The organism is Paenibacillus apii, assembly GCF_011043685.1.
GTDB classification, from domain to species: domain Bacteria; phylum Bacillota; class Bacilli; order Paenibacillales; family Paenibacillaceae; genus Paenibacillus_AQ; species Paenibacillus_AQ sabinae.
This window is the reverse complement of sequence record NZ_JAAKGU010000003.1, coordinates 230,687-288,357: the sequence shown is the minus strand read 5'-3', so window position 1 is coordinate 288,357 and position 57,671 is coordinate 230,687. Positions and strand designations below refer to the sequence as shown.

At 52.4% G+C, this 57,671-nt stretch carries 56 protein-coding genes and 3 tRNA genes (2 of these 59 running past the window's edge); 47 read left to right on the top strand and 12 right to left on the bottom strand.

Features of this window, described 5'->3' with window-relative positions; translation table 11 throughout:
- From G5B47_RS09685 to ald, 6 genes are all read left to right on the top strand, one after another.
- Positions 1-171 carry the end of a branched-chain amino acid ABC transporter permease gene (locus tag G5B47_RS09685; protein WP_042209145.1) on the top strand. It extends 735 nt beyond the left edge of the window, so only the last 171 of its 906 coding nucleotides appear in the window; its start codon lies off the left edge, out of view; its stop codon occupies positions 169-171.
- Positions 172-183: 12 nt separating this feature from the next.
- Positions 184-1,149, top strand: a complete 966-nt coding sequence (locus G5B47_RS09680) for a branched-chain amino acid ABC transporter permease (protein WP_165097307.1) — start codon at positions 184-186, stop codon at positions 1,147-1,149.
- Complete coding sequence (locus tag G5B47_RS09675) at positions 1,118-1,900, top strand: ABC transporter ATP-binding protein (protein WP_165097304.1); 783 nt, start codon at positions 1,118-1,120, stop codon at positions 1,898-1,900. The genes G5B47_RS09680 and G5B47_RS09675 overlap by 32 nt, the downstream gene beginning before the upstream one ends.
- Before the next feature lie 5 nt (positions 1,901-1,905).
- The gene (locus tag G5B47_RS09670; RefSeq protein ID WP_165097301.1) at positions 1,906-2,607 is read left to right on the top strand and encodes an ABC transporter ATP-binding protein; all 702 of its coding nucleotides are present in this window, start codon (positions 1,906-1,908) and stop codon (positions 2,605-2,607) included.
- A 71-nt stretch (positions 2,608-2,678) separates the two neighbouring features.
- Positions 2,679-3,878 carry an ABC transporter substrate-binding protein gene (locus G5B47_RS09665; protein WP_165097298.1) on the top strand — a complete coding sequence of 400 codons (1,200 nt, stop codon included), beginning with the start codon at positions 2,679-2,681 and terminating at the stop codon, positions 3,876-3,878.
- Positions 3,879-4,014: 136 nt separating this feature from the next.
- Positions 4,015-5,148, top strand: coding sequence for an alanine dehydrogenase (gene ald, locus G5B47_RS09660; RefSeq protein ID WP_165097295.1), 1,134 nt, complete (start codon positions 4,015-4,017; stop codon positions 5,146-5,148).
- 198 nt (positions 5,149-5,346) lie between these two features.
- Here the strand turns inward: ald and G5B47_RS09655 are convergent, their stop codons facing one another.
- Both G5B47_RS09655 and G5B47_RS09650 read right to left on the bottom strand, forming a co-directional pair.
- The gene (locus G5B47_RS09655) at positions 5,347-7,656 is read right to left on the bottom strand and encodes a GH36-type glycosyl hydrolase domain-containing protein (protein ID WP_165097292.1); all 2,310 of its coding nucleotides are present in this window, start codon (positions 7,654-7,656) and stop codon (positions 5,347-5,349) included.
- Positions 7,657-7,724: 68 nt separating this feature from the next.
- On the bottom strand, positions 7,725-8,744 hold the full coding sequence (locus G5B47_RS09650) for a LacI family DNA-binding transcriptional regulator (RefSeq protein WP_328804507.1): 1,020 nt from the start codon (positions 8,742-8,744) through the stop codon (positions 7,725-7,727).
- A gap of 287 nt (positions 8,745-9,031) precedes the next feature.
- Here G5B47_RS09650 and G5B47_RS09645 point away from each other — a divergent pair.
- Positions 9,032-9,103: transfer RNA gene (locus tag G5B47_RS09645), tRNA-Glu, on the top strand.
- Positions 9,104-9,199: 96 nt separating this feature from the next.
- Positions 9,200-9,282, top strand: a tRNA-Leu gene (locus tag G5B47_RS09640).
- 64 nt (positions 9,283-9,346) lie between these two features.
- Here the strand turns inward: G5B47_RS09640 and G5B47_RS09635 are convergent.
- Together G5B47_RS09635 and G5B47_RS09630 are read right to left on the bottom strand one after the other, a co-directional pair.
- On the bottom strand, positions 9,347-9,973 hold the full coding sequence (locus G5B47_RS09635; RefSeq protein ID WP_165097286.1) for a PAS domain-containing protein: 627 nt from the start codon (positions 9,971-9,973) through the stop codon (positions 9,347-9,349).
- Between the two features lie 61 nt (positions 9,974-10,034).
- Positions 10,035-10,256: a helix-turn-helix domain-containing protein gene (locus G5B47_RS09630; protein ID WP_165097284.1), complete on the bottom strand. Its 222-nt coding sequence runs from the start codon at positions 10,254-10,256 to the stop codon at positions 10,035-10,037.
- Between the two features lie 146 nt (positions 10,257-10,402).
- Between G5B47_RS09630 and G5B47_RS09625 the strand changes: the two genes are divergently transcribed.
- The 3 genes from G5B47_RS09625 (at position 10,403) to cysK (ending at position 12,009) form a co-directional block, all read left to right on the top strand.
- Positions 10,403-10,771: a helix-turn-helix domain-containing protein gene (locus G5B47_RS09625; RefSeq protein ID WP_165097281.1), complete on the top strand. Its 369-nt coding sequence runs from the start codon at positions 10,403-10,405 to the stop codon at positions 10,769-10,771.
- A gap of 71 nt (positions 10,772-10,842) precedes the next feature.
- Positions 10,843-10,925: transfer RNA gene (locus G5B47_RS09620), tRNA-Leu, on the top strand.
- A 151-nt stretch (positions 10,926-11,076) separates the two neighbouring features.
- Positions 11,077-12,009: a cysteine synthase A gene (gene cysK / locus G5B47_RS09615; RefSeq protein WP_165097278.1), complete on the top strand. Its 933-nt coding sequence runs from the start codon at positions 11,077-11,079 to the stop codon at positions 12,007-12,009.
- A gap of 152 nt (positions 12,010-12,161) precedes the next feature.
- Here cysK and G5B47_RS09610 read toward each other — a convergent pair whose 3' ends face one another.
- Complete coding sequence (locus G5B47_RS09610; protein ID WP_165097276.1) at positions 12,162-12,638, bottom strand: glutathione peroxidase; 477 nt, start codon at positions 12,636-12,638, stop codon at positions 12,162-12,164.
- Between the two features lie 170 nt (positions 12,639-12,808).
- Here G5B47_RS09610 and G5B47_RS09605 point away from each other — a divergent pair, with 170 nt between their 5' ends.
- The gene (locus G5B47_RS09605; protein WP_165097274.1) at positions 12,809-13,243 is read left to right on the top strand and encodes an organic hydroperoxide resistance protein; all 435 of its coding nucleotides are present in this window, start codon (positions 12,809-12,811) and stop codon (positions 13,241-13,243) included.
- Between the two features lie 194 nt (positions 13,244-13,437).
- On the opposite strand, the gene G5B47_RS09600 is transcribed toward G5B47_RS09605, so the two are convergent.
- The 3 genes from G5B47_RS09600 to G5B47_RS09590 form a co-directional block, all read right to left on the bottom strand.
- Positions 13,438-14,580 (bottom strand): ABC transporter substrate-binding protein, encoded by a 1,143-nt coding sequence (locus G5B47_RS09600; RefSeq protein WP_206107304.1) that lies wholly within the window; start codon positions 14,578-14,580, stop codon positions 13,438-13,440.
- A gap of 61 nt (positions 14,581-14,641) precedes the next feature.
- Positions 14,642-15,424: an ABC transporter ATP-binding protein gene (locus tag G5B47_RS09595; protein WP_235957130.1), complete on the bottom strand. Its 783-nt coding sequence runs from the start codon at positions 15,422-15,424 to the stop codon at positions 14,642-14,644.
- Complete coding sequence (locus G5B47_RS09590; RefSeq protein WP_165097272.1) at positions 15,424-16,497, bottom strand: FecCD family ABC transporter permease; 1,074 nt, start codon at positions 16,495-16,497, stop codon at positions 15,424-15,426. The genes G5B47_RS09595 and G5B47_RS09590 overlap by 1 nt, the downstream gene beginning before the upstream one ends.
- 333 nt (positions 16,498-16,830) lie before the next feature.
- On the opposite strand from G5B47_RS09590, the gene G5B47_RS09585 reads away from it, so the two are divergent.
- The 12 genes from G5B47_RS09585 to G5B47_RS09530 all read left to right on the top strand — a co-directional run bounded on the left by G5B47_RS09585 (position 16,831) and on the right by G5B47_RS09530 (position 28,748).
- A complete protein-coding gene (locus G5B47_RS09585; protein ID WP_165097270.1) occupies positions 16,831-17,109 on the top strand; it encodes a hypothetical protein in 279 nt (92 codons plus the stop codon).
- Between the two features lie 177 nt (positions 17,110-17,286).
- Positions 17,287-17,682 carry a thiol-disulfide oxidoreductase DCC family protein gene (locus tag G5B47_RS09580; RefSeq protein WP_165097546.1) on the top strand — a complete coding sequence of 132 codons (396 nt, stop codon included), beginning with the start codon at positions 17,287-17,289 and terminating at the stop codon, positions 17,680-17,682.
- Positions 17,683-17,901: 219 nt separating this feature from the next.
- Positions 17,902-19,065 (top strand): P-loop NTPase family protein, encoded by a 1,164-nt coding sequence (locus tag G5B47_RS09575; protein WP_165097267.1) that lies wholly within the window; start codon positions 17,902-17,904, stop codon positions 19,063-19,065.
- Positions 19,062-20,342, top strand: a complete 1,281-nt coding sequence (locus G5B47_RS09570; protein ID WP_165097264.1) for a CpaF family protein — start codon at positions 19,062-19,064, stop codon at positions 20,340-20,342. The genes G5B47_RS09575 and G5B47_RS09570 overlap by 4 nt, the downstream gene beginning before the upstream one ends.
- Positions 20,330-21,301, top strand: coding sequence for a type II secretion system F family protein (locus G5B47_RS09565; protein WP_328804501.1), 972 nt, complete (start codon positions 20,330-20,332; stop codon positions 21,299-21,301). The genes G5B47_RS09570 and G5B47_RS09565 overlap by 13 nt, the downstream gene beginning before the upstream one ends.
- A 5-nt stretch (positions 21,302-21,306) precedes the next feature.
- On the top strand, positions 21,307-22,185 hold the full coding sequence (locus G5B47_RS09560) for a type II secretion system F family protein (RefSeq protein ID WP_328804500.1): 879 nt from the start codon (positions 21,307-21,309) through the stop codon (positions 22,183-22,185).
- 12 nt (positions 22,186-22,197) lie between these two features.
- Positions 22,198-22,386 (top strand): Flp1 family type IVb pilin, encoded by a 189-nt coding sequence (locus G5B47_RS09555; protein WP_025333663.1) that lies wholly within the window; start codon positions 22,198-22,200, stop codon positions 22,384-22,386.
- Positions 22,376-23,071: a TadE family protein gene (locus G5B47_RS09550; protein WP_235957129.1), complete on the top strand. Its 696-nt coding sequence runs from the start codon at positions 22,376-22,378 to the stop codon at positions 23,069-23,071. The genes G5B47_RS09555 and G5B47_RS09550 overlap by 11 nt, the downstream gene beginning before the upstream one ends.
- A gap of 82 nt (positions 23,072-23,153) precedes the next feature.
- On the top strand, positions 23,154-25,391 hold the full coding sequence (locus tag G5B47_RS09545; protein ID WP_165097261.1) for a hypothetical protein: 2,238 nt from the start codon (positions 23,154-23,156) through the stop codon (positions 25,389-25,391).
- A 19-nt stretch (positions 25,392-25,410) separates the two neighbouring features.
- Positions 25,411-26,418, top strand: coding sequence for a regulatory protein RecX (locus G5B47_RS09540; RefSeq protein ID WP_235957128.1), 1,008 nt, complete (start codon positions 25,411-25,413; stop codon positions 26,416-26,418).
- A 26-nt stretch (positions 26,419-26,444) separates the two neighbouring features.
- Complete coding sequence (locus G5B47_RS09535; RefSeq protein WP_165097258.1) at positions 26,445-26,960, top strand: A24 family peptidase; 516 nt, start codon at positions 26,445-26,447, stop codon at positions 26,958-26,960.
- 27 nt (positions 26,961-26,987) lie between these two features.
- The gene (locus tag G5B47_RS09530) at positions 26,988-28,748 is read left to right on the top strand and encodes a DUF6382 domain-containing protein (RefSeq protein WP_235957127.1); all 1,761 of its coding nucleotides are present in this window, start codon (positions 26,988-26,990) and stop codon (positions 28,746-28,748) included.
- A 24-nt stretch (positions 28,749-28,772) separates the two neighbouring features.
- On the opposite strand, the gene G5B47_RS09525 is transcribed toward G5B47_RS09530, so the two are convergent.
- Positions 28,773-29,669, bottom strand: a complete 897-nt coding sequence (locus tag G5B47_RS09525) for a TIGR01777 family oxidoreductase (RefSeq protein WP_165097255.1) — start codon at positions 29,667-29,669, stop codon at positions 28,773-28,775.
- A gap of 64 nt (positions 29,670-29,733) precedes the next feature.
- Positions 29,734-30,198: a DUF2621 family protein gene (locus G5B47_RS09520; RefSeq protein ID WP_165097252.1), complete on the bottom strand. Its 465-nt coding sequence runs from the start codon at positions 30,196-30,198 to the stop codon at positions 29,734-29,736.
- 170 nt (positions 30,199-30,368) lie between these two features.
- On the opposite strand from G5B47_RS09520, the gene G5B47_RS09515 reads away from it, so the two are divergent.
- The 17 genes from G5B47_RS09515 (at position 30,369) to G5B47_RS09435 (ending at position 50,498) form a co-directional block, all read left to right on the top strand.
- Positions 30,369-31,496 (top strand): deoxyribonuclease IV, encoded by a 1,128-nt coding sequence (locus G5B47_RS09515; protein ID WP_165097250.1) that lies wholly within the window; start codon positions 30,369-30,371, stop codon positions 31,494-31,496.
- 42 nt (positions 31,497-31,538) lie between these two features.
- Positions 31,539-32,438, top strand: coding sequence for a formyltetrahydrofolate deformylase (gene purU / locus G5B47_RS09510; protein ID WP_165097248.1), 900 nt, complete (start codon positions 31,539-31,541; stop codon positions 32,436-32,438).
- A 115-nt stretch (positions 32,439-32,553) separates the two neighbouring features.
- The gene (locus G5B47_RS09505) at positions 32,554-33,297 is read left to right on the top strand and encodes a CpaB family protein (protein WP_165097246.1); all 744 of its coding nucleotides are present in this window, start codon (positions 32,554-32,556) and stop codon (positions 33,295-33,297) included.
- A gap of 13 nt (positions 33,298-33,310) precedes the next feature.
- Positions 33,311-34,375, top strand: a complete 1,065-nt coding sequence (locus tag G5B47_RS09500; RefSeq protein ID WP_165097244.1) for a P-loop NTPase family protein — start codon at positions 33,311-33,313, stop codon at positions 34,373-34,375.
- Positions 34,372-35,841 (top strand): ATPase, T2SS/T4P/T4SS family, encoded by a 1,470-nt coding sequence (locus G5B47_RS09495; protein ID WP_165097242.1) that lies wholly within the window; start codon positions 34,372-34,374, stop codon positions 35,839-35,841. The genes G5B47_RS09500 and G5B47_RS09495 overlap by 4 nt, the downstream gene beginning before the upstream one ends.
- Before the next feature lie 14 nt (positions 35,842-35,855).
- Positions 35,856-36,905 (top strand): hypothetical protein, encoded by a 1,050-nt coding sequence (locus G5B47_RS09490; RefSeq protein ID WP_165097240.1) that lies wholly within the window; start codon positions 35,856-35,858, stop codon positions 36,903-36,905.
- A 10-nt stretch (positions 36,906-36,915) separates the two neighbouring features.
- Positions 36,916-37,785, top strand: a complete 870-nt coding sequence (locus tag G5B47_RS09485; RefSeq protein ID WP_165097238.1) for a hypothetical protein — start codon at positions 36,916-36,918, stop codon at positions 37,783-37,785.
- 58 nt (positions 37,786-37,843) lie between these two features.
- Entirely contained in the window at positions 37,844-38,050 is a 207-nt protein-coding gene (locus G5B47_RS09480; protein ID WP_165097236.1) for a hypothetical protein, read from the top strand.
- 6 nt (positions 38,051-38,056) lie between these two features.
- Complete coding sequence (locus G5B47_RS09475) at positions 38,057-38,200, top strand: hypothetical protein (RefSeq protein WP_158442571.1); 144 nt, start codon at positions 38,057-38,059, stop codon at positions 38,198-38,200.
- An 82-nt stretch (positions 38,201-38,282) separates the two neighbouring features.
- Positions 38,283-38,663, top strand: coding sequence for a hypothetical protein (locus tag G5B47_RS09470; RefSeq protein WP_165097234.1), 381 nt, complete (start codon positions 38,283-38,285; stop codon positions 38,661-38,663).
- Between the two features lie 9 nt (positions 38,664-38,672).
- The gene (locus tag G5B47_RS09465; RefSeq protein ID WP_165097232.1) at positions 38,673-39,170 is read left to right on the top strand and encodes a hypothetical protein; all 498 of its coding nucleotides are present in this window, start codon (positions 38,673-38,675) and stop codon (positions 39,168-39,170) included.
- Positions 39,171-39,343: 173 nt separating this feature from the next.
- Positions 39,344-39,976 (top strand): hypothetical protein, encoded by a 633-nt coding sequence (locus G5B47_RS09460; protein WP_165097230.1) that lies wholly within the window; start codon positions 39,344-39,346, stop codon positions 39,974-39,976.
- Positions 39,973-42,258 carry a hypothetical protein gene (locus G5B47_RS09455; protein ID WP_165097228.1) on the top strand — a complete coding sequence of 762 codons (2,286 nt, stop codon included), beginning with the start codon at positions 39,973-39,975 and terminating at the stop codon, positions 42,256-42,258. Before G5B47_RS09460 ends, G5B47_RS09455 begins: the two co-directional genes overlap by 4 nt.
- An 11-nt stretch (positions 42,259-42,269) precedes the next feature.
- Entirely contained in the window at positions 42,270-46,142 is a 3,873-nt protein-coding gene (locus tag G5B47_RS09450; protein WP_165097226.1) for a glycoside hydrolase family 78 protein, read from the top strand.
- 181 nt (positions 46,143-46,323) lie between these two features.
- Entirely contained in the window at positions 46,324-48,375 is a 2,052-nt protein-coding gene (gene tkt / locus G5B47_RS09445) for a transketolase (RefSeq protein WP_165097224.1), read from the top strand.
- 42 nt (positions 48,376-48,417) lie between these two features.
- Positions 48,418-48,738, top strand: coding sequence for a pyrimidine/purine nucleoside phosphorylase (ppnP, locus tag G5B47_RS09440; protein WP_165097222.1), 321 nt, complete (start codon positions 48,418-48,420; stop codon positions 48,736-48,738).
- Positions 48,739-48,929: 191 nt separating this feature from the next.
- On the top strand, positions 48,930-50,498 hold the full coding sequence (locus G5B47_RS09435) for a M14 family metallopeptidase (protein ID WP_165097220.1): 1,569 nt from the start codon (positions 48,930-48,932) through the stop codon (positions 50,496-50,498).
- A gap of 182 nt (positions 50,499-50,680) precedes the next feature.
- Here the strand turns inward: G5B47_RS09435 and G5B47_RS09430 are convergent, their stop codons facing one another.
- Positions 50,681-51,568, bottom strand: a complete 888-nt coding sequence (locus G5B47_RS09430; protein ID WP_165097218.1) for an NAD(P)-dependent oxidoreductase — start codon at positions 51,566-51,568, stop codon at positions 50,681-50,683.
- 320 nt (positions 51,569-51,888) lie between these two features.
- Here G5B47_RS09430 and G5B47_RS09425 point away from each other — a divergent pair, with 320 nt between their 5' ends.
- From G5B47_RS09425 to G5B47_RS09415, 3 genes are all read left to right on the top strand, one after another.
- Positions 51,889-53,244 (top strand): glucose-6-phosphate isomerase, encoded by a 1,356-nt coding sequence (locus tag G5B47_RS09425; RefSeq protein WP_025333742.1) that lies wholly within the window; start codon positions 51,889-51,891, stop codon positions 53,242-53,244.
- Positions 53,245-53,369: 125 nt separating this feature from the next.
- Positions 53,370-54,002 (top strand): YigZ family protein, encoded by a 633-nt coding sequence (locus tag G5B47_RS09420; RefSeq protein WP_165097216.1) that lies wholly within the window; start codon positions 53,370-53,372, stop codon positions 54,000-54,002.
- A 5-nt stretch (positions 54,003-54,007) separates the two neighbouring features.
- Entirely contained in the window at positions 54,008-54,589 is a 582-nt protein-coding gene (locus G5B47_RS09415; protein ID WP_165097214.1) for a TetR/AcrR family transcriptional regulator, read from the top strand.
- A 251-nt stretch (positions 54,590-54,840) separates the two neighbouring features.
- On the opposite strand, the gene G5B47_RS09410 is transcribed toward G5B47_RS09415, so the two are convergent.
- Entirely contained in the window at positions 54,841-55,242 is a 402-nt protein-coding gene (locus G5B47_RS09410; protein WP_165097212.1) for a secondary thiamine-phosphate synthase enzyme YjbQ, read from the bottom strand.
- 200 nt (positions 55,243-55,442) lie between these two features.
- Here G5B47_RS09410 and cysT point away from each other — a divergent pair, with 200 nt between their 5' ends.
- The 3 genes in view from cysT to G5B47_RS09395 are tightly spaced (at most 2 nt apart) and all read left to right on the top strand, a layout consistent with a single transcriptional unit that may run on beyond the window.
- Positions 55,443-56,258: a sulfate ABC transporter permease subunit CysT gene (cysT, locus tag G5B47_RS09405; RefSeq protein WP_165097210.1), complete on the top strand. Its 816-nt coding sequence runs from the start codon at positions 55,443-55,445 to the stop codon at positions 56,256-56,258.
- Complete coding sequence (locus G5B47_RS09400; RefSeq protein ID WP_165097208.1) at positions 56,255-57,052, top strand: sulfate ABC transporter permease subunit; 798 nt, start codon at positions 56,255-56,257, stop codon at positions 57,050-57,052. Before cysT ends, G5B47_RS09400 begins: the two co-directional genes overlap by 4 nt.
- A gap of 2 nt (positions 57,053-57,054) precedes the next feature.
- On the top strand, positions 57,055-57,671 hold the 5' portion of the coding sequence (locus G5B47_RS09395) for a sulfate/molybdate ABC transporter ATP-binding protein (RefSeq protein WP_165097206.1). 448 nt of this gene lie beyond the right edge of the window; only the first 617 of its 1,065 coding nucleotides appear in the window; the start codon lies at positions 57,055-57,057; its stop codon lies off the right edge, out of view.

Here is a 57,671-nt window from a genome sequence, read left to right as displayed (position 1 = left end):
AGCATTCCGGGCGCGCTTGTGGGCGGCCTGCTGCTGGGAACGGTAGAGACGGAAATTTCCTCGCTTGGATATTCCTCCTGGCGTGATGGCGTAGCCTTTGCCGTATTGATCCTGATCCTTATCTTTAAACCATCCGGGCTGTTCGGCAAGAATGTCCGGGAGAAAGTGTAGGAGGGGAACGGCGTGAAGATAAATAAAAAATTCTGGCTGAGCATTGTCCTTGCCTTGGTTTTATATGGGGTTGTACAAATTCTGCTAACAACAGGAGCTCTTAATGATGTTTACAAATCGATGTTTCTTCTGATCTGCGTTAACGTTATGCTGGCGGTATCCCTCAACCTTATTAACGGGATTACCGGACAGTTTTCCATCGGGCATGCGGGGTTTATGTCCGTTGGCGCATACGTTTCGGCCATTTTGACGCTTGACTATGATGTTCCATTCATTCTTACGATTCTTATTGGCGGTTTGGTGGCGGCGGTTTGCGGCGTGCTGATCGGAATGCCTACGCTGCGGCTGAATGGTGACTATTTGGCAATCGCGACACTTGGCTTCGGGGAAATCATCCGGATTATTATGCTGAACACGGAATACGTAGGCGGCGCTTCGGGCCTCAGCGGAATTCCGGCGAAGACGACATGGACCATCATGTTCTTCTTCACGTTGATTACGGTTGTTCTGATCAATAACTTTATCCGTTCCACTCACGGCCGGGCCTGTATCGCCATTCGCGAGAATGAGATTGCGGCGGAAGCTATGGGTATCAACACAACGCTGTACAAAATCATCGCCTTTACACTCGGCGCCCTGTTCGCTGGAATGGCCGGAGGACTATCGGCTCATACGTTCTACGTTATCACGCCGGGCAGCTTCAACTTCCTGAAGTCGTTCGAAATTCTCGTTATGGTCGTTCTCGGGGGACTGGGCAGCACGGCCGGCTCGATTGTCGGCGCCGTCTTCGTAACCCTGCTGTATACTTACCTGCGGGATTTCCCGGAATGGCGCATGATCATTTATTCGATCGTTCTGATTCTGATGATGATTTTCCGTCCGGGCGGTCTGCTTGGAAGCACGAGATTTTCACTCAAGAAGTTCGGCAAAAAGGAGGCGAAGGCAAATGGCGGCATCAGCGACAGCAGTGCTTCTTGATGTTAAGGAAGCCAGCCGTTCCTTCGGGGGACTCAAGGCGCTCAGCGAGGTTTCTCTTCATATTAATAAAGGTGAACTGATTGGTCTGATCGGACCGAACGGTGCAGGTAAAACGACGCTGTTCAACCTGCTGACCGGCGTATATCCTCCTTCTACAGGCAACATTATGTTGGGTAACGAATCCGTCGGCGGTATGAAGCCGTACCGGATTAACCGCAAAGGGGCGGCACGTACTTTTCAGAATATCCGCCTCTTTACTGCAATGACAGTACTGGATAACGTCAAGATCGCTTTTCATCAGCACGCCAAACACTCGATGTTCACCTCCATGCTTCGTTTGCCGAATCATTTCAAGGGTGAGGATGCGATTACACAGAAGGCGCTTGATATTCTAAAGATTTTTAATCTTGACGATCAAAGTAAGGAATTAGCCGGCAATCTCAGTTACGGCAACCAGCGGCGTCTGGAAATCGCGCGGGCTCTTGCGGCTGGACCGAAGCTGCTGCTGCTCGACGAGCCGGCAGCCGGTATGAATCCGAACGAGACGCATGATTTGATGAATCTCATTGCCTGGATCCGCAAGGAATTCGACCTTACGATTCTCCTTATCGAGCATGATATGTCGCTGGTTATGGGTGTCTGCGACCGGATTTACGTATTGGACCGCGGGATGCTGATTGCAAATGGCACACCGTCCGAGATCCGGAGCAATCCCAAAGTTATCGAAGCGTATTTGGGACAGGAGGCGTAAAGGCTATGCTTACAGTACAAGGAATCAATGTTTACTACGGAGCCATTCACGCCCTGAAGGACCTCAGCATCAACGTCAATCAGGGAGAAATCGTTACGCTGATCGGAGCCAACGGCGCCGGCAAATCGACGCTTCTCAAGACGCTCTCGGGATTGCTTAAGCCGAAGACGGGAAGTATTGAATTTCTGGGGAAATCCATTACGAACCAAAGCGTGCAGGGGATAGTCAAGCAGGGATTGATTCACTGCCCTGAAGGTCGGCGCGTGTTCGCAAATATGTCTGTAGAGGAGAATCTGGAACTCGGGGCTTATTTGCAGGATTCCAGCAGTCTGGCAGCTGATTTTGAGAAGGTGTACAGCACCTTCCCCCGTCTTCGGGAACGCAAAAAGCAGCAAGCCGGAACGCTTTCCGGCGGCGAACAGCAAATGCTCGCCATGGGGCGCGCCATTATGGGGCATCCGAAGCTGCTTCTGCTGGATGAACCGTCTATGGGCCTTGCTCCGCTTCTGGTGCAGGATATTTTCAAGATCATCCAGGAAGTGAACGCAGCCGGAACGACCGTACTGCTGGTTGAACAAAATGCGCATCAGGCGCTCAAAATCGCCCATCGCGCTTATGTGCTGGAAACCGGCAGAGTCGTACTGGAAGGAGACGCCAAGGAATTGGCCGATTCGGAAGAAATCAAGATGGCTTATCTTGGGCACTAATACAGCTAGCACTAATCATGGCATCACAGAACCAACATATAAATTAAATTATCTGGGAGGCTGGGAGAACAATGAAGAAAATCGGGGCCATTATTTTGTCGACTGTGCTGACTGCCGTATTGGCAGCAGGCTGCGGCAGCAACAACACAGAGAATAGCGGAAATTCCGCAAGCGGCAGCAATTCTGCTGGAGACACGATCAAAATTGGAGCTGACCTTGAGCTTACCGGGGGCCAGGCTTCCTTTGGCGACTCTGCTCTGAAAGGCGCTCAACTGGCAGTTAAGGAAATCAACGATGCGGGCGGTGTGCTCGGCAAGAAGTTGGAGTTAGTTGAAGCCGACAACGCCTCGAAATCCGAAGAAGCAACGCAAGCTGCGCAAAAGCTGATTACCACCGACAAAGTTGTAGCGATCATTGGCGCAACGACTTCCACCAACACATTGGGTATCGTACCGGTTGCCCAGGAGAAACAAATTCCGCTCGTGAGCTCCTCTGCTACCAACCCGAAAGTAACGGTTGACGAGCGTACCAAAAAAGTGAACGAGTGGGTCTTCCGCGCTTCCTTTATCGATCCTTTCCAAGGACAGGTTATGGCTAACTTTGCAAGCAACACGCTTAAAGCCAAAACGGCTGTTATCTACACGGATACGTCCAGTGACTACTCTAAAGGTCTGCAAACCTTCTTTGAAGAAACATTCACAAAGAACGGCGGACAAATCCTGAGCAAAGAGTCTTACCAACAAAAAGACTCTGACTTCAAAGCTGTATTGACACGTATCAAAGCAGCTAACCCGGATGTTATCTACCTGCCTGGCTATTATGAAGAAGTCGGCAAAATCCTGAAACAAGCACGCGAAATGGGCATTACGGCTCCGTTCATGGGCGGCGACGGCTGGGATTCTCCGCAGCTGGCTGAAATTGCAGGCGCGGCAGCTCTGGACAACACTTACATGTCTAACCACTATTCGCCGGAAGATACCGCTCCAGAAGTTAAGACCTTCGTTGACGCGTACAAAGCGGCCAACAGCAATGCAGTACCGGACGGCATGGCAGCCCTTGGCTATGACGCTGTTAAGCTGGTAGCTGATGCCATTACCCGTGCAGGAGCGGCTGAACCGGCCAAGATTAAAGACGCCCTGGCAGCGACCAAGGATCTGCAGCTTGCGACTGGCAAAATTTCGATGAACGAATCTCATGACCCGGTTAAAGCGGCTGTCGTACTGAAATTTGTTGGCGGCAAGCAAACGTTCGAAACCAAGGTTAATCCGTAAGCAAGTTTGATTTGATCTCTCTTTCGTAATAGACAATGCATTTTCCAAAATATCGCTAGGCTGCTCGGGAAGCCGCTCCATACGTAATGGGGCGGCTGTCCTGCTATCTTGCCATATACGAGAAGGAGGAACAAGCATGATTGTCGGCATACCGAAAGAAATCAAGAACAACGAAAACCGGGTCGGGATCACGCCGGCGGGAGTCGAAGCGTTAAAAAAAGCTGGCCACACCGTGTTGATTGAAACTTCGGCGGGAACCGGCAGCGGATTCGATGATTCGGAATACCGGGACAAAGGAGCGGAGATTCTGTCCTCTGCTTCAGAGGTCTGGTCCAGAGCGGAGATGGTGATCAAGGTGAAGGAGCCTCTGCCGGAAGAGTATGGCTTCTTCCGCCGAAATCTGATCCTGTTCACGTATCTCCATCTGGCTCCAGAGGCGGGACTTACGAAGGCGCTCGTGGAAAGCGGCGTTGTTGCCGTTGGTTACGAAACGATCCAGCTTGAGGACGGCTCCTTGCCGCTGCTGACGCCCATGAGCGAAGTTGCGGGGCGGATGGCCGTTCAGATCGGGGCAGGACTGCTGGAGAAGCCGCATGGCGGCAAAGGCATCTTAATGGGCGGCGTTCCGGGAGTGAAGCCGGCAGAAGTCGTAATCGTCGGGGGAGGTGTGGTCGGCACCAATGCGGCAAAGGTCGCGATCGGTATGGGGGCCAGAGTGACCATCCTAGATTTGAACGCGAATCGGCTGCGGGAACTGGACGATATTTTCGGCGGCCGGCTGATCACGATTATGTCGGATTCCTATCATCTTGAAGAGGCGGTTCGTAAAGCCGATTTGCTGATTGGCGCCGTGTTGATTCCAGGGGCCCGTGCGCCGAAGCTGATTAAGGAATATATGGTCCGGCAGATGACGGAAGGCTCGGTAATCGTTGATGTCGCTATCGACCAGGGAGGCTCGATCGAGACGATTGACCGCATTACGACTCATGAGAATCCAACCTATATCAAGCATGGGGTTGTTCATTATGCGGTGGCAAATATGCCGGGAGCGGTTGCCCGGACCTCGACGCTTGCTCTGACCAATGTGACAATTCCTTATGCGCTGCAGATAGCGAATTTAGGCATACTCGAAGCGGCGGAGGGGAATACCGCGATCGCTCGCGGCATCAATGTGGCGGCCGGGCATGTCACCAATCAGGCGGTGGCCTCAAGCCTGGGCTATCCGCATGCAGACGGATTGGAAGCTTTGAAGGAGACGGGACTCTTTTAAGTCACGACTTCATCTTTCTCCGCGGGAAGGGCGGAGAAAGAAACGGCGGCTTGCCTCCGAGCGGCAGGCCGCCGTATTTTATTCTCGAGTCAGCTTGCAAACCCTTACATAATCAACCGACATTTGTGTCGGCAGCTTTGCTTTGATGATTTCGCCCCATGCCGTTTTAGAAACTCCGGCTCCTCTTTGGCTTCAGGGTTACCCTAGTTCTATAATGATTTCATGGAAAAGCCCGTCTCCCCGGACCGGAATCGTCGTGCCCGCAATTGCCATACCATCCATGACAATGCTCTTCACACCAGACTGAACCCGGTTTTTGTTCAAAATGCGCACGTCGTAGATGTCTCCACGGAAGTTCCGCTTGATCCGACACTCCTCCCAATGCTCGGGAATGACGGGGTGGAGGGTGAAGGAGTCGTAGCCGGGATGAAATCCGAGCATGTATTGAGCGGCCGAGCGGAACATCCAGCCGGCTGTTCCGGTGACCCAGGCAAACATCGTTTGTCCGGCTCGCGGATTATCCGGTCCGAAATACATGTTGGTCAGGGCGTAGGGCTCACAGCCGGAAGCGTCGGATGGGTTCGTCTCGCTGTCGGGCATGATCTTGAGCATGGTGGAATAGGCCGAATTCCCCCGATTCAGGCAGCAATCCGCTACGATCTTGAAGGTGCCCCCGTGGCAGTAGGGGGTGCCGTTCTCCCAGATGCCGGGCACAAAGCCGGTCAAACGGCCGATTGTCGGTTTGTAACTCGTATAAGTGGGATATAGAGTAAGCGGACCATAAGGGGAGTCGAGCCTTTCGTCGACGGCCTTCAGGCATTGTTCCACCCGGTCTCCTTCCGCGATGCCCGCCATGAGCGCCCAGGTTTGACTGTTCAAGTAGAGACTGCCTTCCTGTTCGACATGCGTGCCGACTTTCTCGCCCGCATCGTTGTATCCAGCCAGATACCACTCACCATCCCAACCCGCGTCGTTGACCGCCTGCTTGATCTTCGCCGCCCGTTCCCGCATTTCCCGGCCGAGCTCTTCCTCCTTCCGAATGTCCAAAGCCATCTCCACTACCTGGTTCAGCGCGTAATACAGAGCAATGGAAGTCCAGACACTTTCGCCCTTGCCTCCTACGCCGATGCCGTTCAGGGAATCATTCCAATCTCCATCATGGGCACGGACCAGGTTCCGTTCGCCGGTATCCTCCGAGGAATAGCGGACTGCCGTCAGGATATGCTCCCAGACGGTACCTTCTCCTTCATCCAGGTAAGGAACAAATTCGTTGAGAAAACCGAAGTCCCCGGTTTCCTTGAGGTAAGCGTTGACAGTGGGGGCGATCCAGGTCGGGCCATCAGAGTAGATGTGCGGGTCCAGGGGAAGCCAGCCGCGTACGCAGCGTCCATCCCGGTACTGGTAACGCAAGGTTTCGATGATCTTCTCCTTGGCGAGCTGTGGATTGAAGGAGGCGATAGCCCAGGCGTCCTGAAGCTGATCGCGAAAGCCCTTCCCGGTATCGCGCCCTGCTTCGGCGCATAACTGAACCTGCTGCTTGATCCATATGTTGACGAGATGATTGACTTTTTGGTCGGGAGTGTGGATTTCAATCGTCTCTCGCATCTTCTTCCGGGACTCCAGGAGCGCTGCAAAATCCTGCTCGATCCGTCCCGGCGCGAACAACTTTTCCGCAATCCTGCAAGCCGTATCCGCCGTATCCGCGGCGCCGATCAGAACCGAGTAGCTGTGAGTTTCACCTGGCTTCAGCACAAAGGTGTTCTCCAGCACGCCGACCATATCTTCATTGGAAGCAAGACTGTTCGTACAGTGTCCTCGAACGATCGCATCCGGGGCGCTGATCTGGCCGTAGGTGCCGATAAATGCTTTTCGGCTGCTTTCGAATCCGCTGATTGCATCGCTCGCGGCGATAAATCCGTTGAACCAGGTGTGGGTGCGGTCCTGCGTCGTGTTATGGGCCATGACCATGTGATGCGAAGGATGGTATTCCGTAAATAGGTTGGAGTAATAATTGCTGTAGATTTTATAACCGGTCAGGGAGAATTCCACAAAAGAATAGACGCGAAGCTTGCGTTCCCGTCCGGTGAGGTTGCCCAGCGAGAGCGTCCAGATTTCCGCCGGGTCCTCTTGGTTGATGAATACCCGGGCCTCAGCCAAAATGCCGTCGTAAGCCGCCGATAACTTGGTGTAGCCGAGCCCGTGAGTGCAGCTGTAAGCGTCCAGCTCCCGGTTGACCGGATACCAGCCCGGGTTCCAGAATTCCCCGGTTTCTTCGTCGCGGATATAGAAATAACGGTTGCCGTTCTTGATGATCACGGCTCGGCCTTTTCCCTCCTGATCGATATAGGCCGCGGCCCGGTCACCGTATGCTCCGATGCCTCCGCCAAGCTGATTCACGCCGGACAGAAGCAACGGATTCCACAAGTAATTCATCATCGGGCGAGGGGTGCGAGGGGTAGTGAATATGAATTCGGTTCCATCCTCAGAAAAATGACCAAAGCTGCTCATTATGGCATCCTCCTTATTATGGGGAACGTTCCCCATTCGTTGAAAAAAATAATAAGCCGGGCAAACCGTTAAATCGGCTCGGACGGGTGCTCGGAAATTAGATTTCGGCAGGTGTTGCCTTCTTTTAGCTCCGGCTGAAAAAGGCGCACCATCTTTTCGGGGAGAGTCCCCGCAATCAGCGCGGCCACCAGTTCAACGGCGGCTGCGGCCACGTCGGATAAGGGCTGGGCGAGGGAGGTGAGTTCGAGTGGTCCGGGCTTGAAGCTGAGCAATCCGACCAGATGGTCAAAGCCAATAACCGATAGGTCGTCGGGAATGCGGCATCTGGCTTGACTAAGAGTATCCATCATCTCATACGCAATCAAATCGTTGAAAACAAACACAGCCGTCGGTTTATCCTTCATGCCGAGCAGCCGTTCGGCTGCCTTTGCTCCGCAGCCGATGGTTCCGCTTGTGACGATGAACGATTCGGGCGGAGCGGAAAGCCCGCGTTCCTCCATCGCCGTTGTAAAACCGTTCTTACGGTCCAACGCCACAAGGTGCTGCAGATTACCTGTGACGTGCACGATCTTCCGATGGCCCAGTTCGTATAAATAGTTCACCGCTTGAGCGGCCCCCGACAGGTTGTCAATCAATACGTTGGGAATGGAGAGGTGTTCAAAGTGATTCTCAATGACCGCAAAAGGAAAATGAACCGCGGTGAGCATCTCGATCAGCGGTAGATCCTCCTCCGCGCTCCCGAATAAAATGATGCCATCCGCCGCGCCGCCCATGAAATACCGGATATAATGCCGTTTCGAATCCGGGTCGGAATTGCAGCTGCAAAACACCAAACGGTAACCGCTTTCCATTGCATGCTGCTCCAACTGCCCCGCTAACTCCGTGTATAAGGGGGAACGGAACGAATCATAGACGACGCCGATGACACCGGTCTTGCTGGTGACCAGGCTCCGTGCGGCGATATTGGGAGTGTAGTGCAAGGCTGCTGCCGCTTCCAGTACCCGCTTCCGGGTTTCCGCATGAACCCCATACTGCTGATTCAGCACTTTGGATACCGTAGTCTTGGAAACGCCGGCCTTCTTGGCAATATCCAGGATGCTTGCGATTTCGAGCTCCTCCTTCCAGCCTTATAATGGGTGGGGAACGTTCCCCAAAATGATCGTATCCCATATTCCGGAAAAGCACAAGATCTGTTTTGGCATCTAAGCAAAAAACAAAGGAAGGGAAGGTATTATAAGATAACTCCAGAACAACATACATTCGTTTACGTTTACAATTATGTATCCATAAATGAATGTATTTAATTTATTAAAAAAAGTGCTTGTCAGATAAATAGAGATTTGCTATAATCATTTTTGTTGTGACACTAAAGTGCGGCCCGTTGGTCAAGGGGTTAAGACACCTCCCTTTCACGGAGGTAACAGGGGTTCGAATCCCCTACGGGTCATATCTTCTTCGAACCAGGGATGAGAACCCCAAAAGGTTCGTCGGAGCATCGGCATCGTAAGGAATATGCGAAATCTATTCTCTACGGGTCATATAAGCGGTAGTGGTGGAATGGCAGACACGCTATCTTGAGGGGGTAGTGGGCGTACGCCCGTGGAGGTTCGAGTCCTCTCTACCGCATAACAACCAAGAAAGAATCCTGAGAAATCGGGGTTCTTTTTTTATATCAATTGCAGATCTTTACTTACTCCGCCAACCCGTTCAAAACGCGTGCATATTGCGGATATAGCTGGGCGATGCAGGACGGGCAAATATCATGGGTCAGTTCGACATGAAGCTCCTGTTGGAGAAAGCGTTCGATGGGAACCCACTGCCCGCCCTTGCGGACGGATTTGCAGGAAGCACAGATCGGCACGAAAGGCAGAGGCTTCCGATAATGGGTCATAACCGGCGCCTTGGCAGGAGATGAATCGGTTACAGAAGCGGTATAACGGTGGGACAGCAGTACAAAAGCGGTCGCCCCGTTTGACTCTTCCGGTATGGGGAGAGCCTCGATTTGAAACCATTTTCCTCCCCTCAGAAAAGGTGGCATGGGAAACCGGCCGCTGTAAACAAGGCGTTCGCCCAGAAAGATGGACTGGATCGCCTGAAGAAGCTCGCTCATATAGTCCGACGGCAGAACAAGCTCCCGCATCAGTTCAAAATAATCCGTACCCGTCCACTCAAAGCGTGCCGAGAGGCCGGCGGCAATCCCGCATTCTCTCCATGAATCATTCACTTCGGTGATAAGACCTCGTCTGTCGATAGCGAGCACGCTGCCGGGGAGAGAGCGGGTCAGATGAATAACAAGGGACAAAGCGCTTTCAGGCAAAAGAATCGCTCCTTGACATGATTCAGGATGAAATACTAAGATTAGTCGGGAAAAATATAGCTCATTCATCACCCGGTTCACCCGGAATGGCAGGAGGTATGTTAAGCAAACGGTCGACTTGCCGGCGGTAGCGCATGGCCCGGCGCGTTCCGTAGATGAGATTGGACAGTCGGTAGGGCGGTATACCGTACAGTTGGCAAAAGTCCTTCTGACTCAGCCGCATCTCCGCCAGACGCTGCTTGATGGCCCATCCGTAGGGGGTTATGGGCTTTTTGCTGCTCATCTTGCTCACCTCTTATCGACATTCCAGCCGTATGATATAATGGGTTAAGGCATAAGATTAGTCAATTATATACTTTTTTACGTCATTTTACAATAAATAATGACTTATATAAGTAATTTGTCATAATTTCGGAAGGCGGTTTGGAAATGCAGTCCATTTATGATCGAATTGAGCTTTTGATTAGCAAAAAAGGCATCACCAAAAAAGCATTCTGCGAGCAGCTCGGCATCAGTACAGGCAATTTGGGAGATTGGAAGCGGGGCAAGTCCACGCCCGGAACGCATAAATTAATCGAAATCGGCGCTTTTTTTGGCGTCAGTCTGGACTGGCTCATCTTGGGCAAGAACTCTCCGTCCATACTGCGTGAAGGAAGCGAGGATTATTTTTTTGAGCAAATACGGCAATCCGATTGCCAATTTGATGAGCTGGAGCCTCGTGAGAAGGAATTTATCAAGGAATATCTCGCTTTTTCTGAATACCGCAGACGGAAACAGGATGAACAGCCTCCCGAATAAATTTAAGCTTTACTTTTGAGAAATAAGCGAGTATAATAACTTGTGTTGGTCTCAAAAAGATCATTCGCCGCGCGGTAGTGGTGGAATGGCAGACACGCTATCTTGAGGGGGTAGTGGGCGTACGCCCGTGGAGGTTCGAGTCCTCTCTACCGCATACAGTAAGAAGCCTTGCGCAGCAGGGCTTCTTTATTTTTTATGTATGGATTTTACAAGTGATATAAATTCCAGTATGATCATAATGCCGAGTTTTTGTATTGGAATAAATGAGCGCGATTCTTGAAATTTTAATTTTGGAGGGTGTATCTATGGGGAAAATCGCTAAGAATTTGACCGATCTGATTGGACATACGCCGCTTCTCGAATTGTCCAGTTTCAAAGAGGACGGGGCGGAAGCGAACATTCTGGCCAAGCTGGAGTATTTCAATCCTGCGGGCAGTGTGAAGGACCGGATCGGGTACGCCATGATCAAGGATGCCGAAGAAAAGGGCCTTATCAACAAAGAGACGACCCTTATCGAGCCGACAAGTGGAAACACCGGCATCGGTCTTGCCTTTGCGGCGGCGGCTTTGGGATACCGTTTGATTATTATTTTGCCCGAGTCCTTCAGTACGGAACGGCGGAAGCTTCTGAAGCAGCTCGGGGCAGAACTTGTGCTGACCCAGGCTTCGGAGGGGATGGCGGGCGCAATCCGCAAAGCGGAGGAGCTGGCCGCCGATATCCCCAATTCCTACATCCCGCAGCAGTTTGAAAATCCGGCCAATCCCGAAATTCACCGGAAGACGACGGCCGAAGAAATCTGGAACGATACCGAGGGAAAAGTGGATATTTTCGTCGGCGGCGTAGGTACAGGAGGAACGGTCACGGGAGTCGGCGAGGTTCTCAAGGAGCGCAATCCGCAAGTGCGTATTGTGGCCGTGGAACCGGCCGGTTCGCCTGTTCTGTCGGGCGGGCAGCGGGGACCTCATGCGATTCAGGGCATTGGCGCGGGCTTTGTGCCGGCGAACTTTAACCGGGCCGTGGTGGATGAGATTGTTACGGTGAAGAATGAAGAGGCGATACAGACGGCCCAGAAGCTGGCCAGGAACGAAGGGCTGCTTGTCGGGATTTCTTCCGGTGCCGCGGCATTCGCCGCTTATCAGCTGGCCAAAAGACCGGAGAATCAAGGCAAGAATATCGTTGTCATTCTGCCGGACACCGGCGAACGGTACATTTCGACCGATTTGTTTCCAGAGGAATAATAAGCGGCGAGGCCGCAGAACAAGCGGGCAGAGCAGGATCATGGCCCGAGCGTTGTTCACTTGGATAAAACAAAAGGATTGTGCAGCAAGGATGATGCGGCGCAATCCTTTTTTCTTTTTCCCGGGAGAGTATTGACTGCACCGCTGTTCAATTAAAGCAGTGTCTTAATCTCCTCTTCGATGCTTTCGGGCGTCGTTGTCGGGGCAAAGCGCTTCAGCACGCGTCCCTCGCGGTCGACCAGGAATTTGGTGAAGTTCCATTTTACGCTTTTGGAGCCGAGTGCGCCCGGAGCCTCCTTCGTTAAATATTTGTAAAGAGGATGGGCATTGTCGCCGTTGACATCGATTTTTTCATACATCGGAAAGGAGACGCCATAGTTGAGCCGGCAAAATTCCTGGATTTCCTCGCTGCTGCCTGGCTCCTGGGATGCAAACTGATTGCTCGGAAAGCCGAGCACGGCGAATCCCCGGTCTTTAAATTTATCATACAATTTCTGTAGACCTTCATACTGGGGGGTGAAGCCGCATTTGCTGGCCGTATTCACAATAAGCAGCACTTTGCCTTCGTATTTGGACAAGGATTCTTCTTGACCGCTCAGGGTATTGGCCTGGTAATCATACACGCTCACGGATGGGCCTCCTTTGAATGGATATATTTTTTACAATTCAATTTTAAACTATTTAAATCTCAGGTCAATGTCTTTTCGGAAAATGACGGAAATTATCGTTTCAAATTCTGCCCCAAGTTTAATAAATGGTTGTACTGCGTACAAATTGGTTAAATAAGGAGATGTTATTCATGAAAGCATTGTATACGGCTACCGCAACGGTTCGCGGCGGACGTGAAGGCTCATTTGAATCCTCCGACGGCGCCTTGAAGCATAATCTCAGCATGCCCAAAGAGTTGGGCGGTCCGGGAGGTTCCGGTACGAATCCCGAGCAGCTGTTCGCTGCAGGATACGGCGCCTGCTATGAAAGCGCATTGGCCAATGTTGCCCGCAAGGAGGGCGTCAAGCTCCAGGATGTGGAGGTTACGTCCAATGTATCGATCGGCAAAGACGAGAGCGACGGCGGCTTCAAGCTGTCCGTGCGGCTGGATGTGAAGATGTCGGGAGTAGACCACGATAAAGCGGAGGATTTGGCGAAAAAAGCTCATGCATTCTGTCCGTATTCCAAAGCGACGAGAGGCAATATCGACGTTGAGCTAAATGTGTTGGAACTCAGCCGGCAGTAATCCATTAACCTTAATAAATAGACCCGTTTCCCGCAGCGATGCGGAAGACGGGTCTGTTTTTTTGATAATATCAGAAAGTATAAACTTCAAAGACCAGACTTCCTGATATTGCAAGAAAAACAACCGTTAAAGAGGGATTCGGCAACATCTTCGAGAGGCTCCGATTGGAGTTTTTCTTACAGAGTAGGCCGGTGTTATTTTACCGGAGGCTTACTGTCGATGATCAGCTGAGCTTCTTCTTTTGTAAGGTCGTAATTCAAAAACTGCTTATAGAAGCTTACGGTTTCCTGCACCATGTCAAGACCTTGGAACAGATCGGGATGCAGCGTTTTGGCCGCCCATTGGATTTGCAGCGCCGCTTCGGCGCCGTAACGGTCCCAGAGGAAAGCGCCGCTCGGGTTGTTATACACATGGCCGTTCTTGACGGCGTTCAGTGTCTTCCAGGCAGGATCGTCCATGATGTGGTCGGTATCCGCTAGCCCGCTGCCGATCATAATGTAATCCGGATTCCAGGAGATGATCTGCTCAAGGCTTACCGGCTTCATGTTGCCGCTTAGCTCCTCTGCCGCGTTGATGCCCCCCGCCACTTCAATCCAGTTCTGGATCATGGTGTTCTTGCCGTCCACCTGAAGCGGTGACAGGGACTGAATGTGCAGCACTTTGGGCTTGACGGAGTTTGGGATTTTGGAAGTCACGGCTGTTATTTCTTTCAGCTTCCCGTCCAGATAATCGATAAAGGAGTCAGCCCGCCGGCTTGCATCGTCTCCAAGGATTTGACCCGTAAGGCGGAAACACTCTTTCATCTCGTCAAAATTCGTAAAGTTCAGCGCCACTGTGGGAATTCCCGCATTTTCCAGAGGCTGGATCAGCGGAGAACCGGTTGATGCAAAGGCGATATCGGGCTTGTTCTTCAGCACCTCTTCCATTTGCGCTTCGGATTTGGTGAAGGCGGTAACGGCGTTGTTCATCTGCGGATTCACTTTGTACAGCCAGGGAACCGACTTGGGGGTGGAGATGGTGGATACGATTTTACTGCCTGCTCCAAGAATCGTGACAACCTCATTATGAGCCGGCCAAGTATCGGCGATCTTGTTGATCTGCGCGGGAACCGTAACCTGGCGTCCGTCGGTATCCGTAATAGTCTTGCCAGTCCCGGAGGCCTCTGCCGCTTGTGCCTGTGATGCTTGTGGCGAGGCAGAAGACGAGGCGGAACTTCTATTTGCATTATCCCCACCGCATCCTGCCAGAACCAGGATTAATGCAGCGGACAGCATTAACGCGGTTAAGCGTTTTTCCTTCCGTTTACGATACACATTACAATTCAGTTTGCTAAGCATGATAATACCTCCTGTTTGATTATGGGGAAACGTCATTCAGACGTTCCTGGGCAATTTGGCTTTACGCTTGCATAAGCGGTATGCAGGTCTTCACTTTCTGTCCATTTGCGGCGGTAAACTCAGCTACCTCAACATCAATGCCGTAAGCGGATTTCAGATTTTCGGAGGTTACGACTTCTTTTACGGTGCCTGCCAAAAAAGGCTGTCCCCGGCGCAATAGCGCCGCCTTGTCAGAGCACAAAAAAGCATGGTCCGGAAAATGCGACGTCATGACGACCGTCATTCCCCGATTGCTGAGCAGCCGGATCTGTTCCAGCATCCGAATCTGGTTGCCGAAATCGAGATTGGACGTCGGCTCGTCCATAATCAGGATGTCAGACCGCTGCGCCAGCGCCCGAGCGACCAGGACCATTTGCCGCTCTCCGCCGCTCAATTCCGTATAGATCCGGTCCCGGAGGGGGTGAATCTGAAGACTGTGCAAGGCTTCATCTGCAATGCGCTTATCTTTGGCATTTGGTGCCGCGAACCAGCCGAGATGGGCGGTGCGGCCCATTGTCACCACATCGATGACACGATAAGGGAATGGAGCGCTGTGCGCCTGGGGAACATAACCTATGGCCCGGGCCAGCATCTGTCTCGACCACCCCGCCGTGCTTTGTCCATCGATACTAATGGTTCCTCCCAAGGGCTTCAGGAAAGAAAGCAGGGTTTTGAACAAGGTTGTTTTTCCTGCGCCGTTGGGACCAAGCAGGCACATAATCTCTCCGGCCTTTACCGAAAAAGAGACATCTCTGACCACAGGCTTGCCGTCATATCCGCAGGTGAGATCCTGGATTTCCAGCATTATTCCCAGCCCCTTTTTCCAGAAATGAGCAGCACAATGAAAAAGGGAGCGCCGATTAGGGCGGTCAAAATTCCAAGCGGGATTTCCAGGGTAAGCGCGCTGCGGGCAATATCATCGACAAGCAGCAAATACGCTGCGCCGTAAAGCGCGGAGACAGGCAGCAGCACTTTGTAGTTAGGCCCGACAACCATGCGGGAGAGATGCGGCACGATTAGACCTACCCAGCCAATGATTCCGCTGACGGAAACGGCGGCGGCGGTCAGCAGCGTGGAGCTGATGATGGTGATGAACCGGATGCGCGTTGTATTGACGCCCAGCGCCTGGGCTTCTTCCTCGCCGAAAGACAGCACATTCAGCTTCCAGCGCAGCAGGAGCAGCGGCGTCAAACCGATCAGCACGAGCGGAGCAAGGATGATGAGATCATTGGGTCCGGTGAGAGACAAGCCGCCCATCAGCCAGAACGTGATGGCGGGAAGCTTGTTGTCAGGATCAGCAGCCAGCTTGGTGATTGACGTAAGCGCAGTGAACACGGTGGAAATGACGATCCCGGTCAGTATGAGGGAAAGCACCGCTCCGCCTCTGCGGCTGACAAGCGATCCGATGAAGGTGGTCAGCGCCACCGCCCCCATGCCCATCAGGAACGACAAGAGCTGAATGCCGGCAGGGCCATACGACAGGAGCATCGCCAGCGCCGCGCCGAATCCCGCTCCGGCCGAGGCACCCAAAATATCCGGCGATACCATCGGATTGCGGAACAAGCCCTGGTATGAAGCGCCGGCAGCGGCCAGCGCCCCGCCGACCAGCAGAGCGGCGGCGATTCGCGGAATACGCACATGGAGCAAGACGATGCTTGTGGAAGCCGGTCCCGGATCGGGCAATCCAAGCAGATGGGCCCGAATGATACCCGCCATCTGCGGCAGCGAAACGCTGTAACGCCCCATGGTAAAGGACAGGAGCAGGACGGCAATCGGCAGCCCGAATATCAGAACGATGCGAACTGCCCGTTTGAGCATGCCGCGAAATTCTGCCGGATGACCGGGTATAGCGTAAGTTTGGTTTCTCTTCGAGTTCATTCTGCATCCTCCCTTTCTGAAAATATTCTGAAACCGAATGTTTTTTACATTTTGATATAAATAGAAAAGTTTAGTTGTGACATTTTGCATAAATAAATTATATTTATATATATTTAGATATATTTTGAATGTTGAAAAACGGCTTCTCTGCTTGGTTCACAACCGCTTTTATCCAAATTTGAACATTTACCGTTTTTTTTGTTTTTTTCAGCTGGCGTCTCCTCTCGGCTTCGGTTGACATCACTCCTAAAATTCTTTAAGATGTCTAAGTATCTGTACTTTCGAACGAGAACATATTGGACGAGCCAAAATTAAAGATAACAGGTGATGAACATGTCTTATAAACCGGTAATTACGAACGTGACAAAGGCCAGCAGCAACGACAAGGATGGGCTGTACGAATTCATTATCAAGCTAGCCGACGGAACGGAGTGCCGCGCGTTCTACCATCGGTTTCCGGAGTGGAGAATGACGAACATCAGCCGTCTGCTCAAGACACCATGCCCAATTTGCCGCAAGGATTTCATCTGTAAATGTATGGAAGCCTTCACCGGTGAACTGGAAGACCAAATGATCGGCGATAACTGGATTGAGAAGACGACAGCTGAGTAAAGACGGACAGAAATGTGGAGACGCGGGAAATTTCCCGCGTTTTTGTTTTGCCGAAAAATGGGGAAGGATAGAGTATACAGAAAGGAGCGGACCCGGATGAGCCATACGAAAAGGAAGGAAAAGGCTGTCTTGGAGGTGAGGGGAGACCAGGAACATACCATAAAACCTGCGGATACCATGAAGACGTCCATCGTGCTGATCGACGGTGTGTGCCATTTGTGCGGTTGGCTTGTGACTTTTATTATTCCCCGCGATCCCGCAGGGCGGTTTCGCTTCGCGCCGCTGCAGAGCGACATTGGCCGTAAGCTTCTGCAACAAGGCGGACTTGATGCGGATCGGCTGGACACGGTCGTACTAGTGGAAAAAGGCGAGTATTACACGGAGTCGGCGGCAGCCCTCCGCATTCTGCGCGGGCTCCGTTTTCCCTGGCCGGCCGCGTATTTGCTGATCGCCGTGCCCGCTCCGCTGCGCAACAGGCTGTACCGGTACGTTGCGAGGAATCGCTACCGCTGGTTCGGACGCGACGAGCAGTGCCTTTTGCCTACGCCGGATATCCGGCGGCGTTTCTTATAAGTCGGGGAATTGGAGCCCGATTATTCCGATTTTTAAATATTGCCGCTTCCCGATAAGTGTGCTAGTATAACTGTAAATTATAGGGATAGCAACGGAAGCACCGTTCATTTAGCCGCTTGTCGCGGTTATGAGCGGTGCTTTTTTTGTTGTTTCTATACTATTTATTGGATATTTGTCCGGTTCCCGCAGCTACGGGGACTGAGGAAAGGGGAGGATGAAATGACCGCCAGCCTCGTGCTCGCCGTGCGTGAAACCCAGTACATCGAACCGCTGCTGCATTACGTCCAGCATAGCGAGTATGGCGAAATGCTGAATATCAAGGCGTTCAGCCGAATGGAAGCTTTTACCGAGTACATGAAGGGCGGGGAGACACCGGAGGCGATTGTCGGCGATCCGGCATTCATCGAAGCGTGGCTGCTTGGGGGCCGGGCGGCGGTGCCGTGGGCCATTCTGGAAGAAGCGGGCGACATGGCGTCCGGGAAGAACAAGAGCGTTATTGGCGGCAAGAGAATTGCAAAATATCAGGCGCTGCCGGCGCTGCTCGCCTTTATGCTGCAGCTGTGCGACATTCAGCGAAGCCGTATGGCTCCGACCCTGAACGAAGGCACAATGCTGCTGGGAGTGGTATCGGGAAGCGGCAGCAGCGGTAAAACGACGGTTGCGATGAACATAGCTAAGCAGCTCGGGAGCCAGGGATTATCCGTCTTTTATCTGAATCTTGAAACGGTTGACAGCAGCGGGCTGTTCCTGCGGCCTCCAGGGGGGAATGGTCCGGGGCTTGAGCGGCTTCTCTACGAGATCCAGGCGACGAGAGACACCGGGAGTACTTTTGCGATCAACATAGGACATTACGCGGTCCGGCAGGAAGTGCTGAGCTGCGACACGTTCAGGCCCATAGGAAATGTAAAGGAAATGCAGCAGATGAGCGCAAGAGATGCACAGGAGCTGCTGGAGCTGCTGGCTGCGGATGGCGGTTACGATGCTGTTATTGTCGATACCGGCAATATCGGGGATGAGCGGACCGAAGCGGTGCTGCAGCGCTGCGAGCACCTTGTCTGGGTGCTGCGGGACGACGAGGTGAGCATGTTCAAGACAGGGAAATGGCTGCATCATTTGACCTCCCCCGATGCCGGGAAGAATGGGGATTTGCTCGGCAAGAGCCTGTTCGCGGTGAACTTCGCAAGGGAGAATAACCCGCAGACGCCATTACCGGAAGGCTTGATGCCGGATGTCGTTCTGCCCTTCATCTCTTCGTGGAGCTTGCCGAACAGAGGAGAGCTGAGTCTCAATTCACCGCAGTTTCAGCGCGGTATTCTGAAGCTGTACGGGATGATTACGGGACTTGCGCTGCCGGGGCTGGCTTCAGGCGGAGAGAGTGTATGAATGACGAACTGTTCCGTAAGCTTCGCGGCGAAATACGCTCTGGGCTGGATATGACCTCCTCCGTCGGAAACGGAGAACTGATCTCGCATATTGAAAGGACGATTTTTGAGCAGGAAGAGCTGCGGCGCTTAACGGCTCAGGAGAAGCACAGGCTTGTCCGGAGGCTGTTTGATTCTTTTCGCGGTCTGGACGTGCTTCAGCCGCTTGTGGACAATCCGGCCATCAGCGAGATTATGGTGAACAGCTATGAGGATATTTTTGTCGAGGAGGAAGGGGAAATCCTCCGGCTGCCGCTGGCGTTCGAATCGGCTTCGAGACTGGAGGATATTATCCAGATCGTCGTTTCCGATGTCAACCGCGTCGTCAATGAATCGTCGCCGATTGTCGATGCCCGGCTGAAAGACGGGTCGCGGGTCAATATTGTGCTCCCGCCCATTGCGCTGAAGGGACCGGCGATGACGATCCGCAAGTTTCCCGAGTCGCCGATGACAATGGAAGACCTTGTCCGCAGGGAGGCCATCAGCCGGGAAGCGGCCGGCCTGCTCAAGACGCTCGTTGCCGCCAAATACAACATCTTTATCAGCGGCGGAACAGGTTCGGGCAAGACGACTTTCTTGAACGCCTTATCCCAGTTCATTCCGCCGCAAGAGAGAGTCATTACAATCGAGGATTCGGCGGAGCTGCAAATCATAACCGTGCCGAATCTGGTGTCGCTGGAGACGAGGAACGCCAATACGGAGGGCAAAGGAGAAATCTCCATCCGCGATCTAATCCGCTCGTCGCTGCGCATGCGGCCGAACCGGATTGTTATCGGCGAGGTGCGCGGCACCGAGGCCTTGGATATGCTGCAGGCGATGAACACCGGACATGACGGATCTCTTTCAACCGGACATGCCAACAGCGCCCGTGACATGATCAGCAGGCTCGAGACAATGGTGCTGAGCGGCGCCGATCTCCCGGTAGCCGTCGTGAGGCAGCAGATCGGCTCGGCGATCGATATTTTTGTCCATCTGGCGAGGCTGCGCGACCGTTCGCGGAGGGTTACGGAGATCAGCGAGGTCATGGGGCTGGAGGGAGGAGAAGTGAAGCTGAATCCGCTGTATATGTTCCGCGAAACCGGCGAAGGTGACGGCCGCCTGAAGGGTGAGCTGGAAGCTTGCGGCAACCCTTTGCGGAATACGGCAAAGCTGGTGATGGCGGGAATAGCCTCTACTCCGCTGGATCGGTTTGGCGGTGAAATTATGAGGGGAGGAGAGACGGACGGATGTTCAAAATGACGGGAAAGGGCCGGGCACCGGGGAATTTGCTGCCAGCCGGAATTGGACCGGGCAGCCGCGAACAGGCACATGCCATGGATGCCCATCTTCATTCCGGCGAAAGGCAGGTTAAGCGCGATATCACGCGGGTTGGCCGGGGAACAGCCGGTTATGCCAAGGCTCCAACCATCCAAAGCAGCACCGGACAGGCGGGAAGGGGAAGTGCCTCGGCGCAGCAGCTGCCAGATTACACGGTGTATACGCTGAATAAGCGGCAGAGCATCGTTTCGGCAGCGGCCGGCGGGCTGATCTTGTTTGGAATCGGCTATTTGTTCTATCACAACCCGCTGATTGCCTTGGTGCTGTCGGCGGGAGGTTACTTTGCCCCGCGTATTTGGCGGGATTACCTGAAGAAGCGCCGGCGCGCCGCGCTCAATCTGCAGTTTAAGCAGATGCTGTTCTCGCTGTCCTCCTCGCTGTCCGCCGGAAGGTCGGTGGAGAACGCCTTTCGCGAAGCGGTGCAGGATTTGAAGATGCTGGACCCGGAAGGCGGCAGCGATATGATTGCCGAGCTGAACATTATCTGCGCGCGGCTTGAATACGGACAGCCCGTCGAAGAGGCGCTGCAGGACTTCAGCAGGAGGGCGGGAATGGAGGATATCCGGCGGTTCGCCGATGTCTTCTCCGTCTGCAAACGGACGGGTGGAGACCTGGTGGAGGTGGTGCGCCGCACCTCGAGCATTATCGGCGAGAAGCTGGATATTCAGCAGGAAATTGCCGTCAGCGTTTCGCAGAAACGGTTCGAGTCCAAGGCCCTGCTTGTTTCTCCGCTGGTTATGCTGCTGTTTATGAGCTTTAGCGCCGGAGATTATATGCAGCCGATGTATAGCGGAGTCGGCATCATTATCTCGACGTTTGCGCTGGCTTCACTGATTCTCTGTTATTTCTGGACAAGCAAAATCATGGACATTCCGCTGTAAGGAGAGTGGGAAATCTGAGATGGATTTGCGGGTTGGCCGCTATTACGCTTGCCTTAAGCTGGATCGTGCTCCGTGCCATGAGCGGGAAAAGATACATTGCCCTCCGGACTTTGCCTGTGGAAGGCCTTCGTCTGCGCCAAGTTTCGGAGCCGATGCTTATGTTGCTGGAGAAGGGTGGTATCGCCCGGAGATTTCCGGTATTCGTCTTTCGGCTGCAGCGATCGGTGCAGCAGATCTACGGGCAGCGCCACAGCGCGGAAATAACGCTGCTGTTCATGGGCGAAATGCTGGCCTACGGCTGGCTGTTCGCCTTGGGAGGCAGCAGCCTTACGATGCTTAGCGGTGAACCGGCCGCGTTCGTTCTTGGGATGTTGTTGGCTGTCCTGCTACCGGCCGCGCTTGCAGCCGATCTGCACAAAAAGGTCAAGCTCCGCGAACAGCTCATTATGATGGAGCTGCCGGATCTGCTAAGCGGAATCGTGCTGCTGGTCAGTGCGGGGGAAACGGTGCAGCGAGCGATTACGCGCTGTCTGGAAAGCCGGAAGAATGACGATCATCCGCTGTACCGGGAACTGCTTGTCATGACCGGCGAGTGGGAGAAGGGCTATTCGTTCCAGCAGGCTTTCGAGAATTTCAGCAAGCGATGCGCCGTGCAGGAAGTCTCGCTTTTTACGACGACGGTCCTGCTGAACGTCCGAAGAGGGGGGAGCGATTTCGCGCTTGCGCTTCGCGATTTATCGCGGCTGCTGTGGGAGAAGCGCAAGGCGGTGAGCCGGACGAGAGGGGAGCAGGCTTCTTCGAAGCTCGTTTTTCCGATGGTTGTCATTTTTGTAGTCGTAATTGTATTGGTGGGCACTCCGGCTTTTATGATGATGAATATGTAGGAGGTAGAGAGCATGTTAGCGATTGTGGAGAAGAGCAAAAGTTTTTGGCGGGATGAGGAAGGTCTGGGCACACTCGAAATGATTCTGATTATTGCTGTACTGGTCGCTGTGGTCGTGTTGTTCCGCCAAAAGATTAAAGAGGTGATCTCGGATCTGATCGATACCGCCGGCGAAAAGAGCCAGGAAGTATTTGAAGAATAATCCGAATGCGATGCTGAACAAAATCCGTAACGACGAAGGAAGCTTCACCGTCGAGGCTGCTATGGTGCTGCCGATCATCATGTGCGTAACCATGCTGCTGTTGTTCTTCTGCTTGTACAGCTACCAAAAGTCGATGCTGCTACAAATGGCCTCTTCCGCATCCGAACGCGCGGCCTATAACTGGGACAACAGCCACAAGGCCGGAGACGGATCGTTTCCGCAGGGTGAATACGATTCCCTCTACTGGCGAATTGGAGACGACCGTCTGCTGAGCAGCCTGTTCGGGAGCGGAGAGAACGGCTCAGCCGCAGCCATACAGCTGCCGGATAGCGGAGCGGAAGAGGGCAATCTTCCGGCGGTCAAGCTGGAAAAGTCCGCGATGAGAATTCCGGACAACATCCGGGGGGAAATGAGCTACAGCTATGCCCTTACGGGAAGAAAAGTAAAAACCAGGCTTAAGCGGATGCTGAACCTGCCTGTTCTGGACGAAATTCTTTCGGATGGAGCTGAGCCCGAGGTGGCCGCGCAGTCTCTTGTTGCCGAACCGGTTGAGTTTATCCGCACTGTGGAGTTGATGCGTTACTATGGAGCCAAATTTCGCGGGAACTCAGGAAATGCTGAACCGGAGCAGACCATGCAGAGGCAGGATGCTTCCTCTATGATGACCAAACTGGGCAAACGGTAACTTGGGAGGAACCGGGACTTCCTTCGCAGGACAGCTGTACTTCCGTAATTAGCCGCGCTTATTTTATTGAGAGGGAATAAGGATGAAAAGACAAATGGCGACCCGAATCCGCCGTGCAAAGCGGTTAACAAGCAGATGGAGACAGACCGATGGATCGGTTTCAGTGTTTTTGATTATGGTGCTGGCCTTTGTATTTCTGTTCTCCGCGGTGCTTATCGATTATGCGCGGATGGCTGCCGCCAGTGTGCAGGGCGAGCGGCTGTCCCGGGCGGGCCTGCACTCGGCGATGTCGGCGTATGACGTCGAATTGATGGAACGGTATGGACTGTTTGCCTTCGGCGGAGGTGACGGAGACGAAATCATGGCCCGCGCGCTTGCCGAATCCTTTCATAAAAGCGGCCGCGGCGACGGTTTTAATCTGATCACCTTGGGCCTGGATTCTTCAACGATCGAGTGGAGCCGTCCGCTGGGCAGCTATGGCGCGTTCCGCCGTCAAATAAATGAAGACATGAAATACAAGGCCCCGATTGACTTTGCTTTGGAGCTTGCGGGAAAGTTCAAGCCGCTGTCCGGGGCGATGGAGGAAGCCTCCCGCACAGCGGACTTATTCGCCAAGCTGCAGCCGCTGTATGACAAGCGTGAGGCGGCGCTCGACCGGATGCTGGAACGCAGACGGCAGGCAGCGGAAAGCGCCCGGAGGCCGCTCACGCTTATTAAAAATCCGGCAGCCGGGGGCATTGCCGATAGTTCCATCGGTGCCGTTACGAGCGCTGCGGATATCGCCGCCCAGTACAACGATTATGTGTGGAAGACCACTCTGGACATGAATAGAGGACCGAAGAAACCGCCGATGTATACCGACGTTACCGCTTCTTATCTTGAGCAATCGGCAGCGGTTCTGTCCAGACTTGGAGGCGAGCTTTCCGCCTGGCAGAATGATCACGCCGTCCTTATCCGGCAGGCGAGCGATGCGCTTCATGAAACGAGGACAATAAACGAGCAAATTCGCGAAGCCATCAATCAGAACAAAAACGGCAGTGCAGGAAGCGGTTATGCTTCTGCCGATTCCTGGGATATCCCGAATACGCAGCCAGGAGCGGCTCGCCCCAACTTGCGTGAGCAAGCCGAGCAGCTATTGCTGGATTCGGCGGACCTTAGCCGCATGGAAAATAGTCTGGCGGAACAGGAAGCGGCTTATCGGGCTGCTCACTCCCGGGCTTCCTCCCTTCCGGAGGAGATAGACCCGTATTGGGGACGAAACAGCTACGCGATGAAGGATGCGGTGACCGGTGCTGCGGGCGCCCTTGACGCCTATTTGCGCGATTACGGGAACGGTGGAGGCGTGATCGGCCGGGAAGCGGACGAAATCGGGAAGCACCGCGGCTCGGACAATCAGAGAAAACAACTGGAACAAGAAGCGAAGACCAAGCTTCAGGAGGCGCTAAAGATTGTCGACGCTCTTCGCCATCTGGGCGGCGGTGCAAAAGAAGCGCTGGAGCGCTACGAATTATTGAATCAATACTATGAAGAAAGTATCGATTATAACAAAGGCCTGGCGGAAAGCTCGGCAGATGCGCCTGCGGATAGCGATCCTTACGCCGCTGAAAGCGCGGCTATGGACCAAATGGACAACCTTTACGAAGCGATTGGCAGCGTGCTGCTTGCTTCAAGGGACAGGCTGTTTCAAAGCGAATATGCCGCGCAATATTTTCCTCATTTTGATGTGTCGCAGCTGTCGGGAATAGCCGAAGGCTCGGTTGAAGAGGTAGGTGAGCGGCTAAAAGAGCACCTTGATCCGCACAGCCAGGAGCTGGAATATATCCTGTACGGCTTCAATCAGCCGGGGCTGAATGTAGGGGCTGCATACAGTGAAATTTTCACGGCCCGGCTCGCTATCCGCACGATGGAGGGCTTTGTGAAAAGGGCAGAGCTTGGCAATCCGCTGCTGGTTGCGGCGGCGGCACTGGTGTATGGGTTGACGGAAGCGGTCAAGGATATGATTATGCTCTGCCGCGAGGGGGGCGTTCCTTTATCCGAATTCGTTCCCGTCAAGCTAACCTATCGGGATTATTTGCGCCTGTTTTTGGTGCTGCATGGCTCGGGAGAGGCAGAGCTTTCCCGGATGCTGGCTTTGATCCGGCTGAATACGGGCGTTAATCCGGCAGAGAGAAGCACATACGCTTCCGCTGAAGTGCGTTTAGGAATGAGGCTTTGGTTCCTGCCCGGCATCATGAAGCTGCTTCAACATACGGGCGCGGTTCCGGGAGAGGTTGAGGGTCATACTTATTTCAGATCGGTGAGGGCGGACTTTGCGTACTGACGGGAGGCAGCGAGGGATAATGAAGGACTGGCTAAAAAAGGGAGGGAGGTTTAACAATGAAGGCAGCATGGTCGTGGAGGCGGCTATGGTGCTGCCGATGTTTTTGCTGTTCGTGCTATTCCTGATTTTTATCGTGCAGATGACTCTGTATTCAACCGCTCTGCAGAGCACCGTGTCCGATACGGTTGAAGTCGCCACGCATATGTACCCTGCCGCCTTGGCGGTGCAGAAGGGAGAACAGTCCGCGATAGCTTCTAGTGAAGCGGGGAACGCGGTGAATGAGATAAATGGCCAAGCGACTGCGGACAAGCCGTCCGTTTGGACGATTCCGCGTCTGTCGGTTTCCGATTGGGCCGAACAATACGCCTCCGAGCTGCCTCCGCCGCTTGACGATTGGGTCAGGAGCGCGGCCCGGAAGGGAGAAGGTCCTCTTCAGGAGCTTCAGGCCAAAGGCTCGGAAGCCGTTCTGGATACAGCCGTCAAACCGCTGCTTAAGCCTTACATCGCTTCGGATATGCTGGATTACAGGCGAATCCACGTTTCGAATGTGACAGTTCCTAAGCTGGGAGCCGGATCAAAGCCTTATTTCGGCCTTCAGGTCAGTTATAAGCTGCCGATGAAGGTGCCGTTTCTCAATCGCAGCATTGTGCTGGAGGCCTCTGCCGTCGAGCGGCTATGGATCGGAGATACAGGCGAAGGCGGAAGCGGGGGGCAGGAAAGCGGAGCGGAAGAAGGCAGCGCCATCGCCGTTTTGGAGAAGCCGAATCCTGCAAGGCCGAACAAACAAGGCGTCATCCGGATCAAAATAGAGCCGAATGCTTCGGCGAATCTCACGGTTTTCTACAAATCCGGGAAAAGCACTGCCAAGTATTTGGGCTGGAAGAAAGCGGACGAGAACGGCTATATCGAGTGGGAATGGAGAATCGGCGGCAAGACGACGCCGGGCTCATGGCCGACTTTCGTTATAGAAACAGAGGACGGCCAATCGGTGGAAGGCAAATTTTACGTTGCGGATAAGCCGAATTGACTCACGGGAAAAAAAGGAGCAAGTCTATGAATGAATGGGCGTTTTGGGGATTTCTGCCCTTTTTAGCGGGAGCTTTCTTCACGGATACGCTGACGATGAAGATACCGAACTGGATCACGGCGCCGGCGGTGCTTATGGGCTTTCTTACTCAGGGGCTTTCCGGAGGCTGGAAGGGCGTGCTGTTTGCGGGAGCCGGTGCTGCCGCAGGATTTTTACCGCTTCTGCTCATGCATGTAATAGGAGCTGTCGGGGCGGGGGATGTCAAGCTTTTTGCGGGTATCGGGGCTTGGACGGGATATTTTTTCACAATACAGGTTATCGTGTACTCGCTGCTGTTTGCGGCGGCAATCGGCTGGATCATAGTGCTTAAGAGGCGGGAAGGTTTTCGGCGGCTGCGGAGTGTCGCAAGACTGCTGACGGGAATCTTTTATATGCCGAAATGGACGTTGTTCAAAAGCCGCGACGGCGATATGCTGCGATTTCCTTTTATGTTTGCTGTGGTTCCCGGAGCGGCGGCCGCTTTTTTGGGTGGCTGGATTTGAAGAATTGAACATGGGAGGTGATGTCCATTGTTTGGTTTAACCAGGGATTTTGTGCAGCAGGACGGTATCCGTATGGTGCTTGGAGGGCGGGAGGGAATGCCGGTGTCCAGGCTCAATCCGGTTCAGTGCAGGATGCTGTCCTCCTTGACTATTCCGCACCATCTTCGGCTGTTCCTTAAAGAGGTGGATTTGAGCGTAACACTGGAGTATGCGGTATCGGGAAAAAAGCTGCTCTCGCATCTGCTCAAGGGAGTCAAGCTGACCTTGGACGAATTTTACGGGCTGCTGCTGCAGATCGCCCAAGGGATGGAGGACGGCCGGCTGCATATGCTTCACCCCGGGCAGTATGCGCTTCATGAGGATTACATTTTTATTGAAGGCCCGCTGCAGAGGGGGAAGGTGTACTTGACGTACGTTCCTCTTGAGAGCATCGAACCAGTGCAGTCATTGGGAGAGAGCCTCAAGAGACTGATTATGGCGCTGATGCCAAGTGTAGGGGAACTGAAAGGAGACGGCGTCCAGCGGCTGCTGCACTACTGCGGCGAAGATGAATTTACGGTCAGAGGGTGGAAGCAGCTCATTTCGGAGCTGTTGACAGACGGCGGGGAACGGCATCCGATGGCGCATGAGGAGACGGCAGCGGCGGCTAAACCATTGATGGGAACCGGGGAATACCCGAGGGAGCAACCCTTTCGGGAAAAATTCCCGGATAAAGCGGTTCATAAATTTGCTGACAATGGTCAAAAAACGCCCGCGCAGCGTATTGGCCCGATTGTGAACAATGGCTTTTTCGGCAGATCGGGTTCCCCGGCGGACTCCCCGGAAGCTTCACGGGATAAGGCTTCGCCGCTGGCCGAATGGATGAGCGGGAGTGCTTTTTTTCAGGGAAGGCAGGAAAATGACAAGCGGGAAGGAGATAAGGAGAGAGGTTGGCAGGAAGAGGACCGTATGGAGCCCGGGTCGGTTTCTGGCACCCTTCAATCGGGCAAGGATGGGCACTCCCCGAAAAAGACCTATATTTTGCTGGGCTGCGTTCTGCTTGACGCCTTGCTGTGGAAATACCTGTATCTTGATCATCCCGGTAGGTTGGCGCTGATTCTTTGCGGAATCGCCACGCTGCTGCTGATTGCATTAAACGGGCTAATATGGGCGAGGAAATTAGGCGCTGACCCTGTGGAAGAAAAAGAGACGGAAGAAGAACAGGATGTACGGGGTCCGGAATTTGGAATGTCCCGAGGGTTCGGAACGTTGCAAACGTCTATTGGACGGAAGAGAGAGAAACTTGGGGGATTTCAGCGGTTTAATCCTGCGCCGATTGACCCGAATAAGCGGGTTATGGCCGGAATTCACGAATTCGAATGGGATGGAGCGGAGATTGAAGCAGCGGAAGACTACCCGAATGCCGCGGTTTCCGACCCGGCCACTATGCTGCTGTCCAATGAGCAAGCACCGGCCTCGGAACAAGCGAAGCTCCGTGAAGGAGCGGTGCCCTATCTTGAAAGAAGGGAAGAAGGAAGCGAAAATCCGGAGAAAATCGAACTGAACCGGACAAGCTTTATTATCGGCCGTTCGCCGGAGGTGGCGCAGTATATGGAGGCGTCGGAGGGAGCATCAAGGGTGCATGCCGAAATCTTCCGAAGCGGCGGCGGCTATGTGCTGAAAGATTTGGATTCGCGCAACGGCACCCGGTTTCAAGGTGAGGCGATGGTTCCGTACAAGGAATATCCCCTGACCGACGGAGACGTCTTCACGATTATTAAAGGAAATTATACCTTTCATCAGCGTTAGCGCTTTATGATCTTTGTTCCGTGCTCATGCTTTCAGCTGCCGCAGTGCTTTCGGAAGGTCGGGATAAGCGAACACAAAGCCATGCTGCAGCAGCTTGAGGGGAAGAACGCGCTGGCCCTCCAGCAAAATCTCCGACAGCTCGCCGAGAGCGGCTTTCAGCAGAAAGGCTGGCAGCGGGAACCAGTGGGGACGATGGTACGCTTCTCCAATGGCGGCTCCGAATTGGTCGTTGGTCACAGGCTCAGGAGCAGTGGCATTAACGGGACCCGAAATATCAGGGCTGGCGGCGCAGTAATCAATCAAAGCGACCATGTCGGCAAGATGAATCCAGGACAGCCACTGCTGGCCGCTGCCGATTTTCCCCCCGAAGCCGAGCATGTAGGGAAGCTTCATCTTCGGGAAGGCGCCGCCTTCATTGCCGAGCACAACGCCGGTCCGCAGCTTGACTAGCCGAACACCATGGTAGGCACGAGCAGCATCTTCCCAGGTCTTCACGACCTCCGAAGGGAAGTCCATTACCTGCGGCGGAGAGGATTCATCGAAAGTCTCCTTAAGCGATGTGCCGTAAATTGCAACAGCGGATGCCTGAATGACGACCTTCGGTTTGGATTTCAGGGCACCGATCAGTTTGGCTGCCGCGGCAACGGTTTCGATACGGGACTGCCGGATGAGCGATTTGCCGTGTTCATTCCAGCGCTGATTCAGGGTGGCACCGGCGAGATTAACGAGGACATGGGCGTCCTCCGCAGACTCGGAATTGTTAGCAAGCTCATCCCAGGTTCGGTACAGAAGCTTAGGGCGAGAGATTGCTTGCTTCGGCGCTTTGCGGCCCACAACAATAACTTCATGTCCTGCCTGCAGCCAGTAGTGAGTCAAAGTGGTACCGATAAAGCCGGTGCCTCCGCAAATAATCGCTTTCATTAATTATGGCCTCCTTGCCTTTAAAGGGCTGCGGTGCCCAGAGTGCTCCAAAACTATTAAAAAGTTACTTCAATAAATGGCGGTAAGGGGAATAGTCGATATGATTCTTTTCCAGAAATTGAATCAGGAAGCGGCTGTCGCGCCTTGGGGTGGCGGAAATGTAGCCTCTGATGCAGTGATCGCGCGTAACCTCGGTTGCGCTGCTTTCGATGGCGATCCTGCCGATTTCGGCGGCGATGGAATGCTTGGCGATATCGCGGAATGGCCCCGGTACCGGCTGCACCAGCTGGTCGAGAAAAGCTTTGGCTTCCTCGCTCCACAGCGGACGGCTGCGTTCCACCCAGTAGTTTTGCCAGTCCAGCTTGGATTTTCCGTCCGCCTTGGGCAGCACTTTGAGGAACTTGCGGAACATAAAATAGCCGCCGATGCACATGCAGCCGAGCAGCAGGAATGTCCAGAAAGCGATCGTGTTCATAAATAGGCTGCTCGGTGATGCGGATAACCAGCCAAGCCCTGATCTGATAAACATATTGAAATCACCTCATCAATGATGATGATCACAGCTTTCTCTTCAACTTAAATTATAGCGTATGCTCCGCGTTTTGCGAAGGAGGAAGCCATATATCGGCAATGCCTAGATTTCTTGTCCCAATCACGATAAAATAAGTTTTAATTCGTGAGAGAAAGAGGGAAAACGGCATGCTAAAAATTGGCTCCCATGTGTCGTGCGGGTCCAAGGGACTGCTCAGCGCGGCAAATGAGGCGAATGAATACGGCTCAAGCTCTTTTATGATATATACAGGCGCACCGCAAAATACCCGCAGAAAGCCGATTGAAGACATGTATCCCGAAGAAGGCAAAGCTGCGATGCGGGAAAACGGCGTAGAAGAGATTGTTGTTCACGCTCCTTACATCATTAACCTGGGATCTTACAAAGATAACACCTACCAGCTTGCCGTAGATTTTCTCCAGCAGGAGATCCACCGCACCCACGCGCTGGGGGTCAAGCATATCGTGCTTCATCCGGGCGCATATACGGACAAGGATGCGGAATACGGCATCCAGCGGATTGCCGACGGTCTGAACGAGGTGCTGGGCGGCACGCATGAGACGGAGGTCCATATTGCGCTTGAAACCATGGCCGGCAAAGGAACGGAGATGGGCCGAAGCTTTGAGGAAATCGCGGACATGATCGATAAGGTTGTACACAACGAGCGGCTGTCGATCTGCCTGGACACATGCCACATCCACGATGCCGGTTACGATATTGTAGGCGATCTGGACGGCGTGCTGCAGCAGTTCGATAAAATTGTCGGACTGGACCGGATCGGGGTCGTGCATATCAACGACAGCAAAAATCCGAGCGGTGCGCGCAAAGACCGTCATGCGCCGATCGGTTCGGGCTGGATCGGTTTTGACACGATTAACCGGGTCGTACATCATGAGCTGCTTGCCGGACGCCCGTTCATTCTTGAAACGCCGTGGATCGGCAAAGACGCCAAGACCCAGCGGCCGATGTACGAAGCGGAAATTGCGCTGCTGCGCGGCAATGTGCAGGAACGGTTCGGCGGAGAGTTTTTGGCCCAGGTCGAGGAATTGCACGCTTTCTTTGCCAAGCAGGAGCTTGACCCAAGGAAGTATGTGCTGGACGTGTGGAATTTGCTCAAGAACGATGCCAAGGCCAAAAAGGCCGATCCGCGCGAGCCGCTGGAACGCCTGTATGATCAAGTAATCGCCGCGGGTCTGTTCCCGGACTTGAGCGAAGAAGCGGTAAATCACCGGCTGATCGCTTGGCTGGCGGGCAAAGAGCTGCTGGTTAACGCTTAAACTTATGCTTTGCGTGAATGACGAGAGGATGGAACGAACACCATGGAACTGCATGTAAAAAGAGAACATTTTTCTTCGGACGAGCAGCACCCGAACCGGGCGCGAATGCTCATCTCCTGTCCGGACGGCCCGGGGATTGTGGCTGCGGTGTCCCGTTTTTTATTCGATCACGGCGCCAATATCGTGCAATCGGATCAGTATACGATTGACCCGTCCGGCGGAATGTTCTTTATGAGGATTGAATTTGATCTTCCGGAGCTGGAGCGGCGCATGGAGCAGCTTCAGGCGGAGTTCGGCGAAATCGCCGGACAGTTTCAAATGAACTGGAAAATATTCAATGTCAGCCATAAAAAGAAGCTGGCGATCTTCGTCTCCAAGGAGGATCATTGCCTTGTTGAGCTGCTCTGGCAGTGGCAGGCGGGTGATCTGGATGCCGATATTGCGCTGGTTGTAAGTAACCATGCCGATATGAAGGAGTATGTCGAGTCTTTCGGTATTCCGTATCATCACATCCCGGTAACGGCGGATACGAAGGCCGAGGCCGAGCGGCGCCAGCTGGAGGTAGTTGGAGAGGATATCGACGTCATCATTCTGGCGCGGTATATGCAGATTATCTCGCCGTCGTTTATTGAGCATTACAGAAACCGGATTATCAACATCCACCATTCCTTCCTTCCGGCCTTCATCGGCGGCAATCCATATGCCCAGGCGTACCGGCGCGGGGTGAAGATTATCGGTGCTACCGCCCACTATGTAACCGAGGAGCTGGATGGCGGTCCGATCATCGAGCAGGATGTGCAGCGGGTCAGCCACGGGGATGACGTCGGCGAACTGAAGCGGATCGGCCGCACAATCGAGCGCGTCGTTCTTGCCAGGGCGGTCAAATGGCATATCGAGGACCGTATCCTTGTGCATCAGAATAAGACGGTTGTGTTCAACTAATCGAATAGCTGCTTGCTTTAATTGGTAAAAAAGCATTTTACCCACACTTTGGCGTTTTAGGCCGAAGTGTGGGTTTTTTATTCGCAAAAATCATCTTGCAAAGGGGGAAATCGGCTTGTCGTCACAGCGCGGTCATTTATTGAAGCGCAATTATATTTTTGCAGTTCTGATTTTGATTGTCGGTTTCGGCGGTCTGCTGGGCTATGATCTTTACTTCAAGCCTTACGTGCTGTCCCAAACGGTAGTGAAAATTAAGGTGGACGGAGGCGGCGTGCTCCCCAAGAATCATGAGCTGCAAGCCGGGGAGCTTTATCTCGATTCCGTCCAGACAAAGGACGTCCCGAGCGGTGCAGTCACTAAGTTGAACCAGGCGGAACGCAAAATTACGAAAGTGAACCTGACGAACGGCAGTATTTTGACAGAGGCGCTGGTTGATTTGAAAGATTTGGAGCCGAGGGCGGACGAAGGGATTTTTCCGGTGCCGAAGGAAGCGGTCTATGCGATCAACGGATCTCTCAGGAGCAGGGACAAAGTCGACATTTATCTTGTGCGGGAGGAAAAGGCGGAAGCGAGAGCAGCGGGAAACTCCGGCATCGCGTCAGGCCCTGCACAGGAAGCCCCGGCTGGACGGCAGGCGGTTGTGCCCGAAGAGGCTTTTTTGACTAAGGTGACTGTAAATTATGTCCGCACGGAAGACAACAACGACGTTCGCGACACGGAGGTTGGCAACGATAATAACCGGGTTACCTCGACCGGCAAAGTGGCCGTCCCGGAACTGAAGCTTAAGAAGAGTGACGGTGAACGGCTGAAGCAATATTTGGAGCACGGATTCAAGCTGTGGATTGTCCGGGTGGAATAGGAGGAACAGCTTCATGAAAATATTCAGTCTTGGTATGGACCAACTGACGATTAACAATATCCGCCAGGCCGGTTATACCGTTGTTATGCAAAGTACGCTTCCCGATCCGCAGCTGGCGTCAGGGCATATGCTGATTGTAACTAGCGGACAAACTGAATTCTCCGAATTAAGGGAGCTCCGCGAAAAATTTCCGGATACGCTTATCCTTTATTTTTATATGGAACGGGGGGTACGCGGGTATTTCGGCATTCATCTGACCTGCGAGGAACTGGGAATTCATTTCCTGCCGCCGCGCTCGACTTCTTCAGCGATTATCGAGAAGATCAGGCTGGTTCTGATGGAGGACAGCGATGAACGCAGCAATGTGCTCGGTGTGCTTGGCTCTGGACCGGGAATCGGCTGCACGAGTGTGGCCGGTCTGCTGGCGGGACGAATAGCGGCCGCGGGCAAACGGGTGATTATGCTCGGAATGAACGTATATGATCCGGGCTATGACCGTAAAACGACGATCAGCCTGGATCGAATTCGGCCGAAGCTGACAGGCAGCAGACTGTACGATGAGGATTTTGCCCAACTGATTGAGCAGGACGGATACCGCTATTTGCCAGGCAACCGAGATTACCTGAGCGCCCAGGATTATCAGGAGAGCGAAATGGAGTATTTGCTGGAGCGGGCCTCGGACAACGCTGACATCGTCATCGCCGATCTTGGCTCCATACCGGAGAGCGCAGCGTGGTATACCGGAATGAGAAAATCCGCGCTGCGCCTGCTCGTTACCCATCCGAAGCATGAGCACAGGCTTGAAGCGCTTATGGATTTGGCCGGGCATATGGACCTTGCGCCGCATGATTTCAAGCTCGTTATGAACCGCAGCGGACAGGAGGAGACGGTATCCCCAAAAAGCTTGGCCCTTCGGTTCGGCACGGAGATTTTTCTGGATATTCCTTATTACCCGATGGCCTCTGGCAGGCTGCCGCTCGGCAAGAAAGAGCTCGCCCAGGCGGATGAAAAAGTCCGCGCGCTGCTGGCTGCGTTCGGCTTGGCGCCCGAGATCAAAAAGAAAGGGATGTTCTTATGAGTGACGTGGCGGCCTTCGGCCAATCCGTTCCTTCGGCGGCAGGCTCTCCATTCTCGCTAAAACAGAGCGTGCTCCGCGGAAGCACACCGGGCAAAGAAGACTTCCCTACCTTCCTGCAAAAGATGAAAAGGGAGATGAATGCCGGACTGGAGCGGGAGGATGAAGCGTATTTCGAGCTTAACGCCAAGGCGCTGACAGGCGACCCGCAGGCGGTCAGTTTTTTCATGAATGAAATTGAAAAATACTTGCGGAAGACGCCTTTTACCGGCAGCGTTCCCGAAGCTTACGACACGGCGGCCGAAGCGCTGTTTCATGAATGGAAGGGGTTTGGCCCGGCATACCGCTGGTTCACGGATCGGGCGTACAGTGAATCGACGGGGCTGCAGATTATCGGGCGGCAAATTTTCTTTAACGTAAAAGGCAAGTTCGTTCCTTACCCGTACGAGATGCCGTCACTGGACCGGGTCGAGCAGTTGAAGCGTTCGCTGCTGAAGAGCGATCCGAACAAGAAGCTGAACAAGGATAATCCGTCGGTCGAGTTCAAAATGGATGATCCTCTTTGGCCCGGCAGGTTTATCCGGCTCGCCATTTGGGTTTCCCCGCGTGTATGGGAAGGCTTTACGACGATCTCCATGCGGCGGCAGGTGGTCGAATTTCTCGATCTGGATGATCAGGCGGGCACGGAATGCATTCCGGCAGAGGCCGTATCGATGATCCGGGCACTGGCGATGACTTTTCGCAACACGATTATTGCCGGCTCAGTCGGCTCGGGCAAAACGACCTTTGCCAATACGATTGTTGGCGAGCAGCTGCTCGGGTCTACCTCCTGCATGGGCGTAGTGATGATTGAGAAGCATCCGGAGTCGACGCTGCCTTACCAGATCAAGGGGCACCGGATCATTCCGATCCAGGCGGCCAATGAAGAACTGATGGAAGTGGGAATCGAATCGCTGCGGCATGACCCCAACCTGCTGTACATGACAGAGATGCGGTACAACGAATGGGAATTTTACCTGTGGAGCGGGGAAAAGGGCTATGACGGCATCACGGGAACCTTCCACACCGTCGACTCGGAGGACATTCCTTATCAGGGGGCTTTTGCCGTCTCAACACGCATTGGCGGAAGTTTGAAGGGGCACCTCGTTTCCGCGCTGAAGGCATGCGAGATGGTGTTTATTCTCGAAAGCGCGGGAGAAGGCCGGAAGCGGCTGGCCAGTATTTCCGAAGTGTTTTACGACGAAGCCAAGGGTTCGGTGTTCGCGAATGATCTGATGCGCTGGGACCGGGAGAAACAAAGCTGGACGTATAACGCCGAAATCACCGAGGGGCTTTTTCTAAAAATGCGAAAGAGAAATGCGGAAGCTGCCGGGACGCTGCTGGATTCGTTAAAAAGATTGGCCGGCGAGAAACTGCTGTCCAGCCCTTTAAGGGAAAGTCTGAAATCGAGAATCGTACTGAACGAATAAGGGGGTGAGAAAAAGTGAATGGAGTGTTTTACCTGCTGCGGTTTGCGCTGCACCTGCTGATCGTTTGGGGAATTTGCCTGCTGGTCAAACCGCTTATGGAGCAGGGAATCCGGCATTTTGCAGCCCAGGTAAATGGTCATTTTATTCGCAGAAAGAAAGTGTTCAGGCTTAAAGCAGGTGGTATTCCCCGGTATGTTCCGTTTTACAGCCATTTGGACAATCTGCTGTACATCGCGAGGCGCAATTACGAGCCGGGAACGACGGTGCTGCGGTTTATGCTGCAATCGGGTCTTTTGGCCGCCGCTGTGTTCTTGTCTGGTCTTCTTACGCTGCGCGAGCTTCCGGGGCATTTGGCTTTTCATAATCCTTTTTTGGAGGGGGTGTCGTTTGACAGCGGACGTCCTTTGCAGGATAGGTGGCGCCTGCCTCTGTTCCTGGCGGTCCTTGCCGGAATGCTTCCCTATCTGCGGCTTCGGTATGCTTATGCGCATAAAAAAGTGAAAGGCAGCTACCACCTGCTGGATGCGGTCAAAATCGCCGCAAAGTTTACGCATTTGCCTGTCGATTCGCTGCTTGGCCGAACGGCCGATTATTTGGATGAAGACAATGTTCTTATAACGCCGCTAAAAATACTGTCTGCCTCTTTCGCCAATTACAGCAGTGAGCATGAGCTTGCCGCGGAGACGCAGCGTTTTGCCAAGGCGGTCGGCACCACGTTTGCCGTCGAGTTCGTTTCGGATCTTTTGTACTGCGAGAAGGAGGGCGGCTCCTATCTGAAAAATTCTCTGATGATGCTTAACCGCTCAATGGAGCATCAGCGGGAGACGATTCTTGTGGTCAAGGCCAACAGCCGGGATGCGATCAGTCTGGGACTTTACGGTAATCTGGTTGTGCTGTTCTTTTCCATCGGAACGTTCATTTATATGCTGAAGCCAGGCGTCTACTTTCGGCTGCAGTTTGAGACCCGAGCCGGTCTGGCTTTTCTGATGGTGATTGTCTCAGGTTTGTTTCTGTCATTTGTCATCGGCAGCGTGCTGGCCAAGCCGAAACTCGATTACCACTGAGGAGATCTGTATGGACAGAATATTTTTGCTTATTGCCGTCCTTGGCATCGTCTATCTCGCTCTCGTTGTATTCGTCGGCGCCACGGGAAAGCGGGAGCGGTATATGCAGCGTTTGCAGCAGCGGTGGAACGGACTCGGAGAGCGCTTGGAGAACGGCAGGCTCCAGCAGGTTCTTTATGCCGCAGGCTTAACGGTATCTGCCCGGAAGGTCATGCTGTTTCGTTATTTGGCGGCCTTTCTTTATCTGTTCGTAAAAATAGTGGGCGACTATATCCGCGGTGTGCCGTTTAATGCATACGATTTGCTGATCGCTGCGCTGATTCTTGGCCTTACGAGTCCTGCCCGCTATCTTCCATTCGGCTGGCTGCTTTCCTGGCTGAATCAAAGAGCCGCTGTTCAAAAGGATAGCGAATTAATATCGTTCCTCCGGCTGTATGAGAATAACAGGCTCCGGAGGAGGGGATATGTGCAGTTCGGCGCTTTCTGCGCCGGGGCTGCGGGACATTTTGTTCACATCCGTCATGATTTGTTCGAGCTGTCGGAACGGGCAGTGGATGAGGGGGCGGAGCGGGCCATCGAGTGGTTCTGCGAAAGGTTTCCGGAGGATCATGCTTTTATAGGCGATATCCGGTCGATTCTGCTGGCTACCGAGGGGATGGACGATGATGCGGAGGCCGCCGCTTATTTGCGTGAACAAGGCAGAATGATCGCCAAAATTTCCAGCGACCAATACCTGCGCAAGTGGTCTTTGATTGGGGATATTGCGTCGATTATTAATGTGATTCCGTCGATTGCCACCTTTTTGATGATCGTAACGATGGCTATGCAGTACATCATGCTGATCAAGGGGAATTTTAATGATATTCGCCTGTTTCAGTAAAGATTTGTCATATTCAATCAATGTATAAAAAAATAAAATGAAAAGGGAGATTTTAACAATGAAAAAAGATGCTATTTCTACGGGGCTGTTTATCGCTATCGGGTTTCTGTGTGTCGCTATCGTAATTGCCGTGCTGATTCCGGTCGTGCGGGATGTAATCGATGATGCCGACGATAACCGTCCGGTCGTGCCGGCGGTCAGTATTACGCAGCCGCTTACCCCTGCCGATCCGGCGCCTGAAGTTTCGTTACGCTTGGGAGCCTAGTAGCTGATGAAAAAAGATTCGATCTCTGTTGCCCTGTTTCTCGCCATCGGATTTATTATTGCCGGCATCTTCATCACGTCGGCCACGGGAATGATCGGCAGCAGCCAGGATGACATTATCGCTCATACGAAGCAGGTGGAGAGTTACTAGTTTCTGGGTGAATTCTTTTGCCAGGCGAATCTTGGGTAACTGTTTATCCGTCGGCCCTTGGAAAGGAGCGCAAGCGTAGACCATGAAAGCGACGGTCCTCCGGGCTTTGTTTATGTGGCTGGTTTTGTTTATTATTTTGCAGCCGATCTTTACTTATATCGATTATTTGCTGGATTTGCAGGTTAAGGCCAACACCTCCTACATCACACAAAAAGCCGCAACCGAGGGGATGGTAACCGCCAGCATGCGGAGCGAAGTCGTGAACAATCTGAAGGCCCTGGGTTTCCCGGAAGCTTCTATTGAAATAACAAGCAGTACGGAGACGGTTCAAGATAGAAAAACGAGGCTCGACGTCTATGTCAAAGCTGCGCGAATATCCATGTTTCCGTACAATTTTTCCGGGGAGACGCAGTCTTCGTATTATTACGGCCATGGCTCCATTATGAGCGAATATCTCGATTAAGGTGACTCTATGGATTACATTATCAAGCTGGCTTTCGTGCTGCTGATCTTTATTTATGCCTGGTTTTTTCAGGCGCAGAATCAGGAATGGGACATCGACCGGGAGCTGCTCAAACATGCGATCAACATGGCTGTCCACGATGCCGCCCAGGAAATGAACGAGTCGGAACGCGCCAGTGGAAGGCTAGTCTTCGACCCGGCCGCTGCGGAAGCAAGCTTTAGGGAAACGCTGAAAGCCAATCTTGGCCTGGATGACAGCCTGGCTCCCCGCACCGGCAGCCGTCTGCGCTCCAAAGTGGAGGTCGTAGATTTTGTAGTGATCGATGAATCTTCCGGTGTAACCTTCCCGTTTCTTTATGAGGACAGCCGATACGGAATCACAAAATTTTTGCAAGGACCATCCGTGATTGCCGTTATTAAAACAAGACATCCGGTGCTGATCGCAAGGGCCAAAACGCAGGAAGACATACAGGTGCCGGCGATTCAGGAGTACAAATTCAACAAATAGCCGTTTAGACGGAAATACCGGTTTGAAGGACAATGGCGCGGCTTGGATCTTCCGCTTTCTTCGCCTTCCAGGCCGCCGCGTATTGCCTTTCAGTTTATCGTCAAGGGACTTTCCCGGAGTAGAGAGCTTTTGCCGATAAACTACACAAATATTATTTTAAGGAGAGATCGATGATGAAAAAGACGATTTTGAAAGTAAGTGCGGCTGCGCTGCTGCTCTCGCAAGTGTTGTTGGTAGGGGGAGTAGAAGGGAAGGCTGTGGATGCAGCGCTGCCTCGTGTGGCAACAACGGTGACGGCCAAGCCGGCGGTTCCGGTTATGACGGATAATTTGTTTAAGTATGGGTTGAAGAAGGCAATGAATTTGCCGGTCACGTTATCATCGGAAGGCTTAAGTTTTACTTTGCATAAAATTATGATCTATGATATTCAGTCTACTGAAGTGAAAAAGCTTAAAAATCTTTATGGTTTTCAGAATGGAACCAGCATCATTCAAGATCCTAAATACATGATCTGGACGAAAGTCACTATTCAAAATAATACAACTAAGACTATTCACGGATCGGGTAACGATATTTGGATTTTATTACCCTTTTATTTCCAAGATGGAAAGAATGTTTCTCCTGTTTGGCCGAGAAAGCTTGCAGAGAAAACCAACAGCTCTGAAGCGTTGTGGACTTATACACTAAAACCAGGGCAAAAGATTACGTCTTATCTTGCTTACTACTACAAAGATTCATTCGATTACTTCTCTATTTCCTTAATGTATGGAAAGAACTATGTTGAAAAGTATGTGGTTCCCAAATGAAGAAGCTTCGCTCATTTTTATTAATCGCTGTTGTTCTTCTTGGATCGTTAGCTGAACAGAGTTTTACTTTCGCAGCTAGTACACAAACTGCAACCATTTCGATCCCGGTAAATGCTAATCTTATGGGTGATAATAACGCCTATAAAAACTATTCGTTGGATCTTCCAAGTGGTATTGCTCCAAGCTCGATTGATACTAGCAGTATCAAATATTCTGGAAGTAATACTGTGAGTGGAGCGATCTCTTTGCAAAACGGGACTATAAACTTGAAATTGCAGGGAGTGGCTTCAACAAAAAGGCTTTCAAATGTCACGGGTTACAATTCATCCTACTTACGGAATTATCGCTCTAATCCAAGTAACTCAATTTGGCGTTATTCAGACGGCGTTAGATGGCAGGTTAACGAATATGACGAAAATACAGATTCATTAATCTATAAAAATTATCCAGCGGAAGACAATAATGTTCCTTCATTGCGTCCTCCTAGAATCGTGGTATCAGCAGCTCCGCCACAAAACTCCAGTTATTTAAAATGGTATAACGGTTCAGCCGAGGACGTAATCGAATCAAAATATATTGTTGCTTCAACGATTCAAGCAAAATGGGTTCCTGAGGAATCTTCATCCTATGCGAAAGAAGTAAAGTTTAAAAATGGAAAGATAATTGTAAATTATGCGATCCCTTTTTATGTACTTCCCTCTGGCGCTATAGGCGAACAAGATTTTGAAAATCAAGACGCTGACGCAACACATCCCCTAACAGGATGGGCAACCGGAAGAAAGTATCAGGTTACAATAATTTACTACTACACAGCCGATGCCTTAGTTCCAACCTACAGCTATAGCGGGACCGTTACCTTCAAGTACACCCCCATCACCGAACCTACCCTTGACGGCAAGGTAACTGTGGTCAATCCAAGCCCGAATCCGACTCAATTCAAAAGTGCTGACGTGCCCGTTACTTTACGAGTAAACGGAAATCTTCTTGCTTACACGGATGCGGCTAACATCGAGGAATGGGTGTTTTATGCGAAGGAAACCGGATCGACGGATGTGAAAATAATGAAGGATTATAACAAGGTGTTAAGCAGTACTCAATCCTTCACGACCTTTAATATCCCGAAAGACAGGATTACGAATGGAATGGTAAATGGGGAATTTGATCAAGAGTACACCCTTACGGTCACGGTACGATTCTCAAAACCAGTCCCCACATCATCTGGAACCATTTCTTCATTGACCCAAACGATGCAGGCTACGGTTGGGGTTACCGATAAACCGGTTCCTCCTCCATCAAGCGGGGGTAATAAACGACCTGTTGCCATTTTGAGCGTACCCGATTCTGTGATGGCCGGAGAGGAATTCCTGGTCTACGGGGCGGATTCGTATGATCCGGACGGGACGATTGTCGATTACAACTACGGTATAGGATCAGCAGTAGAAAAGGTAACAGGAAAGTATGGCTATACGTGGTATCCATTGGCCGAAGCAGGGTACAAAACGACGATAAGTCTAGTCGTAACCGACAATGACGATCTCAGCGGCAGCACAACGGCCAAAGTAGAAGTTCAGGCGCCTAAACCGAGAGCGGCCATCACTGTCCTCGGAACCAAAAAAGAAAACCGGAAGGTCACTCTACATAATGCCAGCACGGATCTTTCCAAGCATTATCCGATGGACCCCTCCAAGACACGGTTCACCATTCAAGCGATCAGCGGCGGTGCAGCATCCGATATCAAGTACAGCGGATCGTTAAATGGAGTGAGCGATAAAGATGTCGTGTTTAAAAAGCCGGGCACCTACAAGGCAACAATCTATGTGGAGAACATTGTCGGATACTCCAGCACTGCAGAAATCACGTTTGATATCGTGCCGGATGAACCGCCTGTCCCGTATATTTCCGTTCCGAGCCAAGCTTACCGCGATCCGGACAACGGCAATAGGGCAGCGGTTGTTCTCGATGATCTTTCTTTTTCACCCGACTATGATTACATCGGTCATCGGCTTTGGCAGTACCGCTACGATTCAGATAATGATGGGGATTTTTCCGATGAATCCTGGGTCATTCTTAGCGATGCCAATGAAAGCAGGGTAAACTTCAATCCGGACAAAGTAGGTAGGTATGAAATCAGGCTTACCGTAACCGAAGAGTTTGACCAGCCGACGATTGACGAATTTGTAAGTGCAGCAGACCGGAAGTCGGCCAATACGGATACACAGAGCGCAGTTGAAAAAATCGTAACGGTTTATAACCGTGCCCCTATCGTCGATTGGTCATGGTAAGGGGAGATATTATGAAGCGTATTTTAAAGATTCTATTGATTGTTTTGGTGTTATCTTCCGTATTCCAGGGACCTTGGAAGTCGGATGTCGCAGAAGCTGCCGGGGAAGTCATCACCTATGACACGATTTATGTACCTGCTACACACATTACAGGTTCCAGACCGGCATCCTATCCGGGAGACCCCAATTGGTTTCAGAGTACCATGGATATTGATTTGCCTGCTTACACGATGGACGTATCCTATAATCAGGTCACCGGGGCACTCAATGTCACGCTAAGCAACTTTTTTTTACCTACTAAGTGGGTGATTAATCGCCAGGAATTATCGGAGTGGCCTGTTAATCCGTCATTCGACAGATGGAGAAACTTTTATCGTAATGAAAATTCAGTGGGGGGATACGTAAAGGATATTGATGGAAATTCAATTCCGATAACTTACCATGTATCCAGCCTTTCGTCATTTGATCCTGATAACCCTGATTATCGCACTTCTTTCGTCGACAAGACCGGTTCCACATTCCTTCCCTGGATCAAAGAACGGCACTGGTTATCCGAGTATTCGTATACGGACGAAATCAAAGACTTGCCATTATCATTTACAACTTATATTTCTCCGGGTTTAAAGCTAAGCGGAATTTATTTTTACCAGGACTTCACTGAATCCTACAACGTGGTCGATCGATGGGAAGAATTATATAGTATGAAGAGCTATCATGAATATACGGTAAGCGATTCCAGAGTGTTTACACTGACGAACAACAAAGCCCCGTCTCTAACGCTCACTTCTGCCTCTGGCCAAACCATTATGAATGAAACGGGGTTCAGCAATTATAACCTGGAAGGCTATGTTCAAGATCCGGATAACGACACCCTGAATGTGATTGCGGAGATCCCTAATGTATTTTACAAAAAAATTTCACTTTCCAGTACGGCATCACCCAAAACGTTTAGTATCCCAATAGACGCGATTACGGACGGGTTGTCTCCGGGAACCTATACGATAAACGTAAAAGCCGTAGACCCATTGAACAAGAAGGCTGAAGCCTCAAGCAGCATCACGGTCACGAAAAGGCTGAAAAACAAGGCTTTTTTCCTAATCAATGAACCGGTCAGTATTTCCGGCACTTATTCCGACTACGAAAGTGATCTAAAGTATGCGGAGCGGTACAAATATGAGCAGGACCCGAATCTTTTTGACAATCCGATGGGTTTGATTTCGGACAATGGACTATGGAGAAACAGTAAATATACGTCTTTCCCGTATACCGGCGCTTATGTGGCAAGCTTTCAAAATCGGGATAACCCGCTGGACGACTACCGGTTTGACGAGTTCCGAAAATGGAGCCGGGACAATTTATCCAGCATGACTTTCCTGGTACACCGAAAGCCCATTGCGTTGTTCACGGCCAAATTGATTAACGGCAACGTGACTCTTGCCGACAAGTCCTATGACCTGGACCATATCACGGCTCCTTCGAAGGGAATCTACGCGTGGGAATGGCAGTACAAGAAAACTTCGGATGAAGTCTGGACGGACGGGCAGCTCTCTTCGCTTCCGAGCAGCGATCAGTACGATATCCGGCTTCGTGTGCGGGATATTGACGGACCGGATGGGATCGGTGTATGGAGCGACTGGTACCAGGTCACGGTCGGCAGCCCAAGCAATTTGCCTCCGGTTGCTCTGTTTACCGTAACGCCTAACTATGTCAGCCACCGAAGCAGCACAACGATTGTAGATCAATCCTTTGATCCGGACAATGATAATCTTGATACCTATGAGTGGCGAGTGATCAAAGACGGCTGGCAGCAAGTCTGGTATCATTCCGGCGGACCAACGACTCCACCCAACATTGCAAGTTTTGGCACAGGGAACTACGAGGTTACTCTTAAAGTTCATGACAACCGCGGGTTATGGTCCAATCCGTATTCGCAGTCCGTTCAGGTGGTCAATTCGCCTCCGGTTGCCTCCTTTACTATGCCAACTGAGTTGTACCGGGATTCGGTCGTAGCCATGACCAATACAACCCCTGATCCGGACGCCGACGGCGAAGCGCTTATCTACGGCTGGAACGGCAGAATAAATGGAGGTAATTATTATTACGCAGGCGGCAACCGCAATCAGAATATCAATATTCGTAGCCTGATTACGCAGATGGGACTGACCGAGAAGCAAGCCGTTTCGGACGGCTGGGAAATGCGTCTATCGGCCTTTGACGGCGTCTTAGGCTCCAACGCAACGCGGCTCTTTACCGTTCTGAATCACATCCCGAGCGCGGCGATAACCGGTTCTGATACGGCGTTTCAATACAACACCTATACGTATACGTCAGCCGATGAAGATGGAGATCCTTCTGATGTGAGCAGCCTACAGTATTATTGGCGTATCACAGATTCAGATGGCGGCAAGGAAATGCTTCGAACGCAAAATGTGCAGATCACCTACGATAAGCCGGGAGTTTACACGTTGGAACATTGGGTTGTGGATCAAATTGGCGACAAATCCAATATAGCGACGTTAAAAGTGGCAGTAGCGGAGAATCTTGCTCCATCCATGACCCTAACCACCCCGGCCGGCACAAGGGACAACCCTTCCATTATCGATGCCGAGCAAGAGGGCGATCCACTGATCAAGTGGACCTATGCCGATCCGGAAAACGACGAGCAGGAAAAGTACCGCTTGGAATTTTACACAAAGGATGGATTGTTAGCCAAAAGCGTTGAAAATACAGATGGTTCCGGAAACACCAGACAATATAAAATGCCGGACAACTCTCTGGAGCGATTTCTGTTCTATACCGTACAGGGCCGGGCTTTTTCCAAAAATAACTGGTCTGAAATCTCCAATGAAAAAGCCTTTATCATCGACAACCCGCCGGTTCCCGGTTTCACCTTGATTACGGACACTGGAAAAGATGCAGTCCTCACGCCGATTTACCGAACCGATGTCTTGCAAATTACAAGCACAGCGCATGACGATGATCAGCCGAAGGGAGACACTCTGACCTACAAATATTACCTGAAACCGAGCGGGGGAACCGAAGGATTAATCAGCGCGTCCGATAGCTTTACGAAACAATTCACAACTAACGACACGTTTACCATCCGCCAGGTTGTTACCGACTCGCTGGGGTTGTGGCGGGAAGTCTCTCATTCATTCATCGTAAAAAATCGGGCTCCCGTGGTGAACCTCACCTATCCAACAAGCGACACGGCAGTCAAGCCAACGATTTCCAGTACGATGACGCCGATTATCAAATGGAGCTATACCGATGATGACAATGATGAGCAGCAGCGGTACCGGGTGCGTATATTGGATGCTGCAACAGGTAACCTGGTGGTTCAGTCCGGGGATCAGGCGTCGAGCCAGAAGCAGTGGACCGTACCGGCCGGGACGCTTGTGGAGAACCAAAAGTATGCGGCAGAGGTTGAGGCGTTCGATGGTTTTGATTGGAGTGCTGCTTCGCCGCGAAAATACTTTATGGTTAACCTGCTGAGCGTAAAAGGCGGCGTAAAGCACACCGCGGAATGGAACAATAACCGGCAGAATTATAACCTAAAGATGTCGGGTGACCCTGAAAGCCCGCGGGCTTATAATGTATTTTGGGCCGGAGAGAAATTTATGCTTCAGGCGGACGCTACCGGGCTGCCGGATACGATTGACGTGAACATGGACGGCGGATTTACGGCACAGCTGCATCCTGCGGACAGTGACAAGACATTTTGGACGGGAGAGCTCTACGATTCATCTTTTGAGAAGCTGCCAAACGGACCGGTGACCTTTACCTTCACGGCGAAGAACGAATATAACACGAAGATCGACAAGGTAACCGTGATCATTTCGGAGAATTGGAGCGAATATTTCCGCAGTCATCGGGTGAAATAAGAATGAGAAAATAGCTGAATTAGCCTTCGATCTGCCCGAAACTCAGTGTATAAAAATTACCAAGCTGCGAAACTTAAAGGGTTGAAGCGCCTGGTTCGCAAAAACATTGGTAATGCTTCCACATTAGTGATACAATAATAGTCAAAATGACATTCTTGAGACTTAGAGGAGGACTATTTGAATGACTGAACAACAGGCAAAAGAGCAAGCGATCCATAAGGATGAGAACTCGACAGTCGACAATCTGGCGATTACGACGATCCGCACTCTGGCCATCGACGCGATTGAAAAAGCCAAGTCCGGCCATCCCGGCATGCCGATGGGTTCGGCTCCTATGGGTTATCAGCTCTTCGCGAAGACGATGACTCATAACCCTGATCATCCGACCTGGGTCAACCGCGACCGGTTCGTCCTGTCCGCCGGCCACGGCTCCATGCTGCTGTACAGCCTGCTGCATCTTAGTGGTTACGATCTGCCTATCGAAGAACTGAAGCAGTTCCGTCAATGGGGCAGCCTTACGCCGGGCCATCCGGAATTCGGCCATACGGCGGGAGTTGACGCCACAACGGGTCCGCTCGGCCAGGGGATTGGCATGGCGGTCGGCATGGCGATCGCGGAAGCTCAGCTCTCCGCTACGTACAATAAAGATCAGTTTAATGTGATCGATCACTATACTTATGCCATTTGCGGCGACGGCGACCTCATGGAAGGCATTTCTTCCGAATCCGCTTCGCTGGCGGGTCATCTTAAGCTTGGCAAATTGATCGTACTTTATGATTCGAACGACATTTCGCTTGACGGCGAGCTGAACCTCGCATTCTCCGAAAATGTTGCCAAGCGCTTTGAAGCTTATGGCTGGCATGTGCTGCGCGTGGAGGACGGCAACGATCTTCCGGCCATCGGCAAGGCGATCGCGGACGCGCAGGCTGTCACGGACAAGCCTACGCTTATCGAAGTGAAGACCGTGATCGGATACGGTTCACCGAACAAGCAGGGCAAGGGCGGGCACGGCGGCACACACGGTTCTCCTCTCGGCGCCGAAGAAGCAAAACTGACCAAGGAATTCTACAAATGGGTATATGAAGAAGACTTCTTTGTTCCGGATGAAGTCCGCTCCCTTTTTGCCGAAGTGAAAGAAAAAGGCATTACGGCAAACAAAGAGTGGGACGAGAAGTTCGCAGCATACAAGAAGTCTTATCCGGAACTGGCTGCGCAGCTCGAAACGGTATTGAACGGAGACCTTCCTGAAGGCTGGGACACCAAGCTGCCGTTCTACCAAGCGGAAGACAAAGCGGTATCGACCCGTGTGGCATCCGGGAATGCACTGAACGGATTAACTGCGGGCGTGCCTCAGCTGTTCGGCGGCTCCGCGGACCTGGAAAGCTCCACGATGACTCATCTGAACGGGCTAGCTTCCTTTACACCGGAATCCTACGACGGCCGCAACATTTATTTCGGCGTCCGCGAATTCGGCATGGCTGCGGCCATGAATGGTATTGCGCTGCATAGCGGACTCAAAGTGTTCGGCGGCACGTTCTTCGTCTTCACGGACTATCTGCGTCCAGCGGTCCGTTTGGCTGCGATCATGAAGCTGCCGGTTACTTACGTACTGACTCATGACAGTATCGCTGTCGGCGAAGACGGACCTACACACGAACCGATCGAACAGCTGGCTTCCCTGCGCATCATTCCGGGGCTGACCGTTATCCGTCCTGCCGATGCGAATGAAACGTCTGCCGCTTGGGCTTACGCGGTAGAGAACAAGGGTAATCCGGTGGCGCTCGTGCTTACCCGCCAGAACCTGCCGATTCTGCCCGGTACGGTGGACGGTGTGCGCGAGAACATCAAGCGCGGCGGCTATGTTATCTCCGATGCCAAGAATGGCAAGCCTCAGGCGCAAATCATTGCTACAGGCTCCGAAGTACAACTGGCCGTTAAAGCTCAAGCCGCTCTGGCCGAAGAAGGCATTGATGTCCGCGTAATCAGCCTTCCAAGCTGGGATCTGTTCGAGAAGCAGGATAAGGCTTACCGCGACTCCGTCATCCTCCCGGATGTCAAAGCGCGTCTTGCAATCGAAATGGCTCAAACTTTCGGCTGGGAACGTTATGTCGGCGACCAAGGCGACATTCTGGGCATCACCACATTTGGCGCTTCCGCTCCCGGCGACACGGTTATTAAAGAATATGGCTTCACTGTGGAAAATGTCGTTAACCGCGTGAAGGCTTTGCTGTAGAATAATTGGGATATCGGGAATTAAGGGGGGAAATACAAAAAAATGAGTCAGTTTAAAAACGCGACAATCCAAAAAGAAGCCAATGTCTACTATGACGGCAAAGTAACCAGCCGCACGGTAATTTTGGAGGACGGCCTCAAGGTGACGCTTGGCATCATGCTTCCGGGTGTGTATGAATTCGGTACAGACGGACCGGAAACGATGGAAATTCTGTCCGGCAAGCTCAAGGTTCTGCTACCCGGTTCCGAAGTATGGCAGGAAATTGACGGAGCGGAGACCTTCCATGTGCCCGGCAATTCGAAATTTTCACTTGAAGTATTTACAGTGACGGATTACTGCTGTTCTTACCCGAAGAGCTTGTAAATCGTCAGGAACATTATCCTAACGGAGAGAGCATTCCCGCCTGAAGAAGGCGAAGGATGCTCTCTCTTCTTTTTATAGACGTTAACTCAAGCTTTTTGTTATATTCAAATATTCAAAAATAGCAGCCCGCAGACGATGAATAAGATGATAGATTCATACATCGATCTAAGGGGCTGGAAACGCTGAAACGAATGTCGTATAAGTCAACCTATTATTCTCTAATTCTTTTCCACATTTTTCTGCTATCTATTGTTATTTTTCCAACCGGTGAGGCCCGGGCCTCCGCCGATATCGTAAATCCCAAACAAGTCTATTCCTATTCCGTCATGCAGCGAGATATCGAGAAGTTCGCAAGCGCGTATCCGGACCTGGTGTCCGTCCAGACTTTAGGTCAGACCGCGTACGGAAGACAACTGTGGGCTGTAAAGCTTGGCCGCGGGGAGTCGGTGCTGTTCCTGAACGGTTCGCATCACGCCCGGGAATGGATGACAACCGCACTGCTGATGAAAATGATTGATACATACGCTCAAAGCTATACTCTCGATAAGTCAATCGGACCCTATAAGATCAGGGAGATCCTGAACCGTGTCAGCATCTGGATCGTGCCGATGGTTAACCCGGACGGGGTAACATTGTCTCAGCAAGGGACCGCCGGTTTGCCAAACAACGCAGCCGCATTGTTGAGCCGCTATAACAGGGGCAGCGCCGATTTTACCCGTTGGAAGGCCAATATGCAGGGACTCGATCTGAACCGCCAGTATCCGGCCAATTGGAGCACGATGAAAAATGCGGTCAGCTACCCGAACTACCAAAATTACAGAGGAACAAAGCCGGTCCAGGCGCCCGAAGTTAAAATGATGATGGACTTAACCTATAAAATAGATCCGGACATTACGATTTCTTACCACAGCTCCGGCGAAATTATTTTCTGGAATTATCGGACGCTTCCCGTAAACCTGGCGCGCGATCGGGAGATCGCTTCCTCGCTGGCACGGTTAACAGGCTACAGTCTAGTCCGGCCGGAAAAAAATCCATCGGGAGGAGGCTATAAGGACTGGTACATTCAGGAGTTCGGGCGTCCGGGCTTTACGATTGAAATCGGAAATTACGCGGGGGAAGGCAACGTACCGCTGAGCGCCTTCGGGAAAATATGGAACGAGAATAGACAGGTTCCGTTATATACCGCTTCGCAATCATATAAGCTATGGCTGAAGCGGCAGAATGTTCAGATTCTGAATCAACACATGAGTTTGTTTGCAAGTACGCCTATTTATCAGGGGGCAGGTGCCGCCCCGTCTTCTTCGGTTACCAGTTCGCATGACGTATTAACGCTTGCCCGAAAAGGCGACTGGTACCAAATCAAGACGGAAACCGGTGCCGGATGGATTCATCCCGCTCCCGGTCAGCTAGGAATTGTGGAAGAGATCGGTGCGGAAGCCGATATCAAGCAAAAAGCCGTGTTGCGCAAATATCCCGATGCTTTTGCTCCAAAAGTCGCCTATTTGTCTTCGCAAAGCCTTAAAGTAACGGGCCGGATCGGCTCATGGCTCCGTGTCGATTCAGGACAAGGGGAGTGGTGGCTGGATGGCCGCGAGGCGGTTCTCCGGTGGCCTGTGGAACCCGCCAAGACGGACAATGCGGAAGAGGGAGCGACCACCACTGAAACTGAAGGCGCCGGAGCTGAAAGTGCCAGCCCGGAAAACGCAACGAATAGCGCCGGACCGGATAGCACGGCGCCGGAGACGACGCCAGCCCCTTAACCGGCCGCTAATAAGCCGCCTTACGCGAGGCGCCGGCGATGGCAGCAGGAAGTAGATTATCTCCGGCTCGAAACTTTAAAGCCTTCCTAGTACACACAAAACAGCCTGCCCCATGCAGATCGAAATACTGCATGGAGGCAGGCTGTTCGTTAGTTTATATATGATTTCGAGCTCCGCCGCCCTTATTCGCCGATCTTGCGGCCGATCCAGGCTTCGTAGGTTTTCACGACAGCCGAGAGATCTTCCTCGCCGCTGCCGCTGTTATAGCCCGCCTGAAACAGGCTCTTGGCCAGTTCCAGGGCCGGGGTAGGAACGCCGCTTGCGTCGCTCAGCGCGGTGGCCAGCTTCAGGTCCTTCAGCATCAGCCCCAGCGAGAACTGGTTGCTGAAGTCGCTCTCGATAATCTTGCGGCCCTTCAGTTCAACCTGCTTGCTGCCGGCCGAGCCGTTCCGTATCAGCTCCAGGAACTTGTCCGCGGGCACACCGGACTTCACCGCGATCGAGAAGCCTTCGGCAAGCGCAATATTATGGATGCCGACCATCGCGTTATGGGCCAGCTTCGCCGCTGCGCCGCTGCCATTCTCGCCCATGTGAAGCAGCAGCTTGCCCATGGCGTCGAACACATCGCGGCTCGCTTCAATAACATCGGCGCTGCCGCCGACCATGAAGACGAGCGTGCCTTCCACCGCGCCCGGCTTGCTACCGGTTACCGGAGCGTCGAGGAAATGCCCGCCCTTATTTTCGAAGGCGGCCGCGATTTCCTTGACCAGTCCCGGCGAGATTGTGCTTGAATCGATCACGATCGCTCCCGGCTTCAGGGCTTCCAGAATCCCTTCCGGACCATAATAAATCTCGCGGATCGAATCGTCATTGCTGACCATGGTAATAATAACGTCCTTGCCTTCCGAGGCGGCCTGTAGAGAAGCGGCGGCGGTGGCGCCTTCTGTCACAAGCGGATCGCATTTTGCGGCCGTTCGGTTGTACACCGTTACCTGAAATCCTGCCCGCAGAAGGTTGGAGGCCATAGGCGCTCCCATCGTACCGAGTCCGATAAATCCGATTTGTTTCATAAATTTTCACACCTTTGCTGTTAGAGGTAGCAGAAGAACGGAAATAACTGCGGAAGTAGGACTAACCAGTTCCGAATCAGCATATTTCCCCGGACTTCCAGCCTAATCTTTTTCATTTTAGCACGAGCTGGAGAGAGGTTCCAACCCGCACAAGCCGCACCTGCATGGGAAACGCTTCCGTCAAAGACTCCGTTTTTATCAAAATGATACTTTTGCCTGTGCCCTAGGACCTTGCCAGCCCAGTGAAATTAAAGTATCCTATTATAAAGTTGTTACAATTCGTGTCAAATCGATAGCTAAACAGGAGGGTTCCATAACCGATGTCCAAAAAAATCAGTTTTGATTACAGCAAAGCCCTGTCCTTCATTAACCAGCACGAAATCGACTATTTTGCAGCACCAATCAAATTAGCCCATGAGCAATTGCATACCAAAACTGGCACGGGTTCCGACTATACCGGATGGATCGATCTTCCCCACAACTACGATAAAGAAGAATTCGCCCGCATCCAGGCGGCCGCGAAGAAAATTCAGAACGACTCCGATGTGCTGATCGTTATCGGCATCGGCGGTTCTTACCTGGGAGCCCGCGCAGCGATTGAATCGCTGACCCATTCCTTCTACAACAATCTGGAGAAGGGCAAGCGGAAGACGCCTGAAATTTATTTTGCGGGCAACAATATCAGCTCGACTTATCTTACGCATTTGATTCAGCTTCTTGAAGGCAAGGACTTCTCGGTCAACGTCATTTCCAAGTCCGGCACGACTACCGAGCCTGCGATTGCTTTCCGCGTATTCCGCGCAGAGCTGGAGAAGAAATACGGCAAGGAAGAAGCGCGCAAGCGGATCTACGCCACAACCGACAAGGCAAGAGGCGCTCTTAAGACACTCGCCAACGAAGAGGGCTATGAGTCGTTCATCATTCCGGACGATGTGGGCGGACGCTATTCCGTTCTGACGCCGGTTGGCCTGCTGCCGATTGCCGCTGCCGGCATCGACATCGAAGAAATGATGAAGGGCGCAGCCGCAGCCGCCGACGAGTTCAACAATCCGGACGTGGCAACGAACCAAAGCTATCAATACGCCGCCGTCCGCAACGCGCTTTACCGCAAAGGCAAAACGACGGAAATTCTCGTCAACTACGAGCCGTCGCTCCACTACGTATCGGAATGGTGGAAGCAACTGTTCGGCGAGAGCGAAGGCAAGGACTTCAAAGGCATCTATCCTTCCTCCGTGGACTTCTCGACCGACCTGCACTCGATGGGCCAATTCATCCAGGAGGGCAACCGCAACATTTTTGAAACGGTTATCCAAGTGGATCAAGTTCGGGAGCATATTACAATCGAGAGCGATCCGGACGACCTGGACGGACTGAACTTCCTGGCCGGACAGACCGTTGACTTTGTGAACAAGAAGGCGTTCCAAGGCACGCTGCTTGCGCATACCGACGGGCAAGTTCCGAACCTGGTTGTCACGATCCCGGATCAAACGCCATACAGCTTTGGCTATCTCGTATACTTCTTTGAAAAAGCCTGCGGTATCAGCGGATACCTGCTTGGCGTCAACCCGTTCGACCAACCGGGCGTAGAAGCGTACAAGAAGAACATGTTCGCGCTGCTCGGCAAGCCGGGCTATGAAAAGGAAAAAGCGGAGCTCGAGGCCAGACTTACCGAGTAGATTGCCGTTTCTCATCTCATAACACACTACAGTAATCCACCAGGGAGCAGTCCATTAGGTAATCCAATACCGCGGGCTGCTCCTCGTATATACCAAGATTACAGCGAGTAAGGAATGAATGAACAATGCTGGAACAATACCGGACGGTGCGTTCTTCCGGTTCCAAGGAAATCGTTATCCGCAAATCGCGTTTTATCGGACATGTCATGCCGGTAGAGACGGAAGATGAAGCGGTTCAGTTTATTGAAGACATTAAGAAGAAGCATTGGAATGCCACGCATAACTGTTCCGCTTATATGATTGGGGAACGGGATGAAATTCAGAAGCAGTCGGACGACGGGGAACCGAGCGGTACGGCAGGGAAACCGATTCTGGAAGTCATTCGCAACCAGGGCATCAAAAATGCGGCTATAGTCGTCACACGTTACTTCGGCGGCATCCTTCTTGGAGCGGGCGGCCTCATCAGGGCCTACACGGACGGCGCGGTACAGGCGCTGGAAGCCGGAGCAGTGATCACCCGCGTTCTGCACCGTGAAGTTTTTGTGGAACTGGATTATACCTGGCTTGGCAAGGTTGAGAATGAACTGAGAGGCCGGGGGACCAGAACCGGGGAAACGGAGTTCACCGACAAGGTCAAGCTGACATGCCTGCCGCGGAATGGTGAAGCCGATGCCTTCAAGGCATGGATAACGGATTTAACCCAGGGACAAGCGGTTGTAACGGAGGGAAGACAGATCTATTACGAAGAAGGGGAATAACAACTATGGCTAGAAGAGCAGTGGAACAGGAGTTGTCGAGGGAAAGGATTCTGGAGGCGGCAAGACATCTTTTCATCACGAAAGGTTATCGGGCCATCTCCATGCGCAGCATTGGTCAACATTTGGGATACAGTCATGGATCCCTTTATTACCACTTTAAGGAAAAGGCGGAGCTGTTCTACGCGATTGTGGTTGAAGACTTCAACCGTTTGGCCGAGCTGCTGGACGAGACGATGAACAGACCTCCGGAAGAGGGAGTAAGCAAGGTGGAGCAGCTGATGCTGGAGTTTATCCGCTTCGGCTTGGACCATCCGTATCAGTACGAGATTATGTTCATGATCCGGGACGAAGAGCTGCTGGCATATTGTAGAGCGGAACAAGGGAAGTGTTTCGATTTATTCTCCGGTATGGTGCGCCGTTATTTAAAAGAAGAAGGCTATGTGCCTGAGGACTGGCAGAGTGTGCCGCTGACGATGTTCCTGTCGGCCCACGGCTTTATTTCGTACTACATTCAGGACAAGATCAAGTTTGACGATGTAAAATCGGCGGCGCTGTCGCATGTCCGGGTGTTGTGCCGCAGCCTGTAGACGGATATTTTTTCATCCTTTTACGCTTTATGGCTGTGAATTGGTAATCGGTTGCTCCTCTGCTACGTAAAAGCGAAGAGGTGCAGCACAAGTTAAAAGGCCGATTCGGCGTTTAGTTCCGAAAGCGGCCTTTTACTTGAAATATCAGAAAGTATAAGCTTCGCTCTTATCTTTACCCTGATATTTTTACGAGAGACGGATGCCGTCCTCTTCCAGAGGACGGCGAAGCCGTTTCTTCTTATGTCCTGCTCTTACCCTTCAATGATTTTTACATAATATTGCCGCCGTCTCGGGCCGTCGAATTCGCAAAAATAAATGCCCTGCCACCGTCCCAGCAGCAGCTCACCTTCGTGGATGATGATGCTCTGGGATGGCCCCGCCGTTATGGATTTGAGATGCGAAGCCGTATTGCCTTCCGCATGGCGATATTTGGGATGCTCCCATGGATATACCTCATCCAGGCGCATCAGTACGTCATGCTTCACATCGGGATCGGCGTTTTCGTTGATCGCGATGCCGGCTGTTGTGTGGGGGCAGTATACAACCGCTATACCGTTCCGGACGCCGCTTTTTCTTACATATGAAATAACCTCTCTGGTAATATCCCGCAGCTCATCCCGCTTGCTTGTAGCAATTTCTGCCGTGTGCAACACTAACGGATTCCCCTTTCTTAGTCGATTTCAACCCGTTCACAAACTATTTTACCCTAAAAAGCTTCGAAAGTAATTGACGATGGCAAGAGGAGGGTGGTAAAGTAGTAATAATTATTAAACCCAGTATGTTAATAGGAATTACAGGTCGCCTAAAATGGCGAGTATACCGACCCGTCATCCGGAGGTAGGAGGATTATCTGTTGAATTCGCTGCTTAGACACAAAGGATGGACCTGGGGATTTCGAACCACGATTTTGCTGTACTTCGTCGTATTGATCGTGCTTCCGATTCTTGGCGTCTACTACAACTCATTTTCACTCGGTTTCAAAAATTTTGCCGAAAGCATATCTGATCCCATAGCCTGGAAATCGGTGCTGCTCACGCTAAGGCTTGCGCTTGTTGCGACCATTATCAACGTCGTTCTGGGAACGATGATCGCTTGGGTGCTGGTCCGCTACAAATTTCCCGGAAGGTCGCTGCTGAACAGTATGGTGGACCTGCCTTTCGCTCTGCCGACGGCGGTTGGGGGGCTGATGATTCTGCTCCTGCTAGGACCGGGAAGCCTGATCGGCGGTGCGGCGGAAGCGCTCGGGCTGGAAATCGTCTTTCATCAGCCGGCCATTGTCATCGCGATGGTGTTTGTAACCTTTCCGTTCGTCATTCGGGCGGTACAGCCGCTGCTGGAAGAGCTTGATCCTTCCGAGGAAGAAGCGGCCTATACCATGGGCGCCACCGGCGTCCGTGTGTTCCGGAAGGTTATTCTGCCATCCATGGCGCCGGGCATGATCGGAGGAGGCATGCTTGCCTTTTCCCGGGCGCTTGCCGAATTCGGGGCCGTCGTATTGGTGGCAGGCAATATCCCGGGACGTACGCTCGTATCGTCGGTGTTTATCTACGGCGAGGTGGAGAGCGACAATCCGACCGGAGCCGCGGCCGTTTCTATTATTTTGCTGACGCTCTCCTTCCTGATTCTCTGGCTGATCAACATGGCGCAGATGAGGGGGAGAAGAGCATGAGAAGGCTGTGGATCGGACTTACCTATATCGTTTTCTTTCTGTTAATAGCCGCTCCTCTTGGGAAAATTATCTCCAATGCCTTCAGTCACGGCCTTTCCGGATTCCGGGATGCCCTGACAAGGCCGGAGGCGCTGCATGCACTGATGATGACGGCGCTGGTCGTGGTAACGGTGACGGTGCTGAACACCGTGTTCGGCATCATGACGGCTCTTTATCTGGTTCGGGCCGAATGGCTCAGCCCCCGGCTGAAAAGCCTGCTGAACAGCATCGTCGATCTTCCGTACGCGGTATCGCCCGTCATCGGCGGCTTGATGATTGTCCTGCTGCTTGGCCCGGACAGCCCGCTTGGGGCGGTGTTTGAACAGATTGGCTTCAATATCGTCTACGCTTTTCCAGGGATGGTCATCGCCACTCTGTTCGTGACATTCCCGCTAATGGTCAGGGAAGTGATGCCCGTTCTGCAGGAAATCGGCGGGCAGCAGGAGGAGGCCGCTTCGACGCTCGGCGCGTACGGGTGGAAGACCTTCTGGAAGGTAACCTGGCCCTCGATTCAATGGGCGGTAACCTACGGCGTCATTCTTACGGTTGCCCGCTCGCTGGGTGAATTCGGGGCCGTGCTCGTCGTATCCGGCAACATTATGAACAAGACTCAGACGGCGACGACGCTGGTTTATCAGGATGTCGAGAATTTTAATGTAAGTGCGGCAGGCGGCGTCGCGCTGGTATTGGCCGCTTTTTCGGTAGGACTTCTGCTGCTCATGGAATGGAGCAAGAAAAGAAAGGAAGTGCGCTAAACATGCACGTGGAAGTACGCGGACTTAACAAGCATTTTGGCAATTTTCATGCGGTGAAGGATGTCAGCTTCGAAATTACAAAAGGTCATCTGATCGGCCTGCTCGGCCCGAGCGGAGGCGGCAAAACGTCCATCCTGCGGATGCTGGCGGGTCTTGAAACGCCGGATGCCGGCGAAATCGTCTTTCATGGGCAGGTGGTCAATAACCTTCCGCCGCAGGAGCGGGGCATTGGCTTCGTGTTCCAGAACTATGCGCTGTTCAAGCATATGACGGTATATGACAATATCGCCTTCGGGCTTAAAGTGAAAAAAGCGAACAAAAGCTTCATTCGCGATCGGGTTATGGAATTGGTGGAGCTAACAGGGCTGAAAGGCTTCGAGAAGCGGTATCCGCAGCAGCTCTCCGGCGGTCAGCGCCAGCGGGTGGCGTTCGCCCGGGCGCTTGCGCCAGAGCCGCAGCTGCTGCTGCTCGATGAGCCGTTCGCCGCGATCGACGCCAAGATCCGCCAAGAGCTCCGCTCCTGGCTGCGGGAACTGATTGAGCGCGTAGGAATCACATCTATTTTTGTAACGCATGACCAGGATGAAGCGATTGAAGTTGCGGACGAAATCATGATCAT

Coding starts and splice junctions, on each gene's coding strand:
- G5B47_RS09675 (WP_165097304.1), top strand. CDS start 1,118: ATGGCGGCATCAGCGACAGCAGTGCTTCTTGATGTTAAGGAAGCCAGC.
- G5B47_RS09670 (WP_165097301.1), top strand. CDS start 1,906: ATGCTTACAGTACAAGGAATCAATGTTTACTACGGAGCCATTCACGCC.
- G5B47_RS09665 (WP_165097298.1), top strand. CDS start 2,679: ATGAAGAAAATCGGGGCCATTATTTTGTCGACTGTGCTGACTGCCGTA.
- ald (WP_165097295.1), top strand. CDS start 4,015: ATGATTGTCGGCATACCGAAAGAAATCAAGAACAACGAAAACCGGGTC.
- G5B47_RS09655 (WP_165097292.1), bottom strand. CDS start 7,656: ATGAGCAGCTTTGGTCATTTTTCTGAGGATGGAACCGAATTCATATTC.
- G5B47_RS09630 (WP_165097284.1), bottom strand. CDS start 10,256: ATGAGCAGCAAAAAGCCCATAACCCCCTACGGATGGGCCATCAAGCAG.
- G5B47_RS09625 (WP_165097281.1), top strand. CDS start 10,403: ATGCAGTCCATTTATGATCGAATTGAGCTTTTGATTAGCAAAAAAGGC.
- cysK (WP_165097278.1), top strand. CDS start 11,077: ATGGGGAAAATCGCTAAGAATTTGACCGATCTGATTGGACATACGCCG.
- G5B47_RS09605 (WP_165097274.1), top strand. CDS start 12,809: ATGAAAGCATTGTATACGGCTACCGCAACGGTTCGCGGCGGACGTGAA.
- G5B47_RS09600 (WP_206107304.1), bottom strand. CDS start 14,580: ATGCTTAGCAAACTGAATTGTAATGTGTATCGTAAACGGAAGGAAAAA.
- G5B47_RS09595 (WP_235957130.1), bottom strand. CDS start 15,424: ATGCTGGAAATCCAGGATCTCACCTGCGGATATGACGGCAAGCCTGTG.
- G5B47_RS09590 (WP_165097272.1), bottom strand. CDS start 16,497: ATGAACTCGAAGAGAAACCAAACTTACGCTATACCCGGTCATCCGGCA.
- G5B47_RS09585 (WP_165097270.1), top strand. CDS start 16,831: ATGTCTTATAAACCGGTAATTACGAACGTGACAAAGGCCAGCAGCAAC.
- G5B47_RS09580 (WP_165097546.1), top strand. CDS start 17,287: ATGAAGACGTCCATCGTGCTGATCGACGGTGTGTGCCATTTGTGCGGT.
- G5B47_RS09575 (WP_165097267.1), top strand. CDS start 17,902: ATGACCGCCAGCCTCGTGCTCGCCGTGCGTGAAACCCAGTACATCGAA.
- G5B47_RS09570 (WP_165097264.1), top strand. CDS start 19,062: ATGAATGACGAACTGTTCCGTAAGCTTCGCGGCGAAATACGCTCTGGG.
- G5B47_RS09565 (WP_328804501.1), top strand. CDS start 20,330: ATGTTCAAAATGACGGGAAAGGGCCGGGCACCGGGGAATTTGCTGCCA.
- G5B47_RS09555 (WP_025333663.1), top strand. CDS start 22,198: ATGTTAGCGATTGTGGAGAAGAGCAAAAGTTTTTGGCGGGATGAGGAA.
- G5B47_RS09545 (WP_165097261.1), top strand. CDS start 23,154: ATGAAAAGACAAATGGCGACCCGAATCCGCCGTGCAAAGCGGTTAACA.
- G5B47_RS09540 (WP_235957128.1), top strand. CDS start 25,411: ATGAAGGACTGGCTAAAAAAGGGAGGGAGGTTTAACAATGAAGGCAGC.
- G5B47_RS09535 (WP_165097258.1), top strand. CDS start 26,445: ATGAATGAATGGGCGTTTTGGGGATTTCTGCCCTTTTTAGCGGGAGCT.
- G5B47_RS09525 (WP_165097255.1), bottom strand. CDS start 29,669: ATGAAAGCGATTATTTGCGGAGGCACCGGCTTTATCGGTACCACTTTG.
- G5B47_RS09520 (WP_165097252.1), bottom strand. CDS start 30,198: ATGTTTATCAGATCAGGGCTTGGCTGGTTATCCGCATCACCGAGCAGC.
- G5B47_RS09515 (WP_165097250.1), top strand. CDS start 30,369: ATGCTAAAAATTGGCTCCCATGTGTCGTGCGGGTCCAAGGGACTGCTC.
- purU (WP_165097248.1), top strand. CDS start 31,539: ATGGAACTGCATGTAAAAAGAGAACATTTTTCTTCGGACGAGCAGCAC.
- G5B47_RS09500 (WP_165097244.1), top strand. CDS start 33,311: ATGAAAATATTCAGTCTTGGTATGGACCAACTGACGATTAACAATATC.
- G5B47_RS09495 (WP_165097242.1), top strand. CDS start 34,372: ATGAGTGACGTGGCGGCCTTCGGCCAATCCGTTCCTTCGGCGGCAGGC.
- G5B47_RS09485 (WP_165097238.1), top strand. CDS start 36,916: ATGGACAGAATATTTTTGCTTATTGCCGTCCTTGGCATCGTCTATCTC.
- G5B47_RS09480 (WP_165097236.1), top strand. CDS start 37,844: ATGAAAAAAGATGCTATTTCTACGGGGCTGTTTATCGCTATCGGGTTT.
- G5B47_RS09475 (WP_158442571.1), top strand. CDS start 38,057: ATGAAAAAAGATTCGATCTCTGTTGCCCTGTTTCTCGCCATCGGATTT.
- G5B47_RS09470 (WP_165097234.1), top strand. CDS start 38,283: ATGAAAGCGACGGTCCTCCGGGCTTTGTTTATGTGGCTGGTTTTGTTT.
- G5B47_RS09465 (WP_165097232.1), top strand. CDS start 38,673: ATGGATTACATTATCAAGCTGGCTTTCGTGCTGCTGATCTTTATTTAT.
- G5B47_RS09460 (WP_165097230.1), top strand. CDS start 39,344: ATGAAAAAGACGATTTTGAAAGTAAGTGCGGCTGCGCTGCTGCTCTCG.
- G5B47_RS09455 (WP_165097228.1), top strand. CDS start 39,973: ATGAAGAAGCTTCGCTCATTTTTATTAATCGCTGTTGTTCTTCTTGGA.
- G5B47_RS09450 (WP_165097226.1), top strand. CDS start 42,270: ATGAAGCGTATTTTAAAGATTCTATTGATTGTTTTGGTGTTATCTTCC.
- tkt (WP_165097224.1), top strand. CDS start 46,324: ATGACTGAACAACAGGCAAAAGAGCAAGCGATCCATAAGGATGAGAAC.
- ppnP (WP_165097222.1), top strand. CDS start 48,418: ATGAGTCAGTTTAAAAACGCGACAATCCAAAAAGAAGCCAATGTCTAC.
- G5B47_RS09435 (WP_165097220.1), top strand. CDS start 48,930: ATGTCGTATAAGTCAACCTATTATTCTCTAATTCTTTTCCACATTTTT.
- G5B47_RS09430 (WP_165097218.1), bottom strand. CDS start 51,568: ATGAAACAAATCGGATTTATCGGACTCGGTACGATGGGAGCGCCTATG.
- G5B47_RS09425 (WP_025333742.1), top strand. CDS start 51,889: ATGTCCAAAAAAATCAGTTTTGATTACAGCAAAGCCCTGTCCTTCATT.
- G5B47_RS09420 (WP_165097216.1), top strand. CDS start 53,370: ATGCTGGAACAATACCGGACGGTGCGTTCTTCCGGTTCCAAGGAAATC.
- G5B47_RS09415 (WP_165097214.1), top strand. CDS start 54,008: ATGGCTAGAAGAGCAGTGGAACAGGAGTTGTCGAGGGAAAGGATTCTG.
- G5B47_RS09400 (WP_165097208.1), top strand. CDS start 56,255: ATGAGAAGGCTGTGGATCGGACTTACCTATATCGTTTTCTTTCTGTTA.